Consider the following 56,529-nt stretch of genomic DNA (forward strand, 5'->3'; position numbering starts at 1 on the left):
CCGCGTCTGCGAGGGCACCGACAAGTTCGACGACTGCGGCCGCTGGGGCGACGCCTTCTAACCCCCACCCGCACACCGACCCGACACCGACCCGATCGGTCTCCCACGCTCGAACCCGGCCGGCTCCCCAGGGGGCCGGCTTCGTGCTGTCCGGGGATTCACGCGCCGTGCGGGCAACGGACGTTGTTCGCCGGCCGGGGACGATCGGGGACGAGGGCCCCGCGCACCGGTCCCGGATCATCACGCAGGCCAAGCAGATGCCGGAGCGGACATGGCTGGGCGAGGTCTCAGTGGTGATCCTTCAGCAGGCGCTCGCCGATCTGAACACGGCCTACCGCAACTTCTTCGCCTCGCTGTCGGGCAAGCGCAGGGGCCGTAAGGTCGCCCCGCCCCGGTTCCGGTCGCGCAAGGACTCCCGCCAAGCGATCCGGTTCACCAAGAACGCCCGCTTTGCCGTCACGGCGGGCGGGAAGTTACGCCTGCCGAAGATTGGGGATGTGCCGGTCCGCTGGTCGCGTCCTTTGCCGTCGGAGCCGTCGTCGGTGACGGTGGTCAAGGACGCCGCCGACCGATATTTCGTGTCGTTCGTCGTTGAGACGAACGATGAGCCGTTACCGGAGTCGGCGTCCGAGGTGGGCGTCGATCTGGGGCTCACGCACTTCGCGGTGCTGTCGGACGGCCGAAAGATCGACAACCCGCGCTTCCTGCGCCGCGCGGCCAAGAAGCTTCGCCGGGCGCAGAGGGCGCTGAGCCGCACGAAGAAAGGCTCGGCGAACCGGGCCAAGGCCAAGCAGGTGGTCGCCAAGGCGCACGCCCGGGTGGCCGATACCCGCAGGGATTGGGCACACAAGCTCTCCACCGCGTTGATCCGCGACAACCAAGCGGTGTACGTGGAAGACCTTGCCGTGTCCGGCCTGGCCCGCACGAAGCTCGCCACCTCGATTCACGACGCCGGATGGTCGCAGTTCGTTGCCATGCTGGAGTACAAGGCCGTCAGGTATGGCCGGTACGTCGGGAAGATCGACCGGTGGTTCCCGTCGTCGAGGCTGTGCTCGGCGTGCGACACCATCGCGGACAAGATGCCGTTGAACCTCCGATCGTGGAGGTGTGGATGTGGTGTCACCCACGACCGGGACATCAACGCAGCGATCAACATCCTCGCCGCAGGGCAGGCGGAGAGGCTAAACGACTGTGGAGCACGGGTAGGACCGGGAGTTGTTCCGGCACCGCGCGAAGAAGCAGGAACCCGCCGGGAGCAGCACGCGCGGCAGACCGGAATCTCCGTCCTTCAGGGCGGAGTGGATGTCAATGGGAGCGGTTCGCCCCCGACGGCAGCTGGCCCCGGGCGAACGCGGAGTGCGACGCCACCGTCAAGACCACCCTGGACCAGCTGACATGGTGGGCCCGCGCGCTGCGCGAGGCCAGGGCCAGACATCCCTGCGAGGGCTGAGGAGCCAGGCATCCCTGCGAGGTCTGAGGACGAGGACGTGCCGGGGCCGGCCCGCTTCCGAGATCATCGGGACCACCACGCATCGGGTCCACCGCGCATCGGGTCCACCGCGCACCGGATCCGTCCCGCACCGAATTCACCGCGCACCGGATCCGTCCCGCACCGGATCCGTCCCGCACCGGATCTACCGCGACAGGGTCTACCGCGACTCGGCGGGCACCGGAGTCCCTCGGCCGGGTTCCGCGCCGGCCCCGCCGCGCCCGCGCAGGCCGGACGCGACGACGGCCGCCGCGATGACGGCCATCGTGAGCGGGATGACCAGGGCCGCGCGGAAACCGTCGAGCTCGGTGAGGGGGGACCCGCCGGACCCGGTGACGGCGACGTTCACGGCGGTCACCGCCGACAGGCCGAGCGCCGCGCCGAACTGGAAGGAGGTGTACAGCAGCCCACCGGCGAGTCCCTGCTCCTCCTCGGCCACGCCGTCGGTCGCGGCGATGGTGAGCGGCCCGTACGCCAGGGAGAAGGCGAGGCCAAGAATGATCATGCTCGGGAACATCGCCGCGTACGTCCAGTCGAGGCCGACCGGCAGGAACAGGGCGTAGGCCACGGTGGCGAGGCACAGTCCGCCGAAGATCACCCGGACGTTGCCGAAGCGGTTCACCAGGCGCGGGGTGAGGGTGGGCGCCAGCACGGCGTCGATGCTGACCACCAGCAGGGCGAGGGCCGCCTGCAACGACGACCAGCCGCGCAGTTCCTGGAGGTAGAGCACGACGAGGAACTGGAACCCGAAGAAGGAACCCCCGAACAGCAGCGCGCCGAGGTTGGCGCGTACCAGCGGAGCCGAGCGGAGGATGCCCAGGCGCACCAGCGGCGACGCCGACCGCCGCTCGATCGCGGTGAAGGCGGCGAGCAGCGCGACCCCGGCGGCGAGAGCTCCGGCCGTCCAGCCCCATCCCGCGGCGGGGTCCTCCAGCCTGACGACCGCGAACACCAGCACCATCATCGCCGCGGTCACGGTGACCGCCCCGGCCAGGTCGAAGCCGCGCGCGTGACGATGCGGACGGTCGCCGCCCGGGATGAGGCGGAGCGCGGCGACGAGGACCGCGGAAGCCATGATCACCGGGGCGAAGAACACCCACCGCCAGCTGATCTCGGCCAGCAGGCCGCCGATGACGAGGCCGAGGGAGAAACCGGCCGCCGCCGTGCCCGCGTAGACCAGGAGCGCGCGGTTGCGCCGCGGGCCCTCGGCGAAGTTCGTCGTGATGATGGACAGCCCGGCGGGTGCCATGAACGCGGCGGCCACCCCTGTCACGAAACGGGCGACGATGAGGGTCCATCCCTCGGTCGCGAACCCGCCCAGGCCTGAGAAGACGATGAACACGCCGAGCCACACCAGGAACATCCGTCGCCGGCCGAGCAGGTCGGCGGCCCGCCCGCCCAGCAGCATGAAACCGGCGTAGCCGAGCACGTACGAACTCATCACCCAGCTCAGCGAACCGGTGGACAGGTCCAGGTCGGAGCGGATCGACGGCAGGGCCACGTTCAGCATCGCCACGTCGATCCCCTCCAGGAAGATCGCGCCGCACAGCACGAGCAGCATGCCCCAGGCGCGCCCGCTCATGCGATCCGGCGGTGGGGACAGTGGTGTGGACACGAGACGACTCCTTGGGGAGAGGCGGGAACCGCGGCCGGTTCTCCCGCGCCGTTATGGTTCCCTCTTGTAAGTAGTCGCATCATGCGACACCATAAATGACCATGGAAGAAGGCACTTCGAAGTCACCGAGTCGCTGCTCGGATACCGGCGACGCCTACGTCGACGCCCACCAGTGGGACACCCGGGAAGACTGCGAGGTCCGCCAGATCCTCGACCGGGTCGCGGACAAGTGGTCCCTGCTCGTCATCGCGCTCCTCGACAGCCGCACCCTCCGTTTCACCGAGCTGAGCCGCGAGATCGACGGCGTCAGCCAGCGCATGCTCACCGTCACCCTGCGCCATCTGGAACGGGACGGGCTGGTGCGCCGTACCGTGCACCCCGTCGTGCCGCCCAGGGTCGACTACGAGCTCACGCCCCTCGGCGTGACCCTGCACGACACCATCCAGTCGCTCGTCGACTGGACGGAGCGGCACCAGAACGAGATCGCCACCGCCCGGGCGAGCTACGACGCCCGCGCGGACACCGCGCCGGTCGCGACGGGACCCGCCCCCTCGGCGAAGACCGGCCGCGGCACCGCGCGGGCGGCGGCCGGACCCGGCGCCGCGACGAGGGAGGACGGCGTGCGGGCGGTGGGACGCGGTGCCGTGGTGGAACGCGGTGGTGCGGTGGGACGCGGTGCCGTGGTGGAACGCGGTGGTGCGGTGGGACGCGGAGCGGCGGCGGTTCGCGGTGGTGCGGCGGGACGCGCTGGTGTGGCGGTTCGCGGTGACGGAACCCCGCCCGCGACGCCCCTGCGTAACGAAACTCCGTCCGCGACGGCACCACGTGACGAAACCCGGCCTTCGGTGCCGCTACGTAACGAAACCCGGGTCGTGGAGCCGGCGCGTGAGGAGAGCCGTCCCGGCGCGGGTCTCTCGCGGTGCGAGGTGTGCGGCGACCCGATCCGTGCCGCGCGCACCGGCCGCCCCGCCCGGTTCTGCGGCACGGCGTGCCGCCAGAGGGCACACCGCCGCCGCTCCCGCGCCGCCCTCCGACACTCCGGCTGACCGCCCCGCCCCGCCCCCTCACCTCCCCCTCGCCCCTGTCCCCGGCCCGGTCCCGACGTGACCCGGCGCCCTCGCTCCCCACCCCCCCCGTACGCGGGCGGTCGCGGGTGGGCAGGAGCCGGGCGGTTCGGGGTGCCCAGGGGATCCGGGCGTGAGACGGGTCTCGCAAGGGCTGGCAAAGGCATGTCCAAGCGATCCGTGTCGTGCCCCCCAACCGGTGCCGCAGCGTGTCTGCTGTCCAGCAGTAATGGCACCGCTTACCTGGAGGGTCGGAGATGAGGAAGTTGCTTCATGCCGGTGTGCTCGCGCTCGGCGTGCTCGCAGCCGGATGCGGCGGCGCCGACGACGGGAGCACGACCGAGCCGATGGTCGCGGACCAGGTCAAGGCATCGCCCACCTCGCCGGAAACCCCCGCCTCGTCCTCGCCGGCGACCAGGGCCAAGGTCGAGCTGGGAGAGACGAGTATCGGAAAGGTCCTGGTCGGAGAGGGAGGACGCACGCTCTACCTCTTCGAGAAGGACAAGGACGGGAAGTCGTCGTGTTCCGACGCCTGCGCGCGGGCGTGGCCGCCGTACGTCACGGACGGGAAGCCCGAAGCGGGCCAGGGCGTCAAGGCGGACCTGCTCGACACCACCGAGCGGGACGACGGCACGACGCAGGTGACCTACAACCGCCATCCCCTCTACTACTACGCCAAGGACACCAAGGCCGGCGACGTCAAGGGACATGATGTCGACGGCTTCGGCGACGAGTGGTACGCGGTCACCGCGGACGGGAAGAAGGCGCGCGACTGAGCCGGCCCGGGGGGACGTGAACGAGCGCCGGCCCGGGAGGGACGTGAACGAGCGCGTCCGGGAGGCCGGATCCCCGAGGACCCGGGAGCCCGGGCCGGAGGCGGCGGGCACGGCGTGCCGGCCCGTGACGCGGGCGGGCTCGCCGACGAAACCGTAGGGCTCACCCCGCCCGGGGCGCGAAACGTGAAGGGCCCGCCGTCACCCCGGCGGGCCCTTCACGTTCTCCGCCCGCGCCTTCGTGGGGTTCTCCCCCCGAGCCTTCGCGGAGTTCTCCGCCCACGCCTTCGCGGAGTTCTCCGCGGGTCGAGGCGCGCGGTCACCCCGTCAGGTGGACTCCCGGACGACGAGCTCCGTGGGCAGGATCGTCGAGGACACGGGACCGCCGTCGATCTGGCGGAGAAGCAGGCGCACCGCCGCCCGCGCCTGGTCCTCCCGGGGCGCGCGCACCGTGGTGAGCGCGGGCACGGCGTAGGAGGCGGCCTCGATGTCGTCGAATCCCGCGATCGCGACGTCGTCCGGCACGCGCCGCCCCGACTCGCTCAACACCCGCAGGGCACCGATCGCCATCAGGTCGCCGGCCGCGAAGACCGCGTCGAGCGCCGGGTCGTCGCGCAGGAGCTGGCGCATCGCGTCCGCGCCCGAGGCGAGGGTGAGATCGCCGACGGCGATGATCGACCGGTGCCCGGTGTCGCGCAGGGCCTCGCGGTAACCCCTGAGCCGGTCCTGCGCGGCGACCATGTCCGGGGGCCCGGCGATCGCGGCGATCCGCCGCCGTCCCCTGGCGATCAGGTGCCCGACCACCGAGGCGGCGCCGCCCGCGTTGTCGACGTCGGCGTACGCGGAGTGCGTCGCCACCGCGGGCCTGCCCAGTGACACGACGGGGATGCCCGTACGGGCCAGCGCGGAAGGCAGCGGGTCGGCGCCCTGAGCCGACACGAGCACCACCCCGTCCACGTGCCCCGAGGCGGCGTACTGCTCCACCCGGAGCCGGCCGGCCGTCGAGTCGGCGAGCATGAGGGTGACGCGCTTGCCCGACTCCTCCAGCTCCCGGGTGGCCGAGCGGACGGTCGCCGAGAACAGGGGGTCGTCGGAGCGGACCCCGGCGGGGGAGCCGGAGACGACCAGCGCGATCGAGTCGGTGCGCCGGGTCACCAGGCTGCGGGCCGCCGAGTTGGGGACGTAGCCCAGCTCGTTGACGGCGTGCATGACGATCGCGCGGAACTCGTCGCTGACCGTGCCCTCACCGTTGATCACCCGGGAGACGGTCGACCTCGACACGCCCGCTCGGGCGGCGACCGCCTCCAGGGTGGGGCGCTTGGCGCGCTCGCGGTGCAGCCCGTTGTGCCGGATCACCTCGCGGTACCACAGCGCGCTGTCCTTGGGCAGCCGCCGCTGCGTCTCGAAGTCGACGTGCACGATCCCGAAGCGCTTGTTGTAGCCCTCGGCCCACTCGAAGTTGTCCAGCAGCGACCAGACCAGGAAGCCGCGCAGGTCGGCACCGGCCTCGATCGCGGCGTGCGCGGCCCTCAGGTGGCCCTCGAAGAAGGCGGTCCTGTCGGCGTCGTGCACGCGGTCGCCCGCCACCACGTCGTCGAACGCGGCGCCGTTCTCGGTGACGAGCAGGCCGACCTCGGGGTAGTCGCGCGAGAGCCGCGTGAGCAGCTGGGAGAGCCCGGTCGGCACGATCGCCCAGCCCATCGCCGTCGTCGGGGCGTGGGTTCCGCTGAACCGGATGCCCTCGCTGCCGGGGTAGGCGGCGTTGGCCGGCTCGCCCGGCTCGGACCGTACGACGCAGGGGGTGTAGTAGTTGATCCCGAGCAGGTCGATGGGCTGGTTGATCGTTTCGAGATCGCCGTCGTGGATGTGGCCGGTCCCGCCCATGCGCTCCATGATGGCGAGCACCGTGTCGGGATGCTTCCCGCGCAGGACGGGGTCGAGGAACTGCCGGTTGATGAGGCAGTCGATCCGGTTCACCGCCTCGGCGTCCTCGGCGGACGGGACGAGGTCGGGGTCGCTCAGCTGGCCGGGCGTCATCACCGGCGTGAGGTTCAGGGTGAGGGCGATCTCGCGGGCGCCCGCGTCGCGCAGCACCCGGGCGCTCAGGCCGTGGGCGAGCAGGAGGTGGTGGGAGGCGCGGAAGGCCTCCGCCGCCGAGGCCCGGCCCGGCGCGTGGATGCCGATGCCGTACCCCAGGACCGCAGCCACCCACGGCTCGTTGACGGTCATCCACGTCCCGACGCGGTCGCCGAGCCGGTCGTGCACGACGCGTGTGAAGTCGGCGAAGCGGTGGGCCGTGTCGCGGTTGGTCCACCCGCCCAGGTCCTCCAGCGCCTGGGGGAGGTCCCAGTGGTAGAGCGTCACGTAGGGCGCGATGTCGGCCGCCAGCAGCTCGTCCACCAGCCGGTCGTAGAAGTCGAGCCCGGCGGCGACGGCGGGCCCCGAGCCCGACGGCTGGATCCTGGGCCACGCCACCGAGAACCGGTAGGCGCCGAGGCCCAGCTCCGCCATCATGCGGACGTCTTCGGCGTAGCGGTGGTAGTGGTCGCAGGCCACGTCGCCGGTGTGGCCGTCGGTGGTCCTGCCCGGCGTGTGGGAGAAGGTGTCCCAGATCGACGGGCCCCGCCCACCGTCTCGCGCCGCGCCCTCGATCTGGTACGAGGCGGTGGCGGCACCCCAGACGAAGCCCTCGGGAAAGGCCAGGGTCTCGCCCCGGGCCGAGATGGTCGTTGCGGTCATCCTTCGAAAACCCCCGTCGGTTCTCGCGACTGCCAGGACGCGCGGGGCGGTGGCGGGGTCGCCGTCGTCCCGGTCGGTGGAAGTGTCCCACCGACATCATGGGCCGGTCGCGGCCTGGCGTCGAGAGGATTTCCCGACCCGCGTGGGCACGCTCCCACCCTGCCCGCGTTCATGATCGACGCCACAGTAACCGATGCCACCGACAGCGGGGACGGGGAGCCGGCCGGCCTCCTCCACACCGGCCCACCACACCGCCCGGAAATCAGACTTTGGTCGGGGGTGGTGGTGGTCGATCGTCGGATCTTTCCGGGACCTGGGATTTCTAGGTTCTTCCTATGAAACACAAGCTCATCCGCCTGGCGGCGGCGGCCGGTCTGGTCGCGGCCCTCGTCACGGCTCCCGCCGCGCTCGCCGCGTCACCCGCCACCGGGCTGACCCCGGCCGCCGTCGACGCCTACCTCGACAGGACCATGGAGTCCACCGGCCTGCCGGGCATGTCCGTCGTCGTCACCCACAAGGGCAAGGTCGTGCACGCCGGTGGGTACGGGCGCCAGTCGGGCGGCGAACTGGTTACCGAGAGAACCCCGATGCGTGTCGCCTCGGTCAGCAAGTCGTTCACCGCCATGGCCGTCATGACGCTGGTCGACGACGGCAGGATCTCGCTGGACGAGCCGGTCGCCGGGCGGCTGCCGGAGTTTCGCATGGCCGATCGGCGCGCCGCCGGGATCACCGTGCGGCAGCTGCTCAACCAGACGTCGGGGCTGTCCGACACCACCGTCGACATCGGCGCGACGCGGGCGGCCACGTCGCTCGCCGGCTACGTGTCCGCGCTGGGCACCGGCACGCTGGCCGCCGACCCCGGTACGCGCTGGGAGTACTGCAACGTCAACTACGACGTGGCCGCCAGGCTGGTCGAGGTCGTCGGCGGACGCAGCTTCGGCGACTACATGGAGCAGCGTGTCTTCGGCCCGCTCGGCATGACGGGCAGCGCCGTCGGGGACCGCGTCGTCAGGCCGTCCGAGGGATTCAACTCGGTGTACGGCGCCTGGGTGGCGCGCCCCGAGATGCCCGGCTTCCGCGACGGCGGTGGCGGTGGCGTCGTCACCAACGCGGCCGACATGGGCAGATGGCTGATCAGCCAGACCGGCGGCGGGAGGCAACTGGTGACGCCGGGAAGCCTGAGGACCATGCACACGCCGTCCGCGGTACGCGACTACGGCATGGGCTGGGGTGAGGAGAGCGTGGGCGGCGCCAGGCTGCTCGTGCACTCGGGCAATCTGTTCACCTACACCGCCGTGGAGGCGATCGCCCCGGATACGGGGTACGGCTTCGCGGTCATGACCAACGGTGCCGCCCTCTACGACGACACCTACGACGTGCTCACCGGCCTCGTCGCGATGAGCCGGGGCGGCACGCCCGACGTGCCGGGCGGCGGCCGGCAGGGGTTCGAACTGGTCCTAGGACTGATCGCGCTGGCCGCGGCGGGCCTGGGCGTGCTCGGCGTGCTGCGCTCCCGCCGCTGGGCGAGCCGGAGGGCGGGGAGTCCCGCCTGGCGGATCGGGCTGCGACTGGCGCCGTCGCTGCTGCCGGTCGCGCTGCTCGCCGTGTATCCGCTGCTGATCTCCTTTCTCATGAACGGCCGGACGGTCACCTGGGAGCAGCTCACCTACTTCGCCGCACCGATGACGATCACCTTCGCGGTCGCGGCCGTGGCGGGGGTCGTCACGGCCGCGACGCGGCTGGCGAGACTGCGGTCGGTAGGGTCGGCCCGGTGAGAAACAGCGTGGCACTGGCGGTGATCGCGGGATCCGCTCTGATCAGCGGGTTGCACCTCGACAGCATCCCGCTGTGGCGGCAGCTTCTCTTCGTGGTACTGGCCGTGGCCGCCTACCTGCACGGACGTCGTCTGCCCGTACGGCGAGGCTGGCTGCTCCTGGCCGTTCTCGCGACGTCCGGGGCCCTCTACGCCGTGCCGGACCTCGCGACCGCTGTCGGCGCGCTGGCGGTCCTCGGCCTCTTCGTGGTGCTGCCGTGGCTGGCGGGCTGTTTCCAGCGGCAGCAGGCCGACCTGCTGGAGGCGGGCCGGGAGCGGGTCGCCCGGCTCGGACGGGAGCGGGAGTTCATCGCCGAGCGCGTCACCCTTCGTGAGCGCGCCCGTATCGCCGAGGACATGCACGACTCGCTCGGCCACGAACTGGCACTCATCGCGCTGCGTGCCGGAGCCCTGGAGCTGGCCGCCGACATGACCCCGCGGAACCGGGAGGCGGCGGCCCAGCTGCGGGCCTCCGCGGTCACCGCGACCGACCGGCTCCGCCACACCCTCGGGGTGCTGCGCGAGACCGGCGGCGTCTCCACCGAGCCGCCGGACGAGTCCATCGAGGCGCTGGTGGACCGCGCGCGCGGCGCCGGGATGACGGTCACCCTCGACCGCGCCGGCGAGTGGGCGCCCCTGCCGCCGCTGGCGGACAGGGCCGCGCACCGGGTGGTGCGCGAGTCGCTGACCAACGCCGCCCGCCACGCCCCGGGCGCGGACGTGCTCGTCCGCGTCGAACGGGCCGGCGACGCGGTCACCGTCACCGTGTCCAACTCCACCGCCCGTGCCGTGCCGGTGCCGGGCTCGGCTCCGAAACCGAGCCCGGCTCCGGTTCCGGCGAGTGCGGGGAGCGGGATCGCTGGTCTGCGCGAGCGGGTGCGGCTGCTCGGAGGCACCCTGCGGGCCGGCCCCCATGACGGCGGGTTCACCGTGACGGCGCGGTTCCCGTCCGGCCGGGAGGGGTTCCTGCCCGGCCGGGCCCTCGACGAGGGAGAGGCCCCGCCCGGCGGAAGAGGAGACGAGGGAAGCCGATGATCCGGATAGTGCTGGCCGACGACGAGGCCATGATCCGAGCGGGGGTGAAGGCGATCCTCGCCACCGACGAGGGCGTCGAGGTGGTCGCCGAGGCCGCCGACGGGCGCGAGGCGGTCGAGCTGGTGCGCGCGCACCGGCCGGACATCGCGCTGCTGGACATCCGGATGCCCCACCTCGACGGCCTGTCCGCCGCGGCCGAGTTGCGTGTCGCCATGCCGGAGGTCGCGGTCGTCATGCTAACCACGTTCGACGAGGACGAGTACGTCTCCCGGGCGCTCGACGAGGGGGTCCGCGGCTTCCTGCTGAAAGCCGCGGACCCCCGCGAACTGATCATGGGGGTGCGCGCGGTCGCCGACGGCGCGGCGTACCTGTCGCCGAGGATCGCGCGGAAGGTCATCGCGCGGTTGGGCGGGGGGAGGCTCTCCAGGGCGGGAGTGGCACGCGAGCATGTGAGGTCGCTGACCGCGCGGGAGCGCGAGGTGCTGGCCCTCGTCGGCCGGGGCATGTCCAACCAGGACATCGGCCGCGAGCTGTTCCTCTCGCAGGGCACCGTCAAATCCCATGTCAGCGCCATCCTGCTCCGGCTCGGCCTGAACAACCGCGTCCAGGCGGCGATCATCGCCTACGAGGCGGGTCTGGTGCCGGGGGACGCCTGAGTGCCGTCCGGCGGCCCCGCCTCCCGGGACGGCACGGATCCGGCGGGCACGCCGTTCTCCGGGGCCGGAGAAGATCTCTCGAAGGCCGTTCTCAGGCTCCGGGGAGTTTCAGCATGCGGTCGAGCAGCTGGCGGTGATGGGCCAGGAGGCGTTGCCGCGCCCCCGGGTCGGTGGAGACGGAGTGTTCCGCCTCGGCGATCGCCTCGCCGTGCAGGAACCCGTACACGCTCCAGATCAGCGTGCGCAGCAGCAGGCTCAGGTCCACCTGGTCGTCGATCAGCCCGGCCCTGGCGGCGGAGCGCATCGCGTCGCGGGTGAGATTGATGAGAGGGATCGAGTAGATCTGCTCCAGGTCGGGAAGATCGGCGGCGTCGCCGAGCCAGCGGTGCATCCACAGCGCGGGGATCTGCGGATTGTCGAGGCAGAACTCCAGGTAGCGCTCGGAGAGCTCGTACATGACGGCGGCGAATTCCTCGGGGCCGGCGGCGGGGAGCGCGCTGAGCACGTCCTCCACGAGGGCCCGTTCCGCCCGGCCGGCGTGGTCGATGACGGCGAGGTAGAGATCGTGTTTGTCGCCGAACCGCTGTTGCACCCGCCTCAGGTCCTGCCCGGCCGCCTCCGCTATCGCCTGCAGTGACGTGCCGTCGTGACCGAACGCCGCGAAGAGCCGTGCCGCGATGTCGATGACCGCTCGGCTCTGCGGGTCGTCGGCGGGAATCATGACTCGATTCAAGTCCTCCGTACGGGTGGAGACGCCCTGGCATTGGTCTTGACCTGGTCAAACCTGTGTGCGACGCTCCGCCCCGCCCGCGCCGGGAGGGAGGCGCGGGATTCGTGGGACGGCAGACCACGGGTCAGGACGGGACAGACCACGGGTCAGGACGGAAGGACGCTCAGCTCGCCCGCCCCGGTCAGGGTGGTGATCCGCCGTGGGGCGGCCGGGTCGCGCCGCACGTCGACGGTCGCGTTCCCGGTGTTGGTCCGCACGTCGTAGCCCTCCTTGTACTCCTCGCCGTCCGGCACCCTGACCTTCACGTCCCCGGCCGCCCTCACCACGGCGCTGACGTCGCCCGGCGGGACCGCGAACCTCAGGTCGACGTTTCCCGTACCGGTCTCGACGTCGGCCCCGGCGGACCCGAGGCCGGTGCCGATCACGTTCCCCGTCTGCACCCGCACCAGCAGCGCGCCCCTCGTGCCGTCCGCGACCACGTCGCCCATGGCGGTGGAGAGGCGCAGGTCGCCGTGGATCCCGCTCACCGAGACGTTTCCGAAGCGGCGGGACGCCGCCTCGACGCCGGTGGCCGCGGGCACGCTCAGGATGTAGTCGGCCTGGCAGGCGGGGCCGCCGGGAGGTTCGCCGCCGGGGCAGCGGACGTCGAGTTCGAGTGTCCGCCCGTCCCACTCCTCGGTGACCACGGGCCGGTCCCGGGTCCAGAAGAGCGTCCGTTCCAGGCCCAGCCGCTTCGCCGCGCCCGGCACGACCGAGATGTTGACGTGGCCGGCGGCCTCCACGACGATCTTCGGCGAGGTGAGCGCCCAGGACTGCGTCATGATCTCGGAGGTCGGGGGGACCGCCATGATCTCGGCCCACGCCGCCAGGGCGGTGAAGGCCACGGTGAGCGTGGTGAGCGTCCCACCGGTGATCAGCCAGGCGGTGCGGGCGTTGTTTCGTGTCGGCATGCTCTCTCAAACCTTCAGGAATCGCAGGACGGCGAGCACCCGGCGATGGTCCTTGTCGGCGCCGGAGAGGTCGAGCTTGGTGAAGATGTTGTTGATGTGCTTGCCGACCGCGCTCTCGGACACCACCAGGGCCTCGGCGATCCCGGTGTTGGAGCGGCCCTCCGCGATCAGCGCGAGCACCTCGTGTTCCCGGCGGGTCAGCCGGTCCAGCGGGTCGCTGTGCCGGCGCAGCAGCAGCTGGGCGACCACCTCGGGATCCAGGGCGGTGCCTCCGGCGGCGATCCGGCGCAGCGCGTCGAGGAACTCCTCGACGTCGGCCACCCGGTCCTTGAGCAGGTAGCCGATCCCGCTGGTGGCGGTGGACAGCAGCTGGGTGGCGTAGCGCTCCTCGACGTACTGGGAGAGCACGAGGATCGCGAGCGTCGGCCGCTGGCGGCGCAGGACGAGCGCCGCGCGCAGGCCCTCGTCGGTGTGCGAGGGGGGCATCCGCACGTCGGTGACGACGAGGTCGGGGACGTGTTCGTCCACGGCGCGCAGCAGCCCCTCCGCGTCGGACACGGCGGCCACGACCTCGATGCCCGCCGAGCCGAGCAGGCGGACGAGTCCCTCTCGCAGGAGTACGGAGTCCTCGGCGAGCACTACGCGCACGGCAGCTCCACTCTGATCGTCGTCGGCCCGCCGAGCGGGCTGTCGACGTACAGGATGCCGTCCACGGAGCCGACCCGGCGGGACAGGCCGCGCAGGCCGGTCCCCCGGTCCGGGTCCGCGCCGCCGCGGCCGTCGTCGCTGACGGCCACGTGGAGGCGGTCGCCGAGGCGGTCGACGACGACTTCGGCGCCGGACGCCCCCGCGTGCTTGGTGATGTTGGTCAGCGCCTCGGACACGACGAAGAACGCCACCGCCTCGACCGTGGGGGAGACCCGCTCGAAGATGTCGACGCTCAGCCGTACGGGGAACGGCGCCCGCGCGGCCAGGCCGGACAGGGCCGCGTCCAGGCCCTGGTCGTTGAGTACGGCCGGGTGCAGCCCCCGGACGAAGTCGCGCAGCTCCTTCAGGGCCTGCTTCGCCTCCTCGTGTGCCTGCACGATCACCTCGCGGGCGGGTTCCGGCAGGTCGGTGAGGGTGGCGCGGGCCATGCCCAGGTTCATCGCCAGCGACACCAGCCGCTGCTGGGTGCCGTCGTGCAGATCCCGCTCGATGCGGCGGCGCTCGGCGTCCGCGGCGTCGACCACCTCGGCGCGGCTCTCCCGCAACGTCTCGACCCGCTGGACCAGCTGGTCGCTCAGGCTGGGGCCGAGCAGGGCCTCGGCGGCGATCACGTCCAGTACGGCGAACCCGCGGGCGACCCAGGGGGCCGCGACGAACAGGGTCCCCGAGACGAGGACGAACGCCACGCTCGGCCAGCTCTCCTCCATCGCCCAGTACCGCACGGCGAGCGCGGCGGTCACCAGGCCGCCCGCCCACGCCCCGACGACCGAGACGGCGCCGATGCCGCTGATCAGCGGGGTCAGCAGGTGGTACCCGAGCCGGCGCCAGGTGCTCCGCGTCCTGGCCTCCTGGAGCAGCCGCCTGAACGGGTTCATGCTCATGGGGCGGCGCGCGACCGGCGGGATGTCGACGTCGAGGAAGGCGGCGAACCGGGACCGCTGCACCAGGGTGAGCAGCCGGACGACCACGAAGAACAGCAGCAGCGCGATCACCGGGACCACCACGGTCCACATCAGCAGCAACGACGCCATCACCAGCGCCGAGATCACCGCCGTGCCCAGCAGGGCGATCGGCACGCCGATCACCAGGTGCGCGGTGCGGAGCCAGGCCCGCGCGGACCAGTGGGCGCTGATCCTCTCCCAAGGGGTGGTCATCTCGATGCCGGTCATGTGACCACCGTAAGGACCGCCGCGGCCGGGGCACAGGGGCGAGGTATCCCGGAAAAAGGTAGGGCAAACCCCACCTTCACCGCCGGGCCGGGGTTCTCCTCACGGGGTATCTGGCGTCACGGTCGTACGGTTAGCCCTCTTCGGAGGGTAAAGACATCATTTGTCGGCTTCACCTAACCTTGAAGGATGGTCTCCGCGAGTATGCCGAACGGCATGGCGCGGGCGGGGTGACGGACCGGCCGCCTTCCGGCCGGGCCTCACCCTCCGGCCTCCCCGTACCCCCGTCCCCTCCGCAGTTCCAGGTTCACCCATGCTCCCCGTGCTCCCTGTGCCTCCCGTGCTTCCCGTGCTTTCCGGCCTCCCCGGCGCCGCCGATCCTTCCCGGCTTCTCGCCGACGACCCGATGTCCGAGCCCCTGACCTACCCGGGCCGCCTCCCCTCGGGAGCCGGCCTGCTGGCCGACGGCCGTTTCCTGCCGATGTCGGAGGAGGCCGGTGCCCTCGGCGACCGGCGGGTCCGGTCCGGGAGCCGGGTCGTGCGGCTCGCCGACCACCTGGCGAGCCTCGGCGCGGGTCCGATGGAGTCCCGCCACCCCGTGGTCGCGGTGGGGTCCAACGCCGCGCCGGGCCAGCTGCACCGCAAGTTCACCACTGCCGGGATCCGGCCCGTCGTCCCGCTGACCCCGGCCACCGTGCACGGCGTCGCCCCGGGGGTGTCGGCGCACGTCAGCCGGAACGCCTACCTGCCCGCCGCGCCCGTCAGGGTGGCGGGGGCGTCGCTCCTGTTCGTCGTGTGGGTGGACGACGCCCAGCTCGCCGCGCTGGACGCGACCGAGCCGAACTACCTCCGGCTCCCGCTGCCCCCGAGCTCATTCCCGGTGTGCCTCTCCTCAGGGGAGGTCCTTCCGTCGTGCCACGTCTACGCGGGCAGGCACGGATGCCTGGTGGACGAGGAGGGCGAGCCGCTGCGGCTCGCTCCCCAGCCGGAGCTGATCGGGCACCTGCTGGCGCGCTCCGCGAAGCTGCGGCGCCTGTTCGGGCGGACACCCGAGGAGTTCGTGGCCAGGGCGCGACGGGACGACGGGACGCGGGAGGCGGCCCACGCGCTGTTCCGGAGCGACGGGCTCGCCGACCCCGGAGCCGGGCTCGCCGGAGAGCTGTCACGCGTCCCAGACCCCGAACGGCGCCGGCGCTCCTGACCGGAGGCCGCTCCTGATTGAAGGCTGCTCCTGACCGGAGGCTGCTCCTGACCGGAGGCTGCTCCGGCCCGCTCCGGTCCGCTTCGATCCTTAGATAACCCCAATGGGGTTAGTCATGGGTTATAAATAGGGGAGGCCTGAAAGCGGCCAACGGAAGGGAGCGTCTCCTTGAAACGCGTGCTGCTGCTGGCGACCGGTGACGCCATCGCCCACTCCTACACCCCGGGCCGCCCGGGAGTCGCGTCGGGGGCCGAACTCCTGAGGGCGCTCCCGCCCGGCACGATCGCGGCGGACGCGGTGGACGTGGTGGCCGAGGACGTGATGGCGGAGCCCAGCTGGGACATGTCGCCCTCGACCATGCTGGAACTGGCTCGCAGGGCGCGCTCGGCCATCCTGGACCGCGGATTCGACGGCGTCGTGATCACTCACGGCACCGACACGATCGAGGAGACGGCGTACCTCGTGGACCTCCTCGCGGGCCGGGCGGCGGAGCGCGGCACCATCGTGCTGACCGGCGCGGTCCGCTCCCTGGACGAGCTGTCCTCGGACGGCCCGCGCAACCTCGCCTCCGCGCTCGTGGTGGCCGCCGACGGCGCGCTGCGCGGTGCCGGGGCCGTCGTGTGCGTCAACGACGAGGTCCACGCGGCCCGCTGGGTCGCCAAGGTCGACGCCACGAGCGTCGCGGCGTTCTCGTCGGCCCCCTTCGCCGTGCTGGGCCGGGTGACCGGCGGCCGGGTCGAGACGATGTCCGCCCCGCCGCCCCGGCCGCCCGCTTTCGGGGGGGACCCGGCGTCGGACGTCGCTCTGATCAAGACCTATCCGGGGATCGAACCCGTGCTGCTCACCGCCGTCGTGGACGCCGGGGCCCAGGGCGTCGTGCTGGAGGCGACCGGCATGGGCAACGTGCCGGTCGGGCTCTTCGTGGCGATCGCCGAGCTGACGGAGTGGGGGATCCCGGTGGTCGTCGCGTCGAGGTGCCGTACCGGCGCGGCCCCGCTCGACGGGACGCGCTTCGGCGCGGGGCTCTCCGCGAGTGTCGGTGCGATCGGGGCCCGGGGGCTGGCGCCCTCGAAGGCGCGGTGCGCGCTGATGGTCGCCCTCGGGACCGGCGGGATCGACGCCGTACGCGACTGGTTCGACAGGCTCTGACGCCGGCCCGGCGGGTCCTGGCGCGCCGCGAGACGATTTACGGATAGGTAAAAACCGGGGAAGGGGGAGTATCCCCCAGCTTTGCGGGCACGTCGGTGGAGTCCGTGATCCGGCGAAGGGCTGGGGAGGCCTTCGCCGGATCACCCCCCTCTTCCCCGTCCGGGTCCTCCGCCGGCCCGTCGTGGCACACCGGGTGGCGGGGTGACCGGACGAGCCGGACGCCGGGAACGATCAGACGGGGATCGAGACCCCGAGGCCGCCGCGGGTCTCGGCGCCGTACCGCTCCTTCTCCTTGGCGATGTCGAGGGGCTTGATGCCGGAGCGCCCGTTCAGCACCTCCTCGGTGAGCAGGTCGGCGGGGACCAGCCAGGAGACCTCGAACTCCAGCCCGTCGGGGTCCTTGGCGTACAGGGCCTTGGTGGTGGAGTGGTCGGAGGCGCCGACGAGGGCGTCGAGCTCGCCGAGCTTGAGGGCGATCCGCTCCAGCTCCGCGAGGGTGTCGACCTCCCAGGCCAGGTGGTAGAGGCCGACGGCCGAGCGCCCGGCCTCCGAGGGACCCGCCTGCGCGCCGATCTCGAAGAGACCGAGGTCGTGGTCGTTGCTGGACCCCGAGGCCTGGAGGAACGCGGCGCCCGGCATGCCCATGACCATCCTGAAGCCGAGGGCCTCCCGGTAGAAGGCGACGCTGCGCTCCACGTCGCGTACGAAGAGAACGGCGTGGTTGAGCCGCTGGACCGGCATGGTTCCTCCTAAAAACTTGAACTCTCAAGTACATTACCTCCGAATGCTTGAGAGTTCAACTAAGCTGGGCCCGTGACGCGATGGCTGGACGATGACGAGCAACACACCTGGCGCGCGTTCCTGGCCGCCTCGCAGCTCGTCCAGGAGGAGCTGGACCGGCAGCTGCAGCGGGACTCCGGCATGCCGCACGCCTACTACGCCGTGCTGGTGAAGCTCTCCGAGGCGCCCGGGCGCACGATGCGGATGAGCGAGCTGGCGGCGGAGGTCAACTCCTCGCAGAGCCGCCTGTCGCACGCGGTGAAGCGGCTGGAGGAACGCGGCTGGGTGCGGCGCGAGCCGTGCGCCGCGGACAAGCGCGTGAGCTGGGCGATCCTCACCGACGAGGGCCTCGCGGTCCTCACCGCCGCCGCCCCCGGCCACGTCGAGGCCGTACGCCAGGCCGTGTTCGACCGCCTGACCCCCGACCAGCTCCGTCAGCTGACCGAGATCTGCGCCGCCCTCCTCCCCACCCCGAAGCCCCCGTGACCGAACTCCGGGGGACACGCCCACAGGGCGGGCACGGAGGGTGCTGACCGGCCCTTGCTCCAGACGCGCGGTCAGATCGCTTCTGCGCCGTGGCCGGTGGCGATCGCGTCAATGTGGCGGGCGAGTTCGAAGTCCTTGACGGTGAGGCGGTCTCCGGCGTCGTGAGTGGTGATCGCGAACCGGATCCGCTGCCAGGTGATGTGGATGTCAGGGTGATGGCCGACCTCGCGAGCCTTGGCCGCGACGTACATGGCCAGGTGTACGCACTCGTGGTAGGCATGCTTGAACGTCCGGGTTATGGCCTGCCCGTCACGTTCCCATCCCGGTAGCTCAGCCAGATGAGCGACGATCTGCTCCTCGGACAACGGCTGAGTGGGCATCGGCATCTCCGCGTCGTCGCGGTCAGTTGAACTGGGAAAGGATCTCATCCACTTCCCTGCCGGACGAGGTGTTCGCCCATGCGGTTGCTCGACGAGGGATTTCCTTCAGTTCCTTACGCAGCCGGGCCGATCCCGTCCCCTCGACGATCGCCGCGGTGGCCGAGACGATCTGGACGACTCGTTCCGGTTCGGGAACTGCTGCCAGAGCGCTCGCTTGACGTACCCAGAACACCCCGTTGTCGCGCCGTGCCCTCTCCGGCGCGTTGCCGAGAATTTCATCTCAGAGTGCGGTGGCCTCCCGGTAAACGCCCAGCCGGAGATAGGCGGTCGCCCGCTGGACGTCTATGTATTTAAGGGTGCGACGGCAGGCATTGCCCCAGGGGTGCTCGTCATCGACCTGATCCACGAGTTCGGCCGCTCGATCCAGCAGCCGATCGACCAGTTCCTTGTTTTTGGTCGGCATCATCGACTGGCCGTGCGCTTGGTGGACCAGAGCGAGTATTCGCACCTTCGGGCACAGCTTGCTCTCATCATTCAGGGCGGCTTCGGCGTAGTCGACAACGGTGCGCCCGTCGCCCATGTCAATCGCGAGCATGGCTTTGTTGGTGAGGGCATAACTGATGAGTTGCGGGTCCTGAGACCGATGGGCCATGTCCAGTGCGATGGACCGCCAGCCCTCTGAACGATTGATGTCCCCGGCATCCTGGTGCAGCCAGCCGAGCAGTGCCGCGTACGCGACGCCGGCACCCAATAGGCCACGACGCACAGGCGCGTCAGCCGCATGGGCGAGTTCCTTGATGAGCTGTGCCTGAGTCGTGACGGTTGGGATGAGATGGCGAGGGCCGAGCCATATGTCGGCTTTGTAGTGGCCAGGAAGCTGTTCAAGGAAATACATGACGAGCTCCGGAGCTACAGGACCCTGGCGAGGTGGATAAGGAGTGATATCGATGGTACTGAGATCATTTTCCGTGTTGTCGCGTCGCTCCTGCTCTTCCGTGTCGAAGAGTTCGTCTTTGGAGGTGCCGAAGGCTGTCGCGTAGGCGGTGGTCCAGTCGCGGGGAAAGTGCTTTCCTCTCTCCCAGTCGCGAATTTGCCTGGCCAGGGAGTCGACGGATCCATGGCTATGGCCGGCGGCGCGGATGAGCTGGCGTGCCATATCACCACTTGGTCACTGAGATTCGGCCCGCCCTGGTCCGGGGGCGCACTCACGCTTCGAGCACGAAGGTTCCAGTCTTGCCGAGGCCGCCTTGTACGAAGAGCTGAGCGGCACCCTGGCCACCGACGGGTTCGCCTTCCACCGGGTCGACACCGGGCACTTATCACCGCAAGACGCCGCTTCGGTCCTTGCCGATCACATCCTTCAACTATCGTCACGGGCGTCACGCCCACGCCGGGAAAGGCCCCCGCCTCCATGACGACGACACAGCGTCAGCAGGTCACCGTCGATGTGCACGTGATCCTGGAACGCGACGACCACATTCTGCTGTGCCTGCGTCAAGGCACCGGTTACGCCGACGGTCTGTACTGCCTGCCGTCGGGTCATCTCGACCCCGGCGAGACCGTGATCGACTGCGCGATCCGCGAGGCTCGTGAGGAGGCCGGTGTCGTCATCGCTCCGGACGCCCTGCGGCCGGCCACGGTGGTCCATCATCTGTCCCCGGAGGGGCGGCCCCGGGTCGGGTTCTTCTTCGTCACCGAGACTTGGGGCGGCGAAGTGGTCAACGCCGAACCGGGCAAGTGTGCCAAGGTCGAATGGGTTCCCATCGACGTGCTGCCGGACGACACCGTGCCGTACACAACCGCCGGGGTCGAGCTCTACCGCACGGGCGTCGGCATCGGCACACACGGTTGGCCCTCGTAAGAACACGCCCGTGATCTGTGCCTGAAGCCTCACCGTGAGGACGCGCCGGTGACCGGAGTGAGGCACGAAGGGGAGCGGCGGATGAGCGACGAGGGAAGAAGCCGGGCAAGAGCATCCTTACCGTGAAGCGTGGACGTCGCGGTCAGGCCCGCGCCGTCTACAGGTGGCTCCAGGGGTCGGCGATGACCCGGTGGATGACCTGCCCGGCGGCGCCCAGGGTCGCGGCGTCGCCGCCGAGCCGTGAGACGGTCAGTTCGGGGACGGCCCGGCGCATCACGCCCAGCCGGGAGGCCATCGTCTCGTGCGCCGGACCCCGGATCCACGGGAACAGCGGGGCGAAGACCCCGCCCAGCACGATGGTCCCCGGGTCCATCAGGTGCACCGCGGAGGTGAGGGCGACGCCGAGTGCCTGACCGGCGCGCTCGCAGGCCTCCAGCGAGTCCCGATCGCCCGCGTGGAGGCGTGCGAGCAGCGTGGCCACCCCGTCGGGAACCCCGGCCAGCCCGGCGGCCCTCAGCAGCGCGTCCTGCCCGGCGTACTGCTCCAGGCAGCCCCGGCCGCCGCAGCGGCAGGCCGGGCCGTCGGGGGAGACGACCACGTGTCCCAGCTCCCCGGCGAGGCCGCGGGCGCCGCGGAACAGGGTGCCGCCGACCACCAGGCCCGCGCCGATGCCGATCTCCCCCGACACGTGCAGGAAGTCGCCGGGGACGGAGCCGAACCACAGCTCGCCCAGGGCCGCGAGGTTGGCCTCGTTGTCCACCTCGACGGGGAAGTCCAGCAGGTCGGAGACGCGGACGTCGTGCCAGCCGAGGTTGGGGGCCGTGTGGACCAGCCCGCCGTCCACGGGGCCGGGCACCGCGAGGGTCGATCCGGCGACGGAGAGGCCCTCCCCGCGCGCTTCGTCCACAGCCCTGTGGGCGAGTTCTTCCAGGTGGGACAGGGTTTCCACAGGCGAGGACGTACGGTTGTCCACAGCCTGTGTATATCTGAGCCGCACCGCCAGGGTGAGGTCGACCACGCAGGCGGACAGGTAGTCGACGTTGATCTCCAGGCCGAGCGCGGCGACCCGCCGCCCGCTGAGCGCGACGGCCGTGCCGGGCCGCCCCCGCTCGCCGTCCCTGAGCGCGCCCGACTCGGTGACCATGCCCGCCTCGATCAGGTCGCCGACCATCTTCGACACCGTCGTCTTGGTCAGTCCGGTGATCTCGGCCAGCGCCGCCCGGGTGACCGGGCCGCTCCTGCGGACCTCGCCGAGGACCACACCGAGGTTGCGGGCGCGCATCGAATTGTGGCGTACGGCCTGTGTCATGGAACACCCACCTCTTGACGATCCCACCACCTCGATCCATATTAAGTCCATAAAGTGGATTAAATCGGAGGAACGCAGATGAGCGCCTACACCCCCAAGCCCGAAGACCGTTTCACTTTCGGGTTGTGGACCGTCGGCTGGCAGGCCCGCGACCCCTTCGGGGACGCCTCACGGGCCCCGCTGGACCCGGTGGAGAGCGTCCACCGGCTCGCGGAGCTCGGCGCGTACGGCGTCACCTTCCACGACGACGACCTGCTCGCCGTAGAGTCCGACCGTGACAGGGCCATCGCCAACTTCAAGAAGGCGCTGGCCGAGACCGGGCTCAAGGTCCCGATGGCCACCACGAACCTGTTCACCCACCCCGTCTTCAAGGACGGCGGGTTCACCAGCAACGACCGCGACGTCCGCCGCTACGCGCTGCGCAAGGTCATCCGCAACGTGGACCTGGCCGCCGAGCTCGGCGCGACCACCTACGTCTGCTGGGGCGGGCGCGAGGGGGCGGAGTCCGGGGCCGCCAAGGACATCAGGGCCGCGCTCAGCCGCTACAAGGAGGGCATGGACCTGCTCACCTCGTACGTGATCGAGCAGGGCTACGACATCAGGTTCGCCATCGAGCCCAAGCCGAACGAGCCCCGGGGCGACATTCTCCTCCCGACCATCGGCCACGCGCTCGCGTTCATCAACGAGCTGGAGCACTCCGAGCGCGTCGGCCTCAACCCCGAGGTGGGCCACGAGGAGATGGCCGGGCTCAACTTCGCGCACGGCATCGCGCAGGCGCTCTGGCACGGCAAGCTCTTCCACATCGACCTGAACGGCCAGCACGGCCCCCGCTACGACCAGGACCTGATCTTCGGCCACGGCGACGTGAAGAACGCCTTCTTCCTGGTCGACCTGCTGGAGAACGGCGGCTACGACGGCCCCAGGCACTTCGACTACAAGCCGCTGCGCACCGAGGACTCCGAGGACGTCTGGGTCTCGGCCGCGGCCAACATGCGCACGTACCTGATCCTGAAGGAGAAGGTCGCGGCGTTCCGCGCCGACCCCGAGGTCGCCGAGGCGCTCGCCGCGAGCAGGGTCGCCGAGCTCTCCGAGCCCACGCTCGCCCCCGGCGAGACGATCGCCGACCTGAACCGCGACGAGTTCGACCTCGACGCGGTGGCCGCGCGCGGCTTCCACTTCACGCGCCTCAACCAGCTCGCCATGGACTACCTCCTCGGAGTCCGCGGATGACGCTGGTGGCCGGGGTCGACTCGTCGACCCAGAGCTGCAAGGTGGTGATCAGGGACGCCCGCACGGGCGCCCTGGTCCGCCAGGGGCGCGCGACCCACCCCGAGGGCACCGAGGTCGACCCCGGAGCCTGGTGGGACGCGCTGCAGGAGGCGATCGCGCAGGCGGGCGGGCTGGACGGCGTCGAGGCGATGAGCGTCGGCGCGCAGCAGCACGGCATGGTCTGCCTGGACGAGTCCGGCGACGTCGTCAGGAAGGCGCTGCTGTGGAACGACACCCGTTCCGCCGGAGCCGCCGCCGACCTGGTGAAGGAACTGGGCGGTCCCGAGGTCTGGGCCGAGGCGGTCGGCAGCGTGCCGGTCGCGTCGTTCACGGTGACCAAGCTCCGCTGGCTCGCGGAGCACGAGCCCGACTCCGCCCGCCGCACGGCGAGGGTGTGCCTGCCGCACGACTGGCTCACCTGGCGGCTGGGCGGGGAGTTCGTCACCGACAGGGGCGACGCGTCGGGCACCGGGTACTGGTCGCCCGCGACCGGGGCCTACCGGACCGACCTCCTCCGGACGGCCTTCGGCGCCGTACCCGGGCTCCCCGAGGTGCTGGGTCCCCGTGACTCCGCGGGCGAGGTGCGGCCCGCAGCCGGCGTCTCCGGCGCGGGCGCGGTTCGGCTCGCGCCGGGCACGGGCGACAACATGGCGGCGGCCCTCGGGGTCGGCGCCCTGCCCGGGGACGTGGTCGTGTCGATCGGGACGTCGGGGACGGCCTTCGCGGTCGCCGCCGGTCCGAGCGCGGACCCGACCGGTTCCGTGGCCGGGTTCGCGGACGCCACGGGGCGGTTCCTCCCGCTGGTGGCCACGCTCAACGCGGCCAGGGTGCTCGACGCCGCCGCGCGGGTGCTCGGGGTCGGTCTCGACGAGCTCGGCAGGCTGGCCCTGCAGGCGCCCTCGGGGGCCGGAGGGCTCGTCCACGTCCCGTACCTGGAGGGCGAGCGCACCCCGAACCTGCCCACCGCCACGGGCTCGCTGCACGGGCTGACGCTCGCCACCTCCACCCCGGCGCACCTCGCCAGGGCGGCGGTGGAGGGCATGCTCTGCCACCTCGCCGACGCCTTCGACGCGCTCGGGCTCGACCCGGCCAGGGTGCTGCTCATCGGGGGAGGCGCCAGGTCGGAGGCCGTACGGCGGATCGCCCCCGCGGTCTTCGGGCGGCCGGTGGTCGTTCCCGAGCCCGGCGAGTACGTCGCCGACGGGGCGGCGAGGCAGGCGGCCTGGCTGCTCGGCGGCGACGCTGAGCCCCCGGAGTGGGAGGCGGGCAAGGCCGAGCACTACGAGGCCGATCCCGCACCGGAGGTCAGGGCCCGCTACGCCGAGGTCCGCGGCCTCCGCTGAGCCGCGGCCGCCCCGGCGCGCGCCCCCGCCGGGGCGCGCGCCGGGGCGGGTCGTCTCAGGGGTGGCTCAGGGTTGGATCAGGGGTGCCGCCGGATGTCTGAAACATCCTCTGGCGGACAGTCTTAGCGCATGCTCGCGTCGAAGAGGCTCTACCCCCTGATCGCATGTGCCGGCCTCGTCGTGGCCGTCGCGGCCGCGGCCGCCGGACAGGCCGACCCGGTTCCCTACGCGAACCCGCTCGATCTGACGATCAGTGAGTACGCCGCGCTGGACCGTACCGGAGCCACCGGGTTCGCGATGGCGGCGCTGGGGATCGCGGCCTTCGCGGTGGTCGCCGGGCTGCGGGCCGTGGGGGCGCCGGTGGGGGTCCTGGCCGAGCGGCTGATGCTGGCCTGGGGCGTGGGGCTCATCGTGCTCGCGGTGGTGCCCGCGGCTCTTCCCGGCACGGGGACGGACCTGATCTCCCAGACGTATCGCTACGTGTCGCTCGCCGTGCTGGCCGCGGTGCCCGCGGCGGGCGGCCTGACGGTGGCGCGGTTCGGCGAGGACGAGCGGTGGCGGCCGGTGGCCAGGCCGCTGGAGTGGCTCACGCTGGCCGGGGGTTTCGGGCTGCTGGCGCTCACCTACGCGACGCTTCCCGGGGACGGGGTGCTCGCCGGTCTCGTCGAGTGGACCCTGCTCGGCACCGAGGTCGCGCTGGTCGGAGTGCTGGCCGCCAGGCTCGCGCGACTGACCTGGACGCGGGGAACCGCACCCGCATCACGCGCCGCTCTCGGCTGACGGACTCACTTTTGAAAACTCTTTCATGACATGTCACAAATAGGCTACAAATAACAGGAGCCGCCAGTGCTATTCTCGTCGGCGATCTAGAGATCGTCCGGGGCTCCCCCCGGCGCTCCGAGAGCGAGCCGTTGAGGTGACATGGCAGCGAGCAGGTCCATCCGCTTCAAGGTCTCGGTGCTGCTGGTCATCCCGCTCGCCTCACTGGTCGCACTGTGGGGTTTCGCGACGGTCGTGACGGTCGGCGACTCGATGAGCCTGCTCTCCGTCGGCACGCTGTACGACACCGTCGCCAAGCCCGCGGGAGACCTGGGCACCGCGGTCCAGCGCGAGCACATCCTGTCGGCCGAGTACCTGGCCACCCGCTCGGACGCGGACCGCGAGACCCTCGTGGGGCAGCGCTCGGTCACCGACCAGGCCCGTGCCCGGCTGCGCCAGCAGACGACCGGGGACGCGGCGCAGGCGGCGATGACCGAGGAGATGAGGACGCACCACGACGAGCTGATGCGGCAGGTGGGCGCGCTCGACGCGATCCGCGCCAGGGTCGACTCCGGGCGGATCGGCCCGGTGGGCCTCTCCGAGGAGTTCGCCCGGCTGCCGGACGCCCTGCGCCGGCTCTTCAACACCCTGAGCCTCAGCAACGACCTCTCGCTCTACCGCCAGTCGCGCGCCATCACGACGATCAACCACGCCATGGACCTGCTCAGCCGCGAGCGGGCACTCGCCGCGGGCTCGCTGGCGCTCAGGAGCGCGATGACGCCGAGCGAGATGCGGCTGTTCACCCGGCTCTCCGCCAACCGGATCTTCCTCATGGAACAGGCGCTCCCCGAGCTGGATCCCACGCTGCGCGCCCCCTTCTCGGACATGATCGCCTCCTCGACGTACGCCCGCTTCATCACCCTGGAGAACCACCTCCTGACCGGCGCCGAGGTGCGGTCCACCGACTGGCGCGCCGCCGGCGACGCGCTGGACGCCGTCTACCAGCGGTCCCTGACGGCGGTCGCCCCCGCGCTCATCGATCAGGCCGCGCCCGCGGCCATCAGCGTCTTCGTCCGCGCCGGTGTGATCGGCGTGCTCGGTCTCATCGCGGTCGTCGCGTCGCTGCTGGTCTCCTACCGGGTCGGCAGCGGGATCACCAAGGAGCTCGCCGCCGTGCGGCGGGCCGCCGCCGACCTCGCGCAGGCGCGGCTCCCGAGGGTCATGGAGAAGCTGCGCCGCGGCGACGCGGTGGACGTGGCGGCCGAGGCGCCCGCGCTCAGGCCGTCGGGCAGCACGGCCGAGATCCACGACGTCGCCGACGCCTTCAACAGCGTCCAGCGCAGCGCCGTCGACGCCGCCGTGGAGCAGGCCAGGCTGCGCGAGGGCGTCTCCCAGGCCTTCCGCAACCTCGCCCGCCGCAGCCAGTCGCTGCTGCAGCGCCAGCTCAAGATGCTCGACGGCATGCAGAAGCAGGCGGAGGATCCCGCGGCGCTGGAGAACCTCTTCAAGCTCGACCACCTCACCACCCGCATGCGCCGCCACGCCGAGGGCCTGGTGATCCTGTCCGGCGGGGCGGCGGGCCGCAAGTGGCGCTCGTCGGTGCCGATGGAGGACGTGCTGCGCGGTGCCGCGGCCCAGGTCGAGGACTACGCCCGGGTGCGGATCTACCCGACGGGCGGCACCACCCTGGTCGGCAACGCCGTCGCCGACATGATGCACCTGTTCGCCGAGATCCTGGAGAACGCCACCGTCTTCTCCCCGCCGGGCAGCCAGGTCTCGGTCCGGGGCGAGCTCGTCGGGCGGGGCTTCGCGGTCGAGATCGAGGACAGGGGACTCGGGCTGACCGACGACAAGCGCGCCGCGATCAACGAGCGCCTGGCCAGCCCGCCGGAGTTCGACCCGGCCGAGACCGACCGGCTCGGCTTCGCCGTGGTCGGGCTGCTGGCCGCCAGGTACGGGGTCGAGGTGGTGCTGCGCGCCTCGCCGTACGGCGGTACCGGGGTGGTCGTCCTCATTCCCGAGAAACTGCTCGGAGACCCCGAGCCCGTCGAGCAGCCGATGGAGCCGCCGGTGCTCACCGTCATCAGCGTGCGGCCCGAGTCCGCGGAGCGGCGGGCGGAGACCGTCGTGGAGCGGGCGGACCGGCCGGGCGACTCCGGTGAGGTCCCGATCCCCGCGGACCTGTGGAAGCCGCTGCGGCGCGGCGGGGACGGCCTGCCCCGCCGGGTGCGGCAGGCGAACATGCCGCCGTCCCAGGCGAACATGCCGCCGCCGCGCCAGGCCCAGGAGTCCCGCTCGCCCGAGGCCGGGGTCGAGGGACGCTCGCCCGAGGAGGCGAGGGCGCTGATGAGCGCCCTGCAGTCCGGGTGGCGGCGCGGGCGCGGCGACGACGAGGACGGCGGTGCCAAGCGATGAGCCGGGACCGTGAGCGCCGCGGAGGATCTCCGGGACCGGGTTCGCCGCGCCCCGGCCCGCGGCCGTGCGCGCGGCCCGGCGACACCCGTGGGAGCGGATTCGCGGGAACGGATTCACCGAGCCGGCGGGGGCCGGCGACCAGCGAGATCATCAGAGGGGAAGGGGTTTAACCACGTGCCGGGTGAGCTGTATTGGCTGCTGGATGACTTCGTCACGAGTGTGGCGGACGTCTCGCACGCGCTGATCCTGTCCAACGACGGGCTGATGATGGCCTCGTCCCGAGGGCTGAGCAAGGAGGACGCCGAGCACCTGTCCGCGGTCGCCTCCGGCTTCCAGAGTCTCGCCAAGGGCACCAGCCTGCAGTTCGGCGGCGGTGCCGTACGCCAGACGATGGTGGAGATGGACTCCGCGTTCCTCTTCGTCACCTCCGCCGGTCAGGGAAGCTGTCTGTCGGTCATGACCACCGGTGCCGCCGACGTGGGCCTGATCGCCTACGAGATGGCCCGCCTGGTCACCCGCGTCGGCCAGCACCTGGCCACCGGACCCCGGGTGGCCGGCCAATGAAAGACGACGTCGAGTGGGTCGACGAGGAGGCCGGTCCCGTTGTCCGCCCCTACGCGATGACCGGCGGGCGTACCCGGGCGTCGTCGTCCTCGTTCGACCTGCTCGCGATGGCGGTGGCGACCGGAGCGCCGGTCGGCCCCGGGGCGAACCTGGGCTCCGAGCACCGGCGGCTGCTCAACCTGGTCAGGCGGGCACGCCCGATCGTGGAGATCGCCTCGGACGCGGGACTGCCGGTCGGCGTGATCAAGGTTCTCCTGGGCGACCTGCTGGACCAGGGCCTGATCCAGGTGCGGTCGCCGCTTCCCGCCGCCTCCATGCCCGCAGAGAGCCTCCTGAAGGAGCTGATCAGCGGCCTGCGGGCGCTGTGAGGCCTCCTGCGACCCCGCTGTGACGCCGTAGCGCCCGAGCCGCCCCGCGACCCGGCGCGCCGGCCTCCCCGCCGTAGCGTCCGAGCCGGTGTCCGGCCCGGACGGGGGCCGGGAGTACCCCCGGCCCGCTCCTCCGGCTCTCAGCTCTGGCTGGCCGTCAGCACCCTCAGGGAGTGCTCCACCAGCGTCACGAGCACCGTCTTCGCCGAGACGCGGCGTCGCACGTCGCAGAGCAGCACCGGAACGTCCATGTCGAGGTCCAGGGCGACGCGTACGTCCTCCGCCTCGTGCTGCTCGGCACCGTCGAAGCAGTTGACGGCCACGATGAACGGCGTGCCGCGCTGCTCGAAGTAGTCGATCGAGGGGAAGCAGTCGGTGAGCCGCCGGGTGTCGGCGAGCACCACCGCGCCCAGCGCGCCGTAGGACAGCTCGTCCCACATGAACCAGAACCGCTCCTGGCCCGGCGTGCCGAACAGGTAGACGACCAGGCCCTCCCTGATCGTGATGCGGCCGAAGTCCATCGCGACCGTGGTGGTGGTCTTGCCCTCGACGCCGTCGACGTCGTCGATGCCGATACCGCGGTCGGAGAGGACCTCCTCGGTGCGGAGCGGCCGGATCTCGCTGATGGCGCCCACCAGCGTGGTCTTGCCCACCCCGAAGCCACCCGCGATGAGAATCTTGAGGGCGACGGGTTCGTCAGAGGGCCCGAAGTCCATTGATCACTTCCTTGAGAATGCGCTCGCTCGCGGAGGCGCGCCCGATCGAGATGAGCTTGTGGTCCTGCAGGTCGCCGAGAAGGACCCTGACCACGCCGAGCGGCAGGTTGAGGTCCGAGGCGACGTCGGCGACCGAGGTCGGAGTGGTGACCATGGCGAGGATGCGTTCCTGTTCGGGGCCTGGGACGAACCCCCCGGACGGAGCGCCGCGAGTCGAGGTGACCATCGCGACCAGGTCCAGCTTGTCACCGGAGGAGCGGGTGCGACCCCCGATGAGCGCGTACGGCCGGACGACCGGTCCGGCCTCCTCGTCCATCCAGTTCGTCATCCAGACCTCCGGCACCGGGCACGGGGATCTAACGGTCCGTCGACGACGCGGCCCCCCGTTCCCTCGATCACGAGAGACCCTGGCGCGGATTGGTGGAGATGTGCTGGCCGACCCGCTTGACCAGCATCGCCATCTCGTACGCGATGTGGCCGACGTCGGCGTCGGCACTGCTCAGCACGGCCAGGCAGGTTCCCTGTCCCGCGGCGGTGACGAACAGGAACGCCGACTCCATCTCCACGATGGTCTGGCGCACCTCGCCACCGCCGAAGTGGCGTCCCGCCCCGCGCGCCAGGCTCTGGAATCCGGCGGCGACCGCGGACAGATGTTCGGCGTCCTCGCGCAGGAGTCCCTTCGAGAATCCGACGGCCAGCCCGTCGGTGGAAAGGATCACCGCCTGGCGTACCGCGCCCACCCTGGTGGTCAGGTCGTCGAGGAGCCAGTTCAGCTCGCCGGTGTTGGTCAATTTTCCGGTCACTTGTCCCCCTTGTCGCCTGTCGTATGGTGCGCGAAGTCATTGTCCTGTTCCTCGCGCCCGCGTCGCGCCCCCGCCTGGAAGGCGGAGAACAGCGCGCGGACCTCGTCCGGCGAACGCTCCTCGCTCGGTTCCGCCCTCGGCTCCGGCTCGGACTCCTGGCGGAGCTGAGGCGCCAGGTTCGCCTGCCGGACCCGGCGAGGCAGACCGCCCGGCCCCGTGGGGGGCTGTACGGCCCTCTGGCGCGTCGGGCCGCCGTTGCCGCCCTTGTCCCGAGCCTGGGCGTCGCGAGGCGTCTCGTGGGTCTCACGAGGCTCCTGGGGCGATCCCTGCGGCGGTGCCGGGGAGGGCGCGCCGGGAGGAGCCTCGCGCGCCGCCGCGCCCCAGCCCGTGTCCCAGCCCGCGGGCGGCTGCCCCGCCTGGTCCGGGGACGGGGTACGGGCGGGCAGGTCGGTCACCACGCTGAGGGACGGGGCGGCGGCGGGCTGGTCCGGCTGGGCCTGCTGGAGAGGGTGGCCGGGCTGGGCCGGGGAGGCCTGCCTCGTCCTGCGCGGGAGACCGTTGCCGTTGGCCGGAGGGGCGAGCGCGCCCGGCGGGGTGGTCTCGAACGTTTCCTTCTGGCGCACGGCGCCGCGCTCGGCGGTGAAGGACGTCCGCTCCGCGGTGAGGGCGAGCGGCGAGTCCTGCTGGGCCATCACCGAGCGGGGGATGAGGACGATGGCCGTGGTGCCGCCGAACGGCGAGCCGCGCAGGATGACCTGGATGCCGTGCCGGGAGGCGAGCTGGCCCACCACGAACAGGCCGAGCCGGTCGCTGTCGGCCAGGTCGAACTCCGGCGGGCTGGCCAGCCGCTCGTTGATCGCCGTGTACTCCTCGGTGCTCAGGCCCAGGCCGCGGTCCTCGACCTCGACGGCGAACCCGTTGGCCACCACGTCGCCGCGCACGGTCACCGCGGTCTGCGGCGGCGAGAAGATCGTGGCGTTCTCGATCAGCTCGGCCACCAGGTGGGTGATGTCGGCGACCGCGGCCCCGTCGAGGGAGACGTCGGGCACCGGCACCACGCTGACCCGGGTGTAGTCCTCGACCTCGGCGATCGCGGCCCGCAGCACGTCGACCACCGGAACCGGCTTGCGCCACGTCCGGCCGGGCGCCGCGCCGGACAGGATGATCAGGCCCTCGGCGTGCCGCCGCATGCGGGTGGTCAGGTGGTCCAGCCGGAACAGGTCCTCGAGGCTGTCGGGGTCGGTCGCCCGGCGCTGCATGCTGTCGAGCAGGGTGAGCTGGCGGTGCAGCAGGCTCTGCTTGCGCCGGGCCAGGTTCACGAAGACCTGGCTGACGCCGCGCCGCAGGTTGGCCTGGCCGACGGCGGCCTCCACGGCGGTGCGCTGCACCGAGCCGAACGCGTGGGCCACGTCGTGCACCTCGGTCGAGCCGCCCGCCTGGATCGGCGGCGCCTCGGCACGCACGTCGACGTCCTCGCCGCGCCGCAGGCGTTCCACGACGCGGGGGAGCCGTACGTCCGCCAGGTCCAGGGCGGCCGAGCGGAGCCCGGCCAGCTCGGTGGCCAGGCGGCGGCCGAAGCGGACCGAGATGATGATCGACGCGACCACCGCGATCAGGCCGACGCCGCCGGCGATCAGGATCCGGACCATGACGCCGGTGGCGACGTCCTGGGCCCGGTCCGCCAGTTTCTTGGAGGCGGCGAGGTTGACCTGGTCGAGCCAGGTCGAGATCGCGTTCGTGGTCGTCTTCCACGTGCTCGCCTCGGGGGCCAGCCGGCCGCCGGTCGACCCGGCGACGGCCTTCTCCAGGTCGGTGAACTTCCCGAAGGCGGCGGAGGCGAAGGTGTCGCGGTACTGCGCGCCCAGCTCGGGATCCAGCGAGGCGGCGCCGCGGGCGTGCAGGAAGCGCCGGGTGGCGACGTACTCGCCGAAGGCCTTGCGCTCCGCCTCGGACAGCCGGTAGTCGATCAGCGCCCCGCTGATCAGCGCGTTCTCCCTGGCGATCATCTCGTGGGCGTTGCCCATCCCCTGCATGGCCGCGGCCTGCTGGAAGATCGAGAGATCGGGCACCGCGGCCATCTGGTCGTACACCAGGAAGACCGCGTCGAGGATCTGGTTGTAGTTCGACAGCACGCCCAGCCGCGAGTGCTGCCCGCTGTCGACGCCCGAGCGGACGCTCGGGAGCTTGTCGAGCTGGCGGATCAGTTCGTCCAGCGAGTTGCTCAGTTCCGGGCTGCCGGAATCGTCGCTGACGGCGGCTTTCCTGAACTCCTCGACCGCGCGGTCGGTGCGGGCCCGCTGGTCGCCCATCCCGCTCGTGAGGACCCGGGAACTGATCGCCACCGACGACTGCGTCCGCTCGGCCTGGAGCTGAAGGCCCAGCTCAGTGGAGGTGACGCCCACCGTCTGGTAGAGGGCGTTCGCCTTCAGCAGGGCGATCCCGTCGCCGACGGTCAGGTTGAGCACGAAGCCCCACAGCGCGCTCAGCGACAGCAGCGGCAGGAGCAACAGCAAGAAAATCTTGAACCGAATCGAGCGGTTTCTAGAGCTCATGTCCACTCGTTCCCAACCCCTGAGCGTGTGGAGGCTCGTGCCGGTTTAGGGATGGATACGCCTCCGAAGATCGCACAGGAGACTAGCACCGAATAAGGTTTTTGCGCAGTGGAGGATCTGATGATTAGTGTGATTACCGGGGCTAGTGCCGGAATTGGCGAAGCCGCCTCGGTGGAGCTCGCGAGGCGCGGACAGAAGGTAGTTCTGGTCGGCCGTAATCCCGACAAGACGGCACGGGTGGCGGAAAGGGTGAAGGCGGTCTCCGGGGTACTTCCGGATACGTTTACCTGCGATTACACCCTTTTGGATGATGTGCGAAGGTTGGCGGCGGAACTGCTGTCCCGCTACGAGCGGATCGACATCCTCGTCAACAACGCGGGCGTCATGACGACCGAGCGCACGCTCACGCGCGACGGCCACGAGACGATGATCCAGGTCAACCACCTGGCCCCCTTCCTGCTGACGAACCTGCTGCTCGAACGGGTCGCGGGGCGAGTGATCACCACCACCTCCCGCGCCGGCAAGACCGGGCGCCTGGACCCGTCCGACCTCGACCGCGAGCGGCGGCGCTGGAGCGGCTGGCTCCAGTACGGGGACTCCAAGCAGGCGAACGCCCTGTTCACGGTGGAGCTGGCCCGGCGCCTCCAGGACACCGGGGTGACCGCGACCTGCTTCCATCCCGGGGTGATCAAGACCGAGTTCGCCCCGTCGACGTTCATGATGTGGATGGTGAAGAACGTTCCCGGCATGGGCCAGACCGTCGAGGAGGGCGCGAGCACCCTGGTCCACCTCGCCACCCACCCGGACGGCGCCGCCCACCCGGGCCGCTACTTCGCCAGGAGCGCCCCCGCGGCCGTTCCCCGGGGGATGAGCGACCCCGCGCTGGCCCGCGCCCTCTGGGACGCCAGCGCCGCCGCCGTCGCGTGACCGTCCGCGCGGCGCGGTGACGACGCCGGCGCCGGGCGCCCGCGGACACGCGCAGATGTCCGCGGGCGCCCGGCGCCACGGTTCGCGGCGGGGATTTCCCCGCGTGTCACCGGCCGTTCGCCCGGTGTTGGGCGGCTCCGGTTACCGTCCGGGGCTGTGAGCGTCGCAACCCCGCTTCGGGTCGTCCTCCCGGCCGCCGCGGGCAGGGACCCGTTCTTCGACAACGCCAAGTTCCTGGCGATCACCCTGGTCGTGTCGGGCCACCTGGTCGAGGACCTGCGGGACGTCCCGGTCGCGCACGCCGCCTACTTCTTCGTGTACACGTTCCACATGCCGCTGTTCATCGTGCTCAGCGGCTACCTGTCGCGGAACTTCACCTTCTCGTCGGGCAAGGCGCGCAAGCTGATCAGCACCCTCGCCGTCCCGTACGTGATCTTCGAGTTGGTCTACTCACTGCCCCGCCTCCTCCTGTACGGCAAGCTCGACATCAGCCTCCTCGACCCGTACTACCTGACCTGGTTCCTGATGTCGCTGTTCCTGTGGCGGCTGTCCACACCGGTCTGGCAGCAGCTGCGGTGGCCGCTGCTGGTCGCGGTCGGGCTGTCGCTGCTGTCGGGGATGAGCAGGCTCCCCGACGAGCTGTCGATGAACCGCACCCTCGGCCTGCTCCCGTTCTACGTGCTCGGGCTCATGCTGCGGCCCGAGCACTTCGAGTGGCTCAGGAGGCGGTGGGTCCGGGTCGCGGGCGCGGTCACCCTGGTCGCCGGCGCGGCCCTGGCGCTCGCCGTGCACACCTCCGTGAAGACCGAGTGGATCCGCTGGCGGCACGCCAACGACGTGATCGGGGTGGACGACCTCACCGGCAGCCTGATCCGCCTGGGCATGCTGGCCGCCGGGACGCTGCTCGTCGCCGCGTTCCTGGCGATCACCCCGTCCCGGCGCACCTGGTACTCCGGGCTCGGCATGGCGACCATGTACGCCTACCTTCTCCACGGCCTGGTGGTGAAGGTCGCCGAGCGGTTCTACGGCGACTGGTCCCACACCGCGCCGGGGGTGGCGGCCGTGGCGCTCTTCGGGGTCGGGCTCGCCGCCCTGCTGTGCACGGCGCCGGTGCGGCGCGTCACCCGCTGGGCCGTCGAGCCCGGTATGAGCTGGGCCTTCACCAGGCTGAGAAAACCGGGCTGAGAGAACCGGGCTGAGAGAACCGGGCTGAGAGAACCGGGCTGAGAGAACCGGGCTGAGAGAACCGGGCTGAGAGAACCGGGCTGCGCGAACCGGGCCGGGCGGTCCGCCAGGGGGGTGGCGGCCGGAACGGGAGCGGTCCGCCAGGGGGGTGGCGGCCGGCTTCGGGATCGGTCAGATCCGGATCGGCCCGCCGGAGGGGCGCGGCGGCCGGCTCTGGAGCTCCGCGACCGCGCGATAGGCGGCGGTGACGGCCGCGTCGGCGCGGGCGGCGGGAACGGAGTCGGAGTTGGCGATCGCGATCCGGCCGTGCGGCCTGCGGGCGACGGCCGCCGGGGGATGCCCGTCGGGGTAGAAGTCGAGGTCCCACGGGGTGGCGTACTCGGGCGCGTAGCCGTGTCCCCACCGGTTGACCGTGATCGCCTCGATGTCGCGGGCCGCGTCGAAGCCCCCCGGGCCGAGCAGCCGGGTGAGCTGGTCGCGGATGCTGTACTCCAGGTGCTCGTACGGCGTCTGGATCAGGGCGTACCGTCCGGCGACCGAGCCGTGCGCGGGTGACACGCCGGGGGTGACGGGGGTGCTGACCATGTGCACGGCGATCGGCTCCTCGGGGCTCCTCGGGGACCGGTAGCCGCCGAGGTCGGCCGGGTCGTCGAGCTCGGCCACGCACCAGCGGGCGCCGGTGAACCGGGCGCGCCTGATCCCCAGTTCCCGCCAGGCCCGCCAGTCGCGGAGCTGGACCGTCGCGTACAGCAGGGGCACCTTGACCGACCGCCGCAGCGCCGCCCGTTGCGCGGGCGGGAGGTCGCCGACCAGGTAGGGGATCATCGAGTTCCAGCAGGCCAGGATCACGCTTCCCGCCCGTACGGTCCGCACCCGCTCGCCGTCGAAGTAACCGACCGTGGCGCCGGTGGCCGTGTCGGCCGTGTCGGGGGCCGCGCCGGGGAGGCCGTCGTTGGCGGCCGAGACCACCGGGCTGGACAGGCGCACCCGGACCCGGTTGCCCGGCCGGTCGAGCACGCCGTAGTCGAAGCTCGCGGTGGTGATGTCGTCCACGCCGGCGGCGGTGGCGAAACCGGGGATCATCCGGGCGGCCATCATCCGGACGATCGCCTGGTTGCCCTCGGGGAAGCGGCAGGCGCGAGGTTCGCCCGCGTCCCACTCCTTGATCACGGTCGGGGAGTTGTACCTGGACGGCTTGGACCTGTCGAGCCCGAGCCCCTGGAACCCCGGGTACCGGTGCTCGTCGGCGCCGCCCCAGGCGTCGATCGCGCCGAAGGCGTCGGAGCCGTAGGCCCACTCGTCGCTCGGCATGGTCCTGACGAACGCCAGCACGTCCGGATGGACCCCGCAGACGTCCCTGAGGAAACCCGTGTAGGTCAGCCGGGCCAGCCGCTCCTGTTTCTCCTCGGCGGACAGGCCGGGGAACCAGTCGGGCGGATCGCCGTACAGCAGGAGCAGGTCCTTTCTCGCCCGCTCCGCGACGGGCAGCTCGGCGATCCACCGGGCGGCGCTCTCGCCGGGCGTGAGCACGACGAGCTTCTCCGCGTTCCCGGCGGGGAACGCCTCCCGGTCGCAGAAGACGCCCTCGTGCATCCCCAGGCTCGCGTACAGTCCCCGGCCGGCGGGTTCACCGAGCCTCTCGGGGTGGATGCCCAGCTTGGCGAGCAGATCCCTGCCCTCGGGGGTCCACGCCGACGGGCGCTCCATCGACCGCGAGCCGCCGTACGCGACCAGCGGCCCCTTCCTGGCCGCCGGACGGAACTCGTTGCGCAGGGCGTGCCCGCCGATGTCGTCGTGGTTGTCGAGGATCAGGATCCGCGCGGCGGGGTCGCGCTCCAGCCACCGGTGGGCCGCGCTGAGGCCGCTGATCCCCGCGCCGACCACGACCAGGTCGTAGTGCTCGCCGGTGGGCTCCGGCGTGCCCGCGTACGGCCAGAACCGCTGGTCGCGGAGGGCGTGGGGCACGCTGAGCGCCTCCGCGGTGTCGCCGCGCAGTCCCGTGAGGGACGGCGGATAGGACATGTCAGGTGAAAGCTCCAGATTCTCCAGGGGTGCGGGAGGAGTGTCGTTCCCACCGCCGGCCCCGGTCAGCGAGCACGCCGCCGCGATCCCGGTGGCCGCGATCACCCCATCGAAGAAGTCTCGACGGGAGATGGGACGGTCCATGCCGAGTTCCAGGGCCTTACGGGGATTGATCTCGTGAGGATCGGTCATGGGGCGATCCTCACGATGTGAATGGATCGGCGGGGCCGCCTCGCTGCGTTTTCGGGAAGTTTTTACCCGGGCCATTAACGCGCTGTCGTGACATCTCCTACATGAGAGTCATGTCATGGTGGCTGGGAATTAAAGGGGGAGAGGGGGTGATGCGGCTTCGGTGTCGCCTGGGCTTATCCGATCCGGGAAAAGCCGTCCGCGCCGAGAGTGGCCCGGTACGCGCCCCACGCCACCCTCGGGCCGGCCCCACCGCGTTCCCGCTGCTCCGCGCCCTTCCGATGCCGCTTCCCGGTGATTCCGCGGGACGGGGAAGACGCGCCATCCGGATTACCGGATAATCCGGAACGTTATGGCCACTCGGCTCGTTACCCGTATAAAATCAAACCAGGGGATTCGTGATGGATCCGGCGCCTCCGTGTCGCCGGGCGGTGAGGCGCGGCATGCCGGGGGCGGCGTTCGCATTCGCTTTTTCCCTTTTGACGGATGTCGCGGGGAGTATCGCGTGATCGGTAAGCAGGGAAGAGTCACCGGAAGGATCGGCCCGGGCCTGGTCGGGGAGGTGATGGTGGCGGTTCGCGGGGGCGTCGAGGCGTTCTACGCCCATCCGACGGTCCCGGACGAGGAGATCGCCCCGTCCTCGATCGTCGTGGTCGTCGAGTTCTTCCCGCCGCGCACCATCTACGTCGCCCGCGCGCTCCCCTGACCCCTTCGCGACCCGCCCCCGGCTTCCTTTCACCCCGGCGCCCCTGAGCCCTCCAACCCCCGCTCCCTCGAACCCGATCTCCCTTGTTCTCCCCCACTCTCCCCTGCTCTCCCCCACACCGCGGAGGCCGAGATGCCCATGGAGTACCTCGTCATAGGGGGCGTAGCCCTTGTCGCCCTTCTCATCATGATCCTGCTGTTCAAGACCGTCTGGCGGGTGGCGGAGCCCAACGAGGCGCTGATCATCTCCGGTCTCGGCGCCCGGGGTAACTCCACGGACGCCGACAGCCTCGGGTTCAGGATCGTCACCGGCAAGGGCACCTCCGTGCTCCCCGGTTTCCAGACCGCGCGCCGCCTGCGCCTGGACAGCCGCGCCGCCAACCTTCAGGTCTCCTGCGTCACCCAGCAGGGCATCCCGGTGGTCGTACGAGGCGTCGTGATCTACAAGGTCGGCGACGACCTGCACTCGATCGCCAACTCCGCCCGGCGCTTCCTGGACCAGCAGGACTCGATGAACGGCGCCATCCACGAACTGTTCACCGGTCACCTGCGCTCGATCATCGGCAACCTCACCGTCGAGGACCTCATCCTCAACCGCGAGCGGCTGACCGGCGAGACCCGGGCCTCGGCCGCCGACGAGATGATCAGACTCGGTCTGATCGTCGACTCCCTGCAGATCCAGGAGATCGAGGACGGGACGGGCTACATCACCAACCTCGGCAAGCCGCACGCCGCCAGCATCGCCGCCGCGGCCCGCATCGCCGAGGCCCAGCGTGACCAGGAGGCCACCCAGGCCGAGCAGATCGCCGCCGCCAACAAGGCCGCGGCGTGGCGCGACTCGCAGATCAAGCAGGCCGTCTACCAGGCCGAGATCGACGAGGCCCAGGCCAGGTCCCGCCAGGCGGGGCCGCTCTCCGAGGCGTCCGCCCGGCAGGAGGTCGTCGTCCAGGAGACCCGCGCGGCCGAGCTCGAGGCCGCGCTGGCCGAGCAGCGGCTCCAGGCCCAGGTCCGCAAACCCGCGGACGCCAGGGCGTACGAGACCGTGACGGTCTCCCGGGCCGAGCGCGACGCCCGCATCGCCCAGGCCGAGGCCGAGGCGCGCGAGACCGAGCTCCGCGCCGCCGCGCAGGCGTCGCAGGTCAAACAGGCCGCCGCGGCCGAGGCGGAGTCCGTGCGGCTGCGCGGTATCGCCACCGCCGAGGCGACGAAGGTCACCGGCTTCGGCGAGGCGGAGTCCGCCAGGGCCCGCGGCCTGGCCGCCGCCGACGCCTCCAAGGCGCAGGGGCTCGCGGAGGCCGACGCCGCCAGGGCGAAGGGCCTGGCGGCCGCCGACGCGATCCGGGCCCGCGCCGAGGCCCTCGCCGAGAACCAGGAGGCGGTCATCGCCCAGCAGCTCGCCGAGAAGTGGCCCCAGATCGTCGAGGCGGGCGCGAAGGCCTTCGGCAACGTCGACCACATGGTCGTCCTCAACGGCGCCCAGGGCGTCGAGGAGATGCTCGCCAAGGCCCTCACCCTCGGCGGCGCCGGCCTCGGGCTCGCCCGCTCCCTCCTGAACACCGTCACCCCCGCGGCCACCCCGGACACTCCCGCCCCCGTCAAAGCCGTCCCCGCCACCCCCGCTTCCGGCGCGGCCACCCCCGGTGGAACCGGCGGGACCACACCCTCGGAAAGAGGAGCCGCACCCCCAGAAAAACCTGCCACCTTCGCCCCCTGACCCTCTGTCCTCGCCGTCTCCTCCAGATTTCTCCGGCGGATTTCTCCGGCGGATCCCCTGGGGAGCGGATGGGGGCGGTGGGGCTTCCGGGGCAGGCGGGACCGGGTTTCCCCCGAGTACGGTCGCGGGTCAGGACCGGCCTGAGACCGCCGCGCGACGGACTCGTGACCAGCGGCCACTAATTCGGGGCACCCCGTTATGTGTTGTTCCTTTTTTCCAGGGCATACGCCTGGCAGCTGAGCAGACAGGGAGCGTGGAACATGACAGTCACCGGCATCATTACCGCCATTGTTATCGGCGCCATCATTGGTGCCCTGGGTCGGCTCGTCGTGCCCGGCAAGCAGGGCATCCCGATCTGGCTGACCATCGTGATCGGTATCGTCGCCGCACTCATCGGCACCGTGATCGCCGGAGCCCTGGGGGTCTCCGCTACGACCGGTATCGACTGGATCGAGCTGATCATCCAGATCGCCCTGGCCGCAGTCGGCGTCATCCTGGCGGTGAGCCTGTACGGCAGGCGAGGCGTCCGCTAGTCCGTGACCCGGGGTGGCCGGTTTCCGCGGGGAGACCCGAGGAAATCCGGAGACCACCACCCCTGGCACCTGCGATGGCCCCGCCCCGGATCCTTCCGGGGCGGGGCCGTCGTCGTTCTCCGTACCGCCCTCGGACGCGCCCCCGGCCGGACGGTCACCCGGTCACCCGGACGCGCGACTCCGGAAGCCCGGCACGCGCGGTCTCTCTCCGGGCCCACCGGTGGGCCGGGGTCCGCACACCCGCGGAAGGGGTGGTCAGCCGCCCGTGGACGGACCGAGGGGGGCCTCGGTGCTGTCGACCAGCTCGCAGTCGGCCACGGGTCCGTCGGAAACGCGCGCCCAGATGCCCGCGACCGTCAGGTGCGGCTGCCCGGAGACGCTGAACTCCAGCACCGCGACCTGGCCGTCTCCGACGGCCCTGGGGTCGATCGTGAAGCCGGACTCCTGGGCCTCCGGTCCCGGCCAGACCAGGAGGGGAACCTCCTCCCTGGCCAGGAAGCTCCGGCTGCGGGGCTGCGGGCTGCACCTCTTGCCCCTGGGGATGTAGTCCACCACCGCGTTGAGCCCCATGGCCCGCAGATCCGCCTGCAGGCTCTTGGGCTCCCTGGCCTCGTTGATGGTGACGAAGATGGTGCCGTCGTCATTCTTGGAGATGGCATAGGCCGCGCCGCCGCCGAGGGCGAGCGGGGCGGCGATCGCCGCGGCGGCGGCCAGCGCCAAGGTCAGGAGGGCAGGGCGCGGTAGCCGCCACTTCGGCGTGGCGGGCCGGGCGTCCTGGCGTATCTCGCTCATCAAGAACTCCTTGAGCGGTCGGTGACGGCCCGCCGGAAGGTCCCGCTCCACCGGGAGCGGCAGCAACCGGGCCAGTTCCTCGATCTGATCGCGATCGGGCCGGGGCTTGGCGGTATTCACAGGGTTTTCTCCCGAACGAACCGGACCGCGTTCTCGCGGTCACCTTCTACCTGTCCGGACCGCCCTCGCGGTTCCCGGTCTTCTCCCACCGCCGCCGTTGTGACCGCGTCCGCGCCCGTATTCACGACCGCGCCCGTGGCGACCTTCCGCAGCCTCTTCCGCGCCCGCGAGAGCCGGGAGCGGACCGTGCCCACCGGCACGCCGAGAGCCTCCGCAGCCTCGGTGTACCCGAGCCCGGCCCACACGCACAGTGCGAGCACCTCCCGCTCGGGCCTGCGCAGCGCGTCCAGGGCCGTCCGCACCGAGGCCAGCAGCTCGCCGTCGTCGACGCGGGCCGCGACCTCCTCGGCGATGTCCGGCGTCGCCTCGCCCGGAGGCAATCTGGCCAATGCGTCCGCGTGCCGCCGGGCGGCACGCCTGATGTTGCGGGCCACGTTGGTCGCGACGCCCAGCAGCCAGGGCCGCAGCGAGCCGCCGTCCGTGTCGACCCTGCTCCGCAGCCGCCACGCCTCGAGGAAGGTCAGGGACACTACGTCCTCGGCGGCCGACCAGTCGCCGGTCAGCCGGAAGGCGTGGTTGTAGACCGAGCGTGCGTGGTCGTCGAACAGCTTGCTGAAGGAGTCCGGATCCCCGGCGCGTATCCGGGCACGCATAGTCGTTTCCACACACATGTACTGTCCGCTCGAACCCGCTGGTTCCTGAAATTCCAGGACATCATCTTCAGACGCTCGTGGCACCCGTACGACCCCGGCCGACGGCCGGCCAGGTCCGCGACACCGGAAAATAAGACTTCCTTGACAACATAATTTGTCGGTCATAGTCTGTGGTCATGCAGGACATCGCCGTGATCGAGGACCCGGCCGCCGCCGAGGCCTCGCTGGACCCCATCCGGGCCCGGCTGCTGGCCGAGCTGAGCGAGCCCGGCTCCGCGACCATGCTGGCGGCCAAGGTCGGCCTCCCTCGCCAGAAGGTCAACTACCACCTGAAGACGCTGGAGGCGCACGGGCTCGTCGAGATGATCGAGGAGCGGCGCAAGGGCAACGTCAACGAGCGCATCATGCGCGCGACCGCGGCCTCCTACGTGATCTCCCCGACCGCGCTGGCGTCGGTCGAGCCCGACCCGGCACGTTCCCCCGACCAGCTGTCGGCGGGCTGGCTGCTCGCCGTCGCGGCCCGGCTGGTCCGCGACGTCGGGACGCTCATCACCGGCGCCGCCAAGGCGCGCAAGCGCGTCGCGACCTTCGCGATCGACGGTGAGGTGCGCTTCGCCTCGGCCGCCGACCGGGCCGCGTTCGCCCAGGAGCTCGCCGGAGCGGTCACGGCCCTGGTGTCCAAGTATCACGACGAGTCCGCCGAGAAAGGCCGCGACCACCGGATCATCGTCGCCGTCCACCCGAGCGTGAAGGAAACCCGATGACGCACCCGTTCGAACTGAGCCAGGAGATCGAGCTCGCCGCCACCCCCGAGCAGGTCTGGGACGCGATCGCGACCGGGCCGGGCGTCGACTCCTGGTTCATGGGACGCACCGAGCTCGGCACGTCCGCCGGCAGCCCGGCCCACCTCACGGTGATGGGCCACACCCAGCAGGCCACGATCACCGCCTACGAGCCCGGCACCCGCCTCGCGACCCGCGGCGCGGAGGCTCCCGACGGCCGATTCATGGCGATGGAGTATCTCGTCGAGGGGCGCGGCGGCGGCACGACCGTGCTGCGGCTCGTGCAGCACGGCATGCTCGGTGACGACTGGGAGACCGAGTTCGAGGCGATGAAGGCCGGCTGGCCCATCTACCTGGAGACCCTCCGGCAGTACCTCGTCCACTTCACCGGCCGCACCCCGTCGTCGCTCACGGCGGCCTTCCGGCCCGGAGCGGGCGGCCCGGAAGCCGTCTGGAAGATCGTCACGGAGTCGCTGGGCGTCACGCCTGGCGTCGAAGAGGGCGACGACGTCCGGCTCCCCGACGGCTCCACCGGGGTCGTCTACTACGCGAACCTGCCCGTCAACCTGGGCGTCCGGACGGACGAGGGCCTGTACCGGTTCATCTACTCCGGCGCCGCCCGCGGCGACGCCCTCGTCCTCGGCCACCAGAAATTCGCGGGCCGCGACGAGCAGGCCGCGTGGGACGCCTGGATGGCCGAGAACTTCGCCTGACCGGCCACTCCCGGCCGGCTTGTCCAAAGCAGTGGTGCCATACCTCACCGATACACCCCCTTCCGATACACCCCCTCAAGGAGCGAATCCCATGCGTATCGTGATCATCGAGTTCATGAGCCTCGACGGCGTCGTGCAGGCGCCGGGCGGACCCCAGGAGGACACCGACGGCGGCTTCGCCCACGGCGGCTGGTCGGCCCCGTTCTTCGACCCGGAGGTGGTCGGCGGTGCCTTCGACGACGCGATGAGCGGGGCCGAGGGGCTGCTGTTCGGGCGCCGCACGTGGCAGACCATGGCCGCGGCGTGGCCCGGGCGAGCCGGCGACCCGTTCGCCGACCGGATGAACGCCATCCCGAAGTACGTCGTGTCCCGGACGCTGGGCGACGACGAGCTGACGTGGAACAACACCACCCGCATCCCCGGTGACGAGGCCGTCGCCCACATCCGGAAGCTGCGCGAGACCGACGGCGGCGACCTGGTGGTCATGGGAAGCCCCACCCTCGCCCGCACCCTCCTGAGCGAGGGCCTGGCCGACGAGCTCCGGCTCACGGTCATGCCGGTGATGCTCGGCGGCGGAAAGTCGATCTTCCCCGACGACGGTGGCCTGCGCACGCTCGAACTGGTCTCCACGGTCACCAGCGCCGCGGGCGTGAACGTGTGCGTCTACCGGACGGCCGGCTGAATCTCCGGGACGTCCCGGTGATCAGAAGGTGACCGGGGTCGCCCGCTCCAGGCGGGCGACCTCGTCCTGCGAGAGCCGCAGCGCACCGGCGGCCACGTTGGCGACCAGGTGGTCGGGGTTGCCGGTGCCCGGGATGGCCAGCACGTGCGGCCTTTGCCGCAGTGTCCACGCCAGCCGGACCTGCGCGGCCGTCGCCCCGTGGGCACGCGCGACGGCGAGGACCTCGTCGTTCTCGGTGCCGCTCGCGCCCGTCTCGCGCCCGTCCCCGGCGATCGCGAAGAACGGCACGAACGCGATGCCCTGCTCGCCGCAGGCGCGCAGGAACTCGTGACGCTCGGGGCTCGCCCCGATGCCGTACCTGTTCTGCACGCAGACCACCGGGGCGATGGCCAGGGCCTCGGCGAGGTGCTTGGGCCTGACGTTGGAAATGCCCAGGTGGCGGATGAGCCCGGCGTCGCGCAGCTCGGCCAGCGCGCCGAAGCGCTCGGCGATCGAGTCGGGGCCGTGGACGCGCAGGTTCACCACGTCGAGGTGGTCACGGCCGAGCTGGCGGAGGTTCTCCTCGACCTGGCCGCGCAACTGCTCCGGCCTGGCCAGGGGCAGCCACGCCCCCGAAGGATCCTTGCCCGGCCCGACCTTCGTGGTGATCACCAGATCATCCGGGTACGGGGCCAGCGCCCGGTTGATCAGCTCGTTGGCGGAACGCAGCGGCGAGAAGTAGAACGCGGCGGTGTCGATGTGGTTCACCCCGAGCTCGACCGCGCGGCGCAGCACGCCGATCGCCCGGTCACGGTCGCTCGGCGTGCCGTCGGCGTTCGCCGTCAGCCGCATCGCGCCGAATCCGATCCGGTTGACGACCAGGTCGCCGAGCTGCCACGTACCCGCCACCGCCGCCGTGATGCTTTCCGACTTCATGGACGAAGTCTGCCAGCACCGTCCAACCGCCCAGGAACGCCGAGCAGCGGGTGCGGATCCTCACGAATCCGGACATCTTCGGAGAGAGGCGATCGCGAAGGCTCCTCGAGGCCCCTGTTCGCGAGGTCGACAACGCGCTGCCCGTCTGAGGGGTCAGGGCCACTCCATCTGAGGGGTCAGGAAGGTCGCGGGCAGGGGTCGCCGGTCATGCTCGGGCCGGGCACCTCGGGCCGCTTGAGCGTGGGCGTGGCGAACAGGGTGGCCTTGCCCGGCTCGCTCATGTGGCCCTCCTGCACGTACCAGGTGCCGGGCACCGAGGAGCGGAAGTCCTTGCCGTCGAAGTACGTGCCCACGGTCACCCCGCGTTCCCGCAGCAGCCCGCGCACGAGATCCACGGACCTGCCGAGGAAGGGCACGCAGTGCAGGGGCTCGCCGGCCTCCTGGAGCGGGCGCAGTACGGTGTACCGCTCGCCCCGGTTGGCCTTGCGCCCGAGCGTCACGGTCGCCGACCCGGTGAAGTCGACGGGGACCTTCAGCCCGATCGGGCACTGCCACTGGACGGCGCAGGCTCCCGGCTCCCGGATCGCGGAGACGTGTTCCTCGCTGCGCTCGATCTCCTCCATGCTCCGGCCGTTCATCCCCGCGTCCCAGGTGAAGATGCCGCCCTCGACGGCCGGAGGCACCGGTTCGACCCGCAGCCGGATGTCGAGGCCGCGCTCGCGGAGCTGGGCCTCGTACAGCTTCGGGTCGGCGAACAGGTCCTTGACGGTGATGACGTAGAAGGCTCCCCGCCGCTCGATGTCCAGCGCGTCGGCCTGGCTGGGGGTCACGCCCAGACCGCCCGGCAGCAGCCCGCCGACCATCACGACGGCGGCGGCGGACCCGGTGACCAGCAGGGCGGCCGTGCGCGGGCGGAGCGGTCCCCGGGAGAGTCGCCGGGTGACGGTGGCGGGCTCACGGGGGGTGGCCGTCAGCTCGTCGAGCAGTTCCAGCGCCCCGGCGGTCAGACCCGGGCCGGGGCCGGGGTCGATGTCGGCGACCATGCGGTCGATCCGGTGCCTCATCACTTCGCCTCCATCAGTTTCGTGGCACGCGAGCCGTACCGGGCCAGGTCGAGACCGGCTGAGGCGAGCTCCTTGGCCAGGCGTTTGCGCGCCCGGTGCAGCCGCACCCGTGTGGAGGGCCGGGAGCAGCCGAGCACGACCGCGATCTCCGTCGCGCTCAACCCCTCCCAGCCGGCGAGTGACAACACCTCGCGGTCGTCGGGCGACAGCCGCCCGAACGCCGCGCGGACCGCGTCCGGGTCCCGCTCCACCGTCGGCTCGTCCAGCACGGCCAGCTCCGCGCGCAGCCGTACGGCGAGCGCGCCCTGCCGCTTCTCCCCTCGGCGCTGGTTCGCCAGCACTCGCCGCGCCACGCCGTACAACCATAGCCTGGCCTCGTCCGCCGGAGGGATCTCGCCGACCCTGCGCCAGGCGGTCGCGAACGTCTCGGCGATCGCGTCGGCGGCGTCGTCGGGCGAATCGGTCCGGCGCCGTACGTAGCTCGTCACCGTTTGGTAGTTGGTCATGTAGATCTCCTCGAACTGCTGCTTCGAGTCGGGCGGGGCCACACGGATGTCCTTCCCCCGGGGGTCTGCATCAGAGGAGATGTCCGGATACGCCACGTCGTTACAGCGGAAATCCGAGGATCGTGAAAACGTCGCCGCTCGCCCGAGAGGGGCACGGCCGACGCAGGAGACGACAGCCGAGACCGGCGTCCTTGGGGGGAGCCGAAGTTCGGCTCAGTGACGACCTGCCAGGACCATGACCCGGTCACCGCGCTTCGGGCTCACGCCGAAACCCCCACCGGCCCGAAGTCGCCGCGCGTGGCCTTACGAGCCTGGGCGTAGCGGGCGGGATCGGCCTCGATCCGAGCGGTCGCCCGCCAGCCTGCGATGACCTCCTGTGCGGTGACGCCGACATCCGGTTCCGCGGGAAACGATGGCCACCGGATGGGGCGTTCACCACGACACCGAGGCGGGTACCGCCGTCTGGTTCCACTTGCCAGCGGGCGACGTACTCCCCGACAGAACCCCATAAGCCACCCACGGCGAGCGAGCCCTGGCGAGCGCCCCCTGCGCTCCTTCCCGCACCGGCGCTTCAGCTACGGCGAACAACCCCGAACGACCCCGTACGGATTGCTTCAGCGTCCCAGCGCACACTGGGCGGCCCGTAAGAGAGCGACTACGGACCGCACGAGGTACGGAGAGGCCGGTCGTGTGCGGAGGTGGGTGGGTGTTCCGGGCGGCTTGTAAGAATCCGTAACCAGCGCGCCCGCCAGGCCGGAGGCCTGACGCACCGGACGGTCACCAACGACGGCCGCCCGGAGCACCCACCCACCGGAGCGCGAACACACCCCAACACGCCCTACCGGCCAAGCAGCCGATGAATACCAGGCAGAGCGGCCGGACGGCATCCGTCGTATCGAGCCCAGGGAAAGAGTCCCCGCTTCCGGGAACCGCTCCACAACATCAGATCATGACGTGCGCCTCGGGATGCCCGGCGAAGGAGAACTGGGCGTTGCGGGTGAGCTTGATGTCGTCGGCCTGCCAGGTGTGCATGGTCTTGTCGCCGCTGCGCCAGTAGACGAAGTTGAACCGGTCGGCGGAGTAGATCTTGACGCGGTCCTCCTTGAGGCGGCGGACCAGCCGGGTGTCCTCGCCGCGCGTGACGTCCTCGAACCCGTAGTGCCGGAACATGTCGGCCTTGCCGAGGAAGGTGCCGCCCTGCACCAGGAAGGCGTACCGGTGCTCCAGCCCGGGCAGGCGCAGCATCGTGGTGTTGCTGCCCTCGAAGTAGGCGTAGTGCGCGCCCTTGCCCACCAGCTCGGCGTCGGAGTAGTCGAAGGAGCGGGCCAGGTCCGACAGGTAGTGCTCGCCGTACAGGTTGTCGTCGTCCATCTTGGCGATCAGCTCGCCCTCGGCGGCGGCGATGCCCATGTTGAGGCAGGCGCCCAGCGACAGCGACTCGTCGGCGGGCAGGACCACCACGTCGGTGATCCCGGCCATCCGGGCCTTGTCGGCGACGACGACGGGGTCGATGTCGAGGCCGTGCAGGACCATGACGAGCTGGACGGGCCGGTGGATCTGCCGGGCCACCGAGGAGATCGCGTGCTCGATCTGGGAGGCGCGGTTGGTGGGCAGGACCACCGAGATCGACCGGGTCCGCTGCTGCACCGGCTTGCCGAGGATCCCGAGGATCTGGTCCACGCGGTGCGAGAACAGGTGCTTGTCGAAGACCTCGCGCATGGCCAGGTGCCCCTGACGGGCGCGCAGCTCCGGGCTGTTGATCAGGTGCAGGACCTGGTTGTACGACTCCAGCTCGTCACGGGCGATTGGGATCAGCGACCCGAAGGTCTCCTCGATGGCCCGGGACCAGCCGGAGACCATCGACGTCGAGCAGGCCGACAGCTCGAAGACGCGGCGGGCGCACATGGTCGGCGAGTCGAGCACCGAGTTCACGTTGAGGAAGACCTTGTACATCTTGTACGCGGCCAGCATCTGGTCGTACGGCAGCTCGCCCACGATGTGCGGGACGTACTCCTTCGGCCAGGCGTACTTCTCGTCCACGGTGCCGTTGCGGGCGAAGATGTGCAGCCCGAGCTCGCGGATCGGGGCGAGGACGGTCTCCATCTGCTCGCGGCGCTCGGGGTGCTTGTCCCGAAAGTACATGCCCGCGAAGACCACGTCGTTCACGCGCCCGCGCTTGTCCTGGATGGGGTTGTGCACCCGGGGCTGCGCGGCGAACTGCAGGACGTCGACCCGATCGTGGCCCAGCACCTCGCGGTAGCGGGGGACCATGTCGCCGTCGCAGGTGAAGACGTAGTCGAACAGCTTGGCCGTGTCGATGAAGAAGTCGAAGTTGGGCGGGTCCTCCTTGTTCCAGAAGACCGTGGGGATCCCCTCGGCGCGGCACCAGTCGATGAGGGCGAGCAACTCGGGCTTGGGGGCCTTCGTGCCGGTCATCTGGTAGCGCCAGCGGCCCTGGTTGCCGTGCCAGGCCGACTCCACGAACAGCAGCTCCGGCCGGCGCTCGGCGAAGATCTCAGGCCAGTCGCGCAGCCCGAACTCGATCTGGTCCCACTCGTACTTGAACGCCATCCGGGAGAAGTCGTCCAGGATGACCGCGACCTTCATGTCGGGGCGGACGATCGGACCGGCCGGCCACTTGACCTGCGGCACGTCGACCACGGGCCCCTGGTTCTTGAGCTCCTCGACCACCTCGGCCACCGGGCGGGGCGGCTTGGGCCCCTTGCGGGCCTGCAACGCGGAGCGCAGCTTGCCGGGCAGCGCGGTGACCCCAGGACCCTTGGCCGCCGTCAGTGCCTCGGCCACCCGGTAGGGGCGCTGCACCTTGGTCGACTCCAGCTTCCACTGCGCGTAGTCGGCCCGCGCCTCGGCGATGGCGAGCCGCCGCTCCAGGTCCTGGACGCGCTCCTCGAGGCGCTCGACGACCTTGCGCTCCTCGGGCAGCCAGTTGATCGGCCCGAGACGCTGGAACTTCGGCTCTTCTGGGGTCTCATCGCTCATGGGGAATCGCCTTTGTCAGGGGTCGTGCCAGCGTACGACCATAGCCGTACCGAAATAGTCGTTTTAAAGGGATTTGGGCGATACCGATTGTCCGGCCGGTGAGAGGTTGCCGCCGTGCAGCCAGCTCTCGATCACCCGGGCGATCCGGGGGCCGGCCTTGCCGTCCCAGAGCGGGGGCAGCTCGCCGGACGGCGTCGCCGCGCCGTCCGCCAGCGCGCGGTCGGCCGCGGCGGGCAGCTGCGCGGGGGTGACGAGCCGGTTGGTGCCGTGCGTGATGGTGATCGGCCGCTCGGTGTTGGGCCGCACCGTGAGGCAGGGGACGCCCAGCATGGTCGTCTCCTCCTGCACGCCGCCGGAGTCGGTGACGACCAGCGTCGCGCCCCGCACCAGGGACAGGAAGTCCACGTAGCCCAGCGGGTCGACGATGAGGAGGTTCTCCCCGTTCACCAGTCCCGCCTCCGCCAGGCGGGTCCGGCCACGCGGGTGCAGCGGCACCACGACCGGGAGGCGCTCGCTCACCGACAGCACGGCGTCGACCAGCTCCTTGGCGGAGGCCGGGTCGTCGACGTTGCCGGGACGGTGCAGGGTGGCCACCGCGTACCGCTCGGGGATGCCGAGCCGGGAACGGACCGGGGCCGGGTCGAGGTGGTCGAGCGCGGAGAACAGGCTGTCGATCATCGGGTTGCCGACGAGGTGCACCCGGGCCGGGTCGACGCCCTCGGCGGCCAGGTGGGAGAGCGCGTCCGGCGAGGTGGCGAAGAGGATGTCGGACAGGCCGTCGGTGACGACCCGGTTCACCTCCTCGGGCATCTCCCGGTCGAAGGAACGCAGGCCCGCCTCCACGTGCGCGGTCGGCACGTGGAGCTTGGCGCAGACGAGGATCGCGGCCAGTGTCGAGTTCACGTCGCCGTAGACGACGACCAGCGTGGGACGGTGCTCGAGCACCACGTCCTCCAGACCGACCAGCAGCGCCGCCGTCTGGCGGGCGTGCGAGCCGGAACCGACGCCGAGGTTGGCGATCGGCTCGGGGAGGCCGAGGTCGGCGAAGAACACGTCCGACATGAGCGCGTCGTAGTGCTGACCGGTGTGGACGATGCCCTGTCGCACCCCGAGTTCGGTGAGCGCGCGCACCACGGGCGCGGCCTTCACGAAGTTGGGACGCGCGCCGAGCACGTGCAGGACGAGGGGATTATCGGGGCCCTGAGCAGCGCCCGGACGGGCAAAGTCCCTCATTGACCTCGCCTTTCATGCGGCAGTGGGGCAAACGTTGCCTATGGTACGGTCACGGCGTGGTATCCGATGCCAACAGGCCAGACTCCCCCTCGGTTCCAGCGAAGGTTCCGGCGAAGCCCCCGGGTCCGGCGACATCCTCGGTGCCGGCGACACCCTCCCCCTCGGTGACGCCTCCGGCCGTTGAGACCCCCGCCGTCGAGCCCGCCGCTTCGGTGACCCCTCCAGACGTCGAGGCTCCCGCCGAGACCTCGGCTCCGGTGACGCCTCCGGCGGCCGGGACCTCCACCTTCGCGGAACCGGAACGGTCCGAGACGCCCTCCGTTCCGGAGACGCCCTCCGTTCCGGAGACGTCCCCCGTCCAGGAGACGCCCTCCGCCCAGGAGACGACCCCGGTCGTGGAGGAGCCCGCCGTGGACACGCCCACGGAGCCGCCACCCCCGCCGAGCGCGGAGACGTCCCCGGCCCCGGACATGCCTCCCGCCCCGGACATGCCTCCCGCCCCGGACACGCCTCCCACCCCGGACACGCCTCCGGTCTCCGACATGCCCGCGGTCACGGCGAGGCCCTCGGACGAGGACGAGGAGAAGGTCCCCGCGTCGCTCCCGGCGGCGTCCACGCCCCCGGCGGCCCCGGTGTCGGCGAAGTCGGCCAGAGCGGGACTGCGCGGGCTGATCAAGGGCTTCGTCCAGCACCCGGTCATCGTCTCCCGGGTCGTGGCGACCAAGGTGAAGTCCGACCCGGTGCGCGTGGCGCAGGCGGCGGCCGAGACGCTCCCGCCGAGCGTCCGCCCCGTCGTGGGCCGGTTCGCCTGGCCCGTCGCGCGACGCGCCAAGATCGTCGTGCGCAAGCTCGGCATGCGCCTGGTGAAGGGCCCGTGGAGCGAGGCGAAGGAGCACTTCGACTCCGGCCGGATGAGCGAGGCCGCCGCGGTGCTGCAGGCCCACACGCGCTACCCCTTCATCAAACGCCGGTACGCCTACTACGCCGGAGAGCTGGCCGCGATCCAGCCGAACCCGATCCCGCCCAAGGCGAAGGTGATCGTGGGCGAGCGGTTCCAGGGCCGGGTGCTGCACTGCGTGACCAACGCGCTGCCGTACACGCAGGCCGGATACACCGTCCGCACCCACCGCATCGTCACCTCGCAGAAGGCCGCCGGGCTCGACCCGCACGTCGTGACCAGCTGGGGCTGGCCGATGATGCAGGGGCACGCCGACGCGACGCCGTACGAGGAGATCGACGGCATCCCCTACCACCGGCTGATCCCGAGCGGCGAGGTGCCGTTCGAGAGCCAGGGGCGGATGATCCGCGGCGCCGGAGAGGTGACCGAGCTGGTCAGGACGCTGCGACCGCAGGTGCTGCACGCCGCGACCGACCACCGCAACGGATCGGTGGCGCTGGCCGTGCGCGAGCGCACCGGCACGCCGATGGTCTACGAGGTGCGGGGCTTCCTGGAGGAGACCTGGGCCTCCCGCGACCCCAAGCGCATCGGCAGCCAGCGGCACGTGCTCCAGCGCGACCGCGAGGCGTTCATCATGCGTTCCGCCGACGCCGTGGTCACCCTCGCGGAGACCATGGCCACCGAGATCGTCGAGCGCGGGGTGCCGAGGGAGAAGATCTATCTCGCGCCGAACGCGGTGGACGACTCGCTGCTCAGCGCCGAGTACGACGGTGCGGCGTTCCGCGCCGCGTACGGCATCGAGCCCGGCGAGATCGTGATGGGCTCGGTGTCGAGCATCGTGGCCTACGAGGGCTTCGCCACCATGATCAACGCGGCCGCGCTCCTGCGGGACGAGGGCGCGCCGGTCAGGGTGCTGCTCGTCGGCGACGGCGTGGAGCGGGCGGCGCTGCTCGAACAGGTCGAGGAGCTGGGACTGGGCGACGTCGCGATCCTGCCGGGACGGGTCGGTCCCGACGAGGCCCTGCAGGCGCAGGCGGCGATCGACATCTTCGTCTGTCCCCGTGAGGACCTGCGCGTCTGCCGACTCGTTACGCCATTGAAACCCGTCGAGGCGATGGCCCTCGGCAAGCCGGTCGTGCTGAGCGACCTGCCCGCCCTCTCCGAGCTCGTGGGCTCCGAAGGGGCCGGGCTTCTGGTGCCCGCGGGAGACCCCGAGGCGCTGGCCAAGGCGATCGCCGGGCTGCGTGACGATCCGGAGCGAAGGGCCGAGATGGGTGAGGCCGGACGGGCCGAGGTGGCGGCGAAGCGTACGTGGAGCCGCATCGCGGAGACTTACCGTGATATTTACCGATCGATTGCTGGTTGATGGTCTCGTGTTGGTAACGGGGAACCCAGTCGTTTGCGATGCGTTCAATCGCATTAGGCGTAGCTCGTTCGGACTTGAGATAGCCTTTGCGACCATGAAGTGTTGTTTCCGGCGTTCCAAGGTCATCCAGTGACTGCCTACGACCTGGCCATCATCGGTCTGGGCTACGTCGGCATGCCCCTGGCCAAGGAGGCCACGGCGGCTGGTCTGCGGGTCGTCGGCTTCGAGGTCGACCCCGTCAAGGTCGAGGCCCTCAACGCGGGCACGTCCTACATCGACGACCTGACCGACGCCGACCTTGAGCACATGCTGGCGGGGGGCTTCACCGCCACGCTGGACGAATCGGTCCTGGCCGACAGCCGGACCATCGTCATCTGCGTGCCGACTCCGCTGGACGAGGACCACCGCCCCGACCTGTCGGCGGTCGAGGGTGCCACCGGCACCGTCGCCCGCAACCTGCGCGCCGGCTCGCTGGTGGTCCTGGAGTCCACCACCTGGCCCGGCACCACCGACGAGGTCGCGCGGCCCATCCTGGAGAAGGGCTCGGGCCTCACCGCGGGCACCGACTTCCACCTCGCCTTCTCGCCCGAGCGCATCGACCCGGGCAACCCCAAGTACGGCCTGCGCAACACCCCGAAGGTCGTCGGCGGTTACACCCCGGCCTGCAAGGACCGCGCGGTCGGGTTCTACTCGCAGTTCATCGAGCAGGTCGTGCCGGTCAGCGGCACCCGCGAGGCCGAGATGGCCAAGCTCCTGGAGAACACCTACCGCCACGTCAACATCGCCCTCGTCAACGAGATGGCGATCTTCTGTGACGAGCTCGGTGTCGACCTCTGGGAGTCGATCGAGGCCGCGGCCACCAAGCCGTTCGGGTTCCAGAAGTTCCTTCCCGGGCCCGGCGTCGGCGGGCACTGCATCCCCGTCGACCCGTCCTACCTCTCCTACACGGTGCGAAAGCTGGGCTACCCGTTCCGCTTCGTCGAGCTGGCCCAGGAGATCAACGAGCGGATGCCGTCGTACGTGGTGGCCCGCGTGCAGCGACTGCTCAACCGGCAGCGCAAGCCCGTCAACGGCTCCAGGGTGCTGCTGCTCGGTGTCACGTACAAGCCCGACATCGCCGACGAGCGCGAGACCCCGGCCCTGCCGGTCGCGCGGGCGCTGCTGGAGCTCGGCGCGGAGCTCGTCTTCGCCGACCCGTACGTCAAGGAATGGCGCGTCGACGACGTCGAGGTGCCGCGTGAGGAAGACCTCGCCACGGCAGTGGCCGAAGCCGACGTGACGCTGCTGCTGCAGCAGCACGCCGCCTTCGACCTGTCGATCGTCGAGGACCAAGGCAAGCTCGTGCTCGACACCCGAGGCGTGCTCGCCGAGGGTGAACGCGTCGAGCGGCTCTAGCGACGGAGGGCTGCGCGCAGTGCACGTGCTCGTCATGACGGTGGTGCATCACCCCGAGGACGCCCGGATCCTGCACCGGCAGATCCGCGCGCTCGTGGACGCCGGTCATGAGGTCACGTATGCGGCCCCGTACACGGCGCGGGGCGTGATGGCCCGCTCCTGGGTGAACGGCGTCGACCTCCCCCGCGCCGCCGAGCGCAAGCGGTTCGCGGCCGTGCGCGCCGCGCGCAAGGTGTTCAAGCGCATGCGCGGGCAGGTCGACCTCGTGGTCATCCACGACCCGGAGCTGCTGCTCGCGGTGGTGGGCATGCGCAAGCGGCCCCCGGTGGTCTGGGACGTCCACGAGGACACCCCGGCGACGCTGTCGCTGAAGCCCTGGCTGCCCGCGTTCCTGCGCCCGCCGGTGCGGTTCCTGGCCCGCCTGCTCGAAGGCACGGCCGAGCGGCACCTGCACCTGCTGCTCGCCGAGACCGCCTACGCCGGAAGGTTCCGCCAGGCCCACCTGGTGGTGCCCAACGAGACCTGGGTGCCCGACGAGGTGACCCCGCCGGGCGACGACCGCGTCGTCTACCTCGGCTGGCTGTCGGGGGCGCGCGGGGTGCGCGAGGCCATCGAGGTGGCCCGGCTGCTCCAGCCGTACCGGGTGGCGGTCGAGCTGATCGGCTACGCCGACCCGCAGTCGCGGCCGACGCTGAACGAGGCGGTCGCGGAGGGCGTGCTGGAGTGGCGCGACTTCATGCCGAACGACGAGGCTCTCAAGCGGCTCGACGGCGCGCTGGCGGGGCTCTCCCTGCTGCACGACGAGCCCAACTACCGGCACTCCATGCCCACGAAGATCGTGGAGTACATGGCCCACGGCATCCCGGTGATCACCACGCCCTCGCCTCGCGCGGTGGAGCTGGTCGAACGCTACGACAGCGGCATCGTCGTGCCCTGGCAGGACCCCAAGGCCGTGGCCCAGGCGGTGCTCTTCCTGCGAGACGACGCCAGGGAGCGGTATGGCCGGGGCGCCCGGGGGTATGCGGCGGCTCGTGCGAACCACCACTGGCCCAACTCGGCCCGCCGTTTCGTCTCTCAGCTGGAGGCGTGGGCGGGCGTCAAGAGCTGACCTCCGGTGCGGCGGGGCCCCCGCCGCCCGCCCGGCTCCTTATGTCTGCCTGATCACAAGAACGGTAGTGTCCTGAACGTGCGCTGGCTCATCGCTTTCCTGGGGGTGGCGATCCTCGCAGGGGTGGCGGCGTTCGTGATGACCACCCCCGCCGGGAACGGTTCCCCGACGGCGGGGAGCTCGTCGCTCGCGGCCTCGCCCTCGTCCTCCTCGCCCTCCGCCTCCGCCGCCCCCTCGGTCCCGGTGCCGGAGGTGACCGAGTTCACCGACCCGTGTGGAACGTTCGACACGACGATGCGCTGGCCGTACGCCATCACCGGCTACTGGCTGATCCCGACCGCCGACCACTGCACCTGGCGCCGGCAGTTCGGCGCGATCCACGAGGTGGGCGGCGACACGGTGATCCGGATCGGCTGGGGCCTGCAGGCGCGCAACGTCGACGACGACGGCCGGATCCTCGACGGCGACGGCAACGTCGACGCCCGCTACGAGCCGTGCGAGGAGGACGGGGTCCCGTGCGCGCTGGCGGCGGAGAACGACCTCAGGGCCGCCAACCCCGGTAACCGGGTGAGCTGGACGTTCGTCTACCGTACCGACGAGGCGTTCGGTCCCGGCCTGTTCCGCTGCCCCGAGTTCGAGCGGAAGATCGTCACGGAGAAGACCGTCTTCTACCGGATCGTCGCCCCCGACGACGGCACCGACGACCCGAGCTGCTCGAACATCCGGGCCAGGGGGCGCGGCTACCACGTGATCCTGGTCGCGGCCGCGCACGAGGACAGCCTCACCGAGCTGCTCGACCTCGGCGACCGGTTCGGGGTGAAGGTCTACCCCGCGCTGCCGCTCGCCCCGCGCGACCCGGCGCAGAAGACCCGGGCCGCCAAGCAGGGCACGGACACGCTCACCACGCTCACCCGGCGGATCATGCAGGACTACGGGGCGCGCTTCCAGGACCGGGAGTCGCTGGGCGGTTTCTACCAGCCGTTCGAACTGCAGATGCGCGAGATGAAGTACCTCGGTGACTCCGACTCCGACCATCCGACGCTCCGGGTCTACGCCTCGCAGCACGAGATCGTCGAGCAGGAGATGCCCGGCAGGCCCGTCCTCGTCAGCCCCTACCTCGACGCCCGCAAGGAGCGGCCGTTCAGCGCCACCCCCAAGCAGGTCGCCAAGGGCTTCGAGGCCCTCGCCAGGACCGGCGTCGGGATCATCGCCCCGCAGGACAGCCGGGGTACGGGCAAGGTCGGGCTGTTCTGGCCCGACCAGCGCGAGGACGAGGTCGACGAGCGGCTGCGCTCGGTCGTCGACGAGAAGACCAACGGCGACGCGTACCACGG

General features: G+C 71.2%; 51 protein-coding genes (1 of these 51 only partly in view). 28 read left to right on the top strand and 23 right to left on the bottom strand.

What is annotated here, in order from left to right; translation table 11 throughout:
- Positions 1–203 precede the first annotated feature (203 nt).
- Positions 204–1,394: a transposase gene (locus AB0F88_RS26835; protein WP_362690449.1), complete on the top strand. Its 1,191-nt coding sequence runs from the start codon at positions 204–206 to the stop codon at positions 1,392–1,394.
- A 255-nt stretch (positions 1,395–1,649) separates the two neighbouring features.
- Here AB0F88_RS26835 and AB0F88_RS26840 read toward each other — a convergent pair whose 3' ends face one another.
- Positions 1,650–3,104 (bottom strand): MFS transporter, encoded by a 1,455-nt coding sequence (locus AB0F88_RS26840; RefSeq protein ID WP_362689617.1) that lies wholly within the window; start codon positions 3,102–3,104, stop codon positions 1,650–1,652.
- A gap of 101 nt (positions 3,105–3,205) precedes the next feature.
- On the opposite strand from AB0F88_RS26840, the gene AB0F88_RS26845 reads away from it, so the two are divergent.
- Together AB0F88_RS26845 and AB0F88_RS26850 are read left to right on the top strand one after the other, a co-directional pair.
- Positions 3,206–4,150, top strand: a complete 945-nt coding sequence (locus tag AB0F88_RS26845; protein WP_362689620.1) for a helix-turn-helix domain-containing protein — start codon at positions 3,206–3,208, stop codon at positions 4,148–4,150.
- A gap of 275 nt (positions 4,151–4,425) precedes the next feature.
- Complete coding sequence (locus AB0F88_RS26850; RefSeq protein ID WP_362689623.1) at positions 4,426–4,944, top strand: hypothetical protein; 519 nt, start codon at positions 4,426–4,428, stop codon at positions 4,942–4,944.
- A 324-nt stretch (positions 4,945–5,268) separates the two neighbouring features.
- Here AB0F88_RS26850 and AB0F88_RS26855 read toward each other — a convergent pair whose 3' ends face one another.
- A complete protein-coding gene (locus tag AB0F88_RS26855; protein WP_362689626.1) occupies positions 5,269–7,680 on the bottom strand; it encodes a GH1 family beta-glucosidase in 2,412 nt (803 codons plus the stop codon).
- 335 nt (positions 7,681–8,015) lie between these two features.
- Between AB0F88_RS26855 and AB0F88_RS26860 the strand changes: the two genes are divergently transcribed.
- The 3 genes from AB0F88_RS26860 to AB0F88_RS26870 are packed head-to-tail and all read left to right on the top strand — an operon-like array spanning position 8,016 to position 11,184.
- Complete coding sequence (locus AB0F88_RS26860) at positions 8,016–9,455, top strand: serine hydrolase domain-containing protein (protein WP_362689629.1); 1,440 nt, start codon at positions 8,016–8,018, stop codon at positions 9,453–9,455.
- Entirely contained in the window at positions 9,452–10,528 is a 1,077-nt protein-coding gene (locus AB0F88_RS26865) for a histidine kinase (RefSeq protein WP_362689632.1), read from the top strand. Before AB0F88_RS26860 ends, AB0F88_RS26865 begins: the two co-directional genes overlap by 4 nt.
- Entirely contained in the window at positions 10,525–11,184 is a 660-nt protein-coding gene (locus AB0F88_RS26870; RefSeq protein ID WP_362689635.1) for a response regulator transcription factor, read from the top strand. Before AB0F88_RS26865 ends, AB0F88_RS26870 begins: the two co-directional genes overlap by 4 nt.
- Positions 11,185–11,275: 91 nt before the next feature.
- On the opposite strand, the gene AB0F88_RS26875 is transcribed toward AB0F88_RS26870, so the two are convergent.
- The 4 genes from AB0F88_RS26875 to AB0F88_RS26890 form a co-directional block, all read right to left on the bottom strand.
- The gene (locus AB0F88_RS26875) at positions 11,276–11,905 is read right to left on the bottom strand and encodes a TetR/AcrR family transcriptional regulator (RefSeq protein WP_362689638.1); all 630 of its coding nucleotides are present in this window, start codon (positions 11,903–11,905) and stop codon (positions 11,276–11,278) included.
- Positions 11,906–12,060: 155 nt separating this feature from the next.
- Positions 12,061–12,864, bottom strand: coding sequence for a hypothetical protein (locus AB0F88_RS26880; protein WP_362689641.1), 804 nt, complete (start codon positions 12,862–12,864; stop codon positions 12,061–12,063).
- A gap of 6 nt (positions 12,865–12,870) precedes the next feature.
- Positions 12,871–13,512 (bottom strand): response regulator transcription factor, encoded by a 642-nt coding sequence (locus AB0F88_RS26885; RefSeq protein WP_362689643.1) that lies wholly within the window; start codon positions 13,510–13,512, stop codon positions 12,871–12,873.
- Positions 13,503–14,741 carry a histidine kinase gene (locus AB0F88_RS26890; protein WP_362689646.1) on the bottom strand — a complete coding sequence of 413 codons (1,239 nt, stop codon included), beginning with the start codon at positions 14,739–14,741 and terminating at the stop codon, positions 13,503–13,505. The genes AB0F88_RS26885 and AB0F88_RS26890 overlap by 10 nt, the downstream gene beginning before the upstream one ends.
- A 337-nt stretch (positions 14,742–15,078) precedes the next feature.
- Here AB0F88_RS26890 and AB0F88_RS26895 point away from each other — a divergent pair, with 337 nt between their 5' ends.
- Both AB0F88_RS26895 and AB0F88_RS26900 read left to right on the top strand, forming a co-directional pair.
- The gene (locus tag AB0F88_RS26895; protein ID WP_362689648.1) at positions 15,079–15,939 is read left to right on the top strand and encodes a hypothetical protein; all 861 of its coding nucleotides are present in this window, start codon (positions 15,079–15,081) and stop codon (positions 15,937–15,939) included.
- Between the two features lie 177 nt (positions 15,940–16,116).
- A complete protein-coding gene (locus tag AB0F88_RS26900) occupies positions 16,117–17,088 on the top strand; it encodes an asparaginase (RefSeq protein WP_362690452.1) in 972 nt (323 codons plus the stop codon).
- A 231-nt stretch (positions 17,089–17,319) separates the two neighbouring features.
- Here the strand turns inward: AB0F88_RS26900 and AB0F88_RS26905 are convergent, their stop codons facing one another.
- A complete protein-coding gene (locus AB0F88_RS26905; protein WP_362689651.1) occupies positions 17,320–17,829 on the bottom strand; it encodes a VOC family protein in 510 nt (169 codons plus the stop codon).
- 72 nt (positions 17,830–17,901) lie between these two features.
- Between AB0F88_RS26905 and AB0F88_RS26910 the strand changes: the two genes are divergently transcribed.
- Positions 17,902–18,354, top strand: a complete 453-nt coding sequence (locus tag AB0F88_RS26910) for a MarR family transcriptional regulator (RefSeq protein WP_362689654.1) — start codon at positions 17,902–17,904, stop codon at positions 18,352–18,354.
- 71 nt (positions 18,355–18,425) lie between these two features.
- On the opposite strand, the gene AB0F88_RS26915 is transcribed toward AB0F88_RS26910, so the two are convergent.
- Genes AB0F88_RS26915 through AB0F88_RS26925 form a run of 3 tightly spaced genes read right to left on the bottom strand, consistent with a single transcriptional unit; the run spans position 18,426 to position 19,890 of the window.
- Complete coding sequence (locus AB0F88_RS26915) at positions 18,426–18,734, bottom strand: 4a-hydroxytetrahydrobiopterin dehydratase (protein WP_362689657.1); 309 nt, start codon at positions 18,732–18,734, stop codon at positions 18,426–18,428.
- 22 nt (positions 18,735–18,756) lie between these two features.
- Positions 18,757–18,966 (bottom strand): hypothetical protein, encoded by a 210-nt coding sequence (locus AB0F88_RS26920; protein ID WP_362689660.1) that lies wholly within the window; start codon positions 18,964–18,966, stop codon positions 18,757–18,759.
- A 48-nt stretch (positions 18,967–19,014) separates the two neighbouring features.
- Positions 19,015–19,890, bottom strand: a complete 876-nt coding sequence (locus tag AB0F88_RS26925; RefSeq protein ID WP_362689663.1) for a hypothetical protein — start codon at positions 19,888–19,890, stop codon at positions 19,015–19,017.
- 255 nt (positions 19,891–20,145) lie between these two features.
- On the opposite strand from AB0F88_RS26925, the gene AB0F88_RS26930 reads away from it, so the two are divergent.
- Positions 20,146–20,595 (top strand): NUDIX domain-containing protein, encoded by a 450-nt coding sequence (locus AB0F88_RS26930; RefSeq protein ID WP_362689666.1) that lies wholly within the window; start codon positions 20,146–20,148, stop codon positions 20,593–20,595.
- Between the two features lie 157 nt (positions 20,596–20,752).
- Here the strand turns inward: AB0F88_RS26930 and AB0F88_RS26935 are convergent, their stop codons facing one another.
- Entirely contained in the window at positions 20,753–21,904 is a 1,152-nt protein-coding gene (locus AB0F88_RS26935; protein ID WP_362689669.1) for an ROK family transcriptional regulator, read from the bottom strand.
- 78 nt (positions 21,905–21,982) lie between these two features.
- On the opposite strand from AB0F88_RS26935, the gene xylA reads away from it, so the two are divergent.
- The 6 genes from xylA (at position 21,983) to AB0F88_RS26965 (ending at position 28,622) form a co-directional block, all read left to right on the top strand.
- Positions 21,983–23,134 carry a xylose isomerase gene (gene xylA, locus AB0F88_RS26940; protein ID WP_362689672.1) on the top strand — a complete coding sequence of 384 codons (1,152 nt, stop codon included), beginning with the start codon at positions 21,983–21,985 and terminating at the stop codon, positions 23,132–23,134.
- The gene (xylB, locus tag AB0F88_RS26945; RefSeq protein WP_362689675.1) at positions 23,131–24,516 is read left to right on the top strand and encodes a xylulokinase; all 1,386 of its coding nucleotides are present in this window, start codon (positions 23,131–23,133) and stop codon (positions 24,514–24,516) included. The genes xylA and xylB overlap by 4 nt, the downstream gene beginning before the upstream one ends.
- A 129-nt stretch (positions 24,517–24,645) precedes the next feature.
- Positions 24,646–25,296: a DUF998 domain-containing protein gene (locus AB0F88_RS26950; protein ID WP_362689678.1), complete on the top strand. Its 651-nt coding sequence runs from the start codon at positions 24,646–24,648 to the stop codon at positions 25,294–25,296.
- A 141-nt stretch (positions 25,297–25,437) separates the two neighbouring features.
- Positions 25,438–27,690 carry an ATP-binding protein gene (locus tag AB0F88_RS26955; RefSeq protein ID WP_362689681.1) on the top strand — a complete coding sequence of 751 codons (2,253 nt, stop codon included), beginning with the start codon at positions 25,438–25,440 and terminating at the stop codon, positions 27,688–27,690.
- Between the two features lie 174 nt (positions 27,691–27,864).
- Positions 27,865–28,254 (top strand): roadblock/LC7 domain-containing protein, encoded by a 390-nt coding sequence (locus tag AB0F88_RS26960; RefSeq protein ID WP_344745811.1) that lies wholly within the window; start codon positions 27,865–27,867, stop codon positions 28,252–28,254.
- Positions 28,251–28,622, top strand: coding sequence for a DUF742 domain-containing protein (locus AB0F88_RS26965; RefSeq protein WP_362689686.1), 372 nt, complete (start codon positions 28,251–28,253; stop codon positions 28,620–28,622). The genes AB0F88_RS26960 and AB0F88_RS26965 overlap by 4 nt, the downstream gene beginning before the upstream one ends.
- Positions 28,623–28,762: 140 nt before the next feature.
- Here AB0F88_RS26965 and AB0F88_RS26970 read toward each other — a convergent pair whose 3' ends face one another.
- The 4 genes from AB0F88_RS26970 to AB0F88_RS26985 form a co-directional block, all read right to left on the bottom strand.
- Entirely contained in the window at positions 28,763–29,338 is a 576-nt protein-coding gene (locus AB0F88_RS26970) for an ATP/GTP-binding protein (protein ID WP_362689690.1), read from the bottom strand.
- Positions 29,319–29,666, bottom strand: a complete 348-nt coding sequence (locus AB0F88_RS26975) for a DUF742 domain-containing protein (RefSeq protein WP_362689693.1) — start codon at positions 29,664–29,666, stop codon at positions 29,319–29,321. The genes AB0F88_RS26970 and AB0F88_RS26975 overlap by 20 nt, the downstream gene beginning before the upstream one ends.
- Positions 29,667–29,733: 67 nt before the next feature.
- Positions 29,734–30,141, bottom strand: a complete 408-nt coding sequence (locus AB0F88_RS26980; RefSeq protein WP_362689696.1) for a roadblock/LC7 domain-containing protein — start codon at positions 30,139–30,141, stop codon at positions 29,734–29,736.
- A complete protein-coding gene (locus tag AB0F88_RS26985) occupies positions 30,138–32,654 on the bottom strand; it encodes a nitrate- and nitrite sensing domain-containing protein (protein WP_362689699.1) in 2,517 nt (838 codons plus the stop codon). Before AB0F88_RS26985 ends, AB0F88_RS26980 begins: the two co-directional genes overlap by 4 nt.
- Positions 32,655–32,813: 159 nt before the next feature.
- Here AB0F88_RS26985 and AB0F88_RS26990 point away from each other — a divergent pair, with 159 nt between their 5' ends.
- Complete coding sequence (locus AB0F88_RS26990) at positions 32,814–33,620, top strand: SDR family NAD(P)-dependent oxidoreductase (RefSeq protein ID WP_362689702.1); 807 nt, start codon at positions 32,814–32,816, stop codon at positions 33,618–33,620.
- 156 nt (positions 33,621–33,776) lie between these two features.
- On the top strand, positions 33,777–34,805 hold the full coding sequence (locus tag AB0F88_RS26995) for an acyltransferase family protein (RefSeq protein ID WP_362689705.1): 1,029 nt from the start codon (positions 33,777–33,779) through the stop codon (positions 34,803–34,805).
- 171 nt (positions 34,806–34,976) lie between these two features.
- Here AB0F88_RS26995 and AB0F88_RS27000 read toward each other — a convergent pair whose 3' ends face one another.
- Positions 34,977–37,019: an FAD/NAD(P)-binding protein gene (locus AB0F88_RS27000; protein WP_362689708.1), complete on the bottom strand. Its 2,043-nt coding sequence runs from the start codon at positions 37,017–37,019 to the stop codon at positions 34,977–34,979.
- A 502-nt stretch (positions 37,020–37,521) separates the two neighbouring features.
- Between AB0F88_RS27000 and AB0F88_RS27005 the strand changes: the two genes are divergently transcribed.
- From AB0F88_RS27005 to AB0F88_RS27015, 3 genes are all read left to right on the top strand, one after another.
- Entirely contained in the window at positions 37,522–37,722 is a 201-nt protein-coding gene (locus AB0F88_RS27005; protein ID WP_362689711.1) for a hypothetical protein, read from the top strand.
- Between the two features lie 132 nt (positions 37,723–37,854).
- Positions 37,855–39,435 (top strand): SPFH domain-containing protein, encoded by a 1,581-nt coding sequence (locus tag AB0F88_RS27010; RefSeq protein ID WP_362689714.1) that lies wholly within the window; start codon positions 37,855–37,857, stop codon positions 39,433–39,435.
- 260 nt (positions 39,436–39,695) lie between these two features.
- Positions 39,696–39,968: a GlsB/YeaQ/YmgE family stress response membrane protein gene (locus AB0F88_RS27015; RefSeq protein ID WP_362689717.1), complete on the top strand. Its 273-nt coding sequence runs from the start codon at positions 39,696–39,698 to the stop codon at positions 39,966–39,968.
- A 255-nt stretch (positions 39,969–40,223) separates the two neighbouring features.
- On the opposite strand, the gene AB0F88_RS27020 is transcribed toward AB0F88_RS27015, so the two are convergent.
- Positions 40,224–40,760 carry a hypothetical protein gene (locus AB0F88_RS27020; RefSeq protein WP_362689720.1) on the bottom strand — a complete coding sequence of 179 codons (537 nt, stop codon included), beginning with the start codon at positions 40,758–40,760 and terminating at the stop codon, positions 40,224–40,226.
- Between the two features lie 116 nt (positions 40,761–40,876).
- On the bottom strand, positions 40,877–41,533 hold the full coding sequence (locus tag AB0F88_RS27025) for an RNA polymerase sigma factor (protein ID WP_362689723.1): 657 nt from the start codon (positions 41,531–41,533) through the stop codon (positions 40,877–40,879).
- Between the two features lie 176 nt (positions 41,534–41,709).
- On the opposite strand from AB0F88_RS27025, the gene AB0F88_RS27030 reads away from it, so the two are divergent.
- The 3 genes from AB0F88_RS27030 (at position 41,710) to AB0F88_RS27040 (ending at position 43,710) form a co-directional block, all read left to right on the top strand.
- On the top strand, positions 41,710–42,297 hold the full coding sequence (locus AB0F88_RS27030) for a helix-turn-helix domain-containing protein (protein ID WP_362689726.1): 588 nt from the start codon (positions 41,710–41,712) through the stop codon (positions 42,295–42,297).
- Positions 42,294–43,028 (top strand): SRPBCC domain-containing protein, encoded by a 735-nt coding sequence (locus tag AB0F88_RS27035; RefSeq protein ID WP_362689729.1) that lies wholly within the window; start codon positions 42,294–42,296, stop codon positions 43,026–43,028. Before AB0F88_RS27030 ends, AB0F88_RS27035 begins: the two co-directional genes overlap by 4 nt.
- 91 nt (positions 43,029–43,119) lie before the next feature.
- On the top strand, positions 43,120–43,710 hold the full coding sequence (locus tag AB0F88_RS27040) for a dihydrofolate reductase family protein (RefSeq protein ID WP_362689731.1): 591 nt from the start codon (positions 43,120–43,122) through the stop codon (positions 43,708–43,710).
- Positions 43,711–43,731: 21 nt separating this feature from the next.
- On the opposite strand, the gene AB0F88_RS27045 is transcribed toward AB0F88_RS27040, so the two are convergent.
- The 5 genes from AB0F88_RS27045 to wecB all read right to left on the bottom strand — a co-directional run bounded on the left by AB0F88_RS27045 (position 43,732) and on the right by wecB (position 50,428).
- Positions 43,732–44,625, bottom strand: coding sequence for an aldo/keto reductase (locus tag AB0F88_RS27045; RefSeq protein ID WP_362689734.1), 894 nt, complete (start codon positions 44,623–44,625; stop codon positions 43,732–43,734).
- 176 nt (positions 44,626–44,801) lie between these two features.
- Positions 44,802–45,689, bottom strand: a complete 888-nt coding sequence (locus AB0F88_RS27050; protein WP_362689737.1) for a hypothetical protein — start codon at positions 45,687–45,689, stop codon at positions 44,802–44,804.
- Positions 45,689–46,237, bottom strand: a complete 549-nt coding sequence (locus tag AB0F88_RS27055; RefSeq protein ID WP_362689740.1) for a sigma-70 family RNA polymerase sigma factor — start codon at positions 46,235–46,237, stop codon at positions 45,689–45,691. Before AB0F88_RS27055 ends, AB0F88_RS27050 begins: the two co-directional genes overlap by 1 nt.
- Positions 46,238–47,137: 900 nt before the next feature.
- On the bottom strand, positions 47,138–49,195 hold the full coding sequence (locus AB0F88_RS27060; protein ID WP_362689743.1) for a glycosyltransferase: 2,058 nt from the start codon (positions 49,193–49,195) through the stop codon (positions 47,138–47,140).
- Between the two features lie 63 nt (positions 49,196–49,258).
- On the bottom strand, positions 49,259–50,428 hold the full coding sequence (wecB, locus tag AB0F88_RS27065; RefSeq protein ID WP_362689746.1) for a UDP-N-acetylglucosamine 2-epimerase (non-hydrolyzing): 1,170 nt from the start codon (positions 50,426–50,428) through the stop codon (positions 49,259–49,261).
- Between the two features lie 164 nt (positions 50,429–50,592).
- Between wecB and AB0F88_RS27070 the strand changes: the two genes are divergently transcribed.
- The 4 genes from AB0F88_RS27070 to AB0F88_RS27085 all read left to right on the top strand — a co-directional run.
- A complete protein-coding gene (locus AB0F88_RS27070; protein WP_362689749.1) occupies positions 50,593–52,692 on the top strand; it encodes a glycosyltransferase in 2,100 nt (699 codons plus the stop codon).
- Between the two features lie 129 nt (positions 52,693–52,821).
- Entirely contained in the window at positions 52,822–54,087 is a 1,266-nt protein-coding gene (locus AB0F88_RS27075) for a nucleotide sugar dehydrogenase (RefSeq protein WP_362689752.1), read from the top strand.
- Positions 54,088–54,106: 19 nt separating this feature from the next.
- Complete coding sequence (locus tag AB0F88_RS27080) at positions 54,107–55,195, top strand: glycosyltransferase (protein WP_362689755.1); 1,089 nt, start codon at positions 54,107–54,109, stop codon at positions 55,193–55,195.
- Positions 55,196–55,273: 78 nt separating this feature from the next.
- Positions 55,274–56,529, top strand: the 5' portion of a protein-coding gene (locus AB0F88_RS27085) for a DUF4434 domain-containing protein (RefSeq protein WP_362689758.1). It continues 589 nt past the right edge of the window; 1,256 of the gene's 1,845 nt are visible here — the first part of the coding sequence; its start codon is at positions 55,274–55,276; its stop codon lies beyond the right edge, outside the window.

It is taken from the genome of Streptosporangium sp. NPDC023963 (assembly GCF_040639135.1).
Taxonomy (GTDB): domain Bacteria; phylum Actinomycetota; class Actinomycetes; order Streptosporangiales; family Streptosporangiaceae; genus Streptosporangium.

Excerpts from the sequence above, each read along its gene's own strand:
- AB0F88_RS26845 (WP_362689620.1), top strand. The coding sequence starts at position 3,206 with ATGGAAGAAGGCACTTCGAAGTCACCGAGTCGCTGCTCGGATACCGGC.
- AB0F88_RS26850 (WP_362689623.1), top strand. The coding sequence starts at position 4,426 with ATGAGGAAGTTGCTTCATGCCGGTGTGCTCGCGCTCGGCGTGCTCGCA.
- AB0F88_RS26855 (WP_362689626.1), bottom strand. The coding sequence starts at position 7,680 with ATGACCGCAACGACCATCTCGGCCCGGGGCGAGACCCTGGCCTTTCCC.
- AB0F88_RS26860 (WP_362689629.1), top strand. The coding sequence starts at position 8,016 with ATGAAACACAAGCTCATCCGCCTGGCGGCGGCGGCCGGTCTGGTCGCG.
- AB0F88_RS26870 (WP_362689635.1), top strand. The coding sequence starts at position 10,525 with ATGATCCGGATAGTGCTGGCCGACGACGAGGCCATGATCCGAGCGGGG.
- AB0F88_RS26875 (WP_362689638.1), bottom strand. The coding sequence starts at position 11,905 with ATGATTCCCGCCGACGACCCGCAGAGCCGAGCGGTCATCGACATCGCG.
- AB0F88_RS26880 (WP_362689641.1), bottom strand. The coding sequence starts at position 12,864 with ATGCCGACACGAAACAACGCCCGCACCGCCTGGCTGATCACCGGTGGG.
- AB0F88_RS26890 (WP_362689646.1), bottom strand. The coding sequence starts at position 14,741 with ATGACCGGCATCGAGATGACCACCCCTTGGGAGAGGATCAGCGCCCAC.
- AB0F88_RS26905 (WP_362689651.1), bottom strand. The coding sequence starts at position 17,829 with ATGCCGGTCCAGCGGCTCAACCACGCCGTTCTCTTCGTACGCGACGTG.
- AB0F88_RS26915 (WP_362689657.1), bottom strand. The coding sequence starts at position 18,734 with ATGCCCACTCAGCCGTTGTCCGAGGAGCAGATCGTCGCTCATCTGGCT.
- AB0F88_RS26925 (WP_362689663.1), bottom strand. The coding sequence starts at position 19,890 with ATGGCACGCCAGCTCATCCGCGCCGCCGGCCATAGCCATGGATCCGTC.
- AB0F88_RS26930 (WP_362689666.1), top strand. The coding sequence starts at position 20,146 with ATGACGACGACACAGCGTCAGCAGGTCACCGTCGATGTGCACGTGATC.
- AB0F88_RS26935 (WP_362689669.1), bottom strand. The coding sequence starts at position 21,904 with ATGACACAGGCCGTACGCCACAATTCGATGCGCGCCCGCAACCTCGGT.
- xylA (WP_362689672.1), top strand. The coding sequence starts at position 21,983 with ATGAGCGCCTACACCCCCAAGCCCGAAGACCGTTTCACTTTCGGGTTG.
- xylB (WP_362689675.1), top strand. The coding sequence starts at position 23,131 with ATGACGCTGGTGGCCGGGGTCGACTCGTCGACCCAGAGCTGCAAGGTG.
- AB0F88_RS26950 (WP_362689678.1), top strand. The coding sequence starts at position 24,646 with ATGCTCGCGTCGAAGAGGCTCTACCCCCTGATCGCATGTGCCGGCCTC.
- AB0F88_RS26955 (WP_362689681.1), top strand. The coding sequence starts at position 25,438 with ATGGCAGCGAGCAGGTCCATCCGCTTCAAGGTCTCGGTGCTGCTGGTC.
- AB0F88_RS26965 (WP_362689686.1), top strand. The coding sequence starts at position 28,251 with ATGAAAGACGACGTCGAGTGGGTCGACGAGGAGGCCGGTCCCGTTGTC.
- AB0F88_RS26970 (WP_362689690.1), bottom strand. The coding sequence starts at position 29,338 with ATGGACTTCGGGCCCTCTGACGAACCCGTCGCCCTCAAGATTCTCATC.
- AB0F88_RS26975 (WP_362689693.1), bottom strand. The coding sequence starts at position 29,666 with ATGACGAACTGGATGGACGAGGAGGCCGGACCGGTCGTCCGGCCGTAC.
- AB0F88_RS26990 (WP_362689702.1), top strand. The coding sequence starts at position 32,814 with ATGATTAGTGTGATTACCGGGGCTAGTGCCGGAATTGGCGAAGCCGCC.
- AB0F88_RS27000 (WP_362689708.1), bottom strand. The coding sequence starts at position 37,019 with ATGACCGATCCTCACGAGATCAATCCCCGTAAGGCCCTGGAACTCGGC.
- AB0F88_RS27010 (WP_362689714.1), top strand. The coding sequence starts at position 37,855 with ATGCCCATGGAGTACCTCGTCATAGGGGGCGTAGCCCTTGTCGCCCTT.
- AB0F88_RS27015 (WP_362689717.1), top strand. The coding sequence starts at position 39,696 with ATGACAGTCACCGGCATCATTACCGCCATTGTTATCGGCGCCATCATT.
- AB0F88_RS27020 (WP_362689720.1), bottom strand. The coding sequence starts at position 40,760 with ATGAGCGAGATACGCCAGGACGCCCGGCCCGCCACGCCGAAGTGGCGG.
- AB0F88_RS27025 (WP_362689723.1), bottom strand. The coding sequence starts at position 41,533 with ATGCGTGCCCGGATACGCGCCGGGGATCCGGACTCCTTCAGCAAGCTG.
- AB0F88_RS27030 (WP_362689726.1), top strand. The coding sequence starts at position 41,710 with ATGCAGGACATCGCCGTGATCGAGGACCCGGCCGCCGCCGAGGCCTCG.
- AB0F88_RS27035 (WP_362689729.1), top strand. The coding sequence starts at position 42,294 with ATGACGCACCCGTTCGAACTGAGCCAGGAGATCGAGCTCGCCGCCACC.
- AB0F88_RS27040 (WP_362689731.1), top strand. The coding sequence starts at position 43,120 with ATGCGTATCGTGATCATCGAGTTCATGAGCCTCGACGGCGTCGTGCAG.
- AB0F88_RS27045 (WP_362689734.1), bottom strand. The coding sequence starts at position 44,625 with ATGAAGTCGGAAAGCATCACGGCGGCGGTGGCGGGTACGTGGCAGCTC.
- AB0F88_RS27050 (WP_362689737.1), bottom strand. The coding sequence starts at position 45,689 with ATGAGGCACCGGATCGACCGCATGGTCGCCGACATCGACCCCGGCCCC.
- AB0F88_RS27060 (WP_362689743.1), bottom strand. The coding sequence starts at position 49,195 with ATGAGCGATGAGACCCCAGAAGAGCCGAAGTTCCAGCGTCTCGGGCCG.
- wecB (WP_362689746.1), bottom strand. The coding sequence starts at position 50,428 with ATGAGGGACTTTGCCCGTCCGGGCGCTGCTCAGGGCCCCGATAATCCC.